Annotated in this window: 51 protein-coding genes, 3 tRNA genes, 3 pseudogenes and 1 riboswitch (2 of these 58 only partly in view); of the genes and pseudogenes, 37 read left to right on the top strand and 20 right to left on the bottom strand. The window is 62.0% G+C overall.

Translation table 11 applies throughout. The features are described 5' to 3' along the window. Positions 1-701, bottom strand: the 5' portion of a protein-coding gene (locus A9971_RS21905) for a LysR family transcriptional regulator (RefSeq protein WP_011062808.1). The gene continues 217 nt to the left of window position 1, outside the view; 701 of the gene's 918 nt are visible here — the first part of the coding sequence; its start codon is at positions 699-701; its stop codon lies beyond the left edge, outside the window. A gap of 199 nt (positions 702-900) precedes the next feature. On the opposite strand from A9971_RS21905, the gene A9971_RS21900 reads away from it, so the two are divergent. From A9971_RS21900 to A9971_RS21880, 5 genes are all read left to right on the top strand, one after another. After that, on the top strand, positions 901-1,659 hold the full coding sequence (locus A9971_RS21900) for a 5-oxoprolinase subunit PxpA (RefSeq protein WP_182999993.1): 759 nt from the start codon (positions 901-903) through the stop codon (positions 1,657-1,659). Between the two features lie 95 nt (positions 1,660-1,754). Beyond that, a complete protein-coding gene (locus A9971_RS21895; RefSeq protein WP_011062806.1) occupies positions 1,755-1,997 on the top strand; it encodes an acetyl-CoA carboxylase in 243 nt (80 codons plus the stop codon). Positions 1,998-2,007: 10 nt separating this feature from the next. Next, positions 2,008-3,381, top strand: a complete 1,374-nt coding sequence (locus tag A9971_RS21890; protein WP_072450733.1) for an acetyl-CoA carboxylase biotin carboxylase subunit — start codon at positions 2,008-2,010, stop codon at positions 3,379-3,381. After that, positions 3,378-4,250 carry an allophanate hydrolase subunit 1 gene (locus A9971_RS21885; protein WP_015636702.1) on the top strand — a complete coding sequence of 291 codons (873 nt, stop codon included), beginning with the start codon at positions 3,378-3,380 and terminating at the stop codon, positions 4,248-4,250. The genes A9971_RS21890 and A9971_RS21885 overlap by 4 nt, the downstream gene beginning before the upstream one ends. After that, positions 4,247-5,221, top strand: a complete 975-nt coding sequence (locus tag A9971_RS21880) for a biotin-dependent carboxyltransferase family protein (protein WP_015636701.1) — start codon at positions 4,247-4,249, stop codon at positions 5,219-5,221. The genes A9971_RS21885 and A9971_RS21880 overlap by 4 nt, the downstream gene beginning before the upstream one ends. 132 nt (positions 5,222-5,353) lie before the next feature. Here the strand turns inward: A9971_RS21880 and A9971_RS21875 are convergent, their stop codons facing one another. Both A9971_RS21875 and A9971_RS21870 read right to left on the bottom strand, forming a co-directional pair. Then, entirely contained in the window at positions 5,354-6,964 is a 1,611-nt protein-coding gene (locus tag A9971_RS21875; protein ID WP_015636700.1) for an inorganic phosphate transporter, read from the bottom strand. Between the two features lie 241 nt (positions 6,965-7,205). After that, on the bottom strand, positions 7,206-8,228 hold the full coding sequence (locus A9971_RS21870; RefSeq protein ID WP_011062801.1) for a transporter: 1,023 nt from the start codon (positions 8,226-8,228) through the stop codon (positions 7,206-7,208). 228 nt (positions 8,229-8,456) lie between these two features. On the opposite strand from A9971_RS21870, the pseudogene A9971_RS33270 reads away from it, so the two are divergent. The 3 genes and pseudogenes from A9971_RS33270 to A9971_RS21860 all read left to right on the top strand — a co-directional run. Next, positions 8,457-9,194, top strand: a pseudogene (locus A9971_RS33270) (methyl-accepting chemotaxis protein); the annotation flags it as partial. Between the two features lie 54 nt (positions 9,195-9,248). Continuing rightward, positions 9,249-10,127: a methyl-accepting chemotaxis protein gene (locus A9971_RS33265; protein ID WP_370059444.1), complete on the top strand. Its 879-nt coding sequence runs from the start codon at positions 9,249-9,251 to the stop codon at positions 10,125-10,127. A 110-nt stretch (positions 10,128-10,237) separates the two neighbouring features. Further along, positions 10,238-10,681 carry a hypothetical protein gene (locus A9971_RS21860; protein WP_019093598.1) on the top strand — a complete coding sequence of 148 codons (444 nt, stop codon included), beginning with the start codon at positions 10,238-10,240 and terminating at the stop codon, positions 10,679-10,681. Between the two features lie 69 nt (positions 10,682-10,750). Here the strand turns inward: A9971_RS21860 and A9971_RS21855 are convergent, their stop codons facing one another. After that, positions 10,751-11,068: a PepSY domain-containing protein gene (locus A9971_RS21855; protein WP_011062798.1), complete on the bottom strand. Its 318-nt coding sequence runs from the start codon at positions 11,066-11,068 to the stop codon at positions 10,751-10,753. Positions 11,069-11,223: 155 nt separating this feature from the next. On the opposite strand from A9971_RS21855, the gene A9971_RS21850 reads away from it, so the two are divergent. After that, the gene (locus A9971_RS21850) at positions 11,224-12,135 is read left to right on the top strand and encodes a sterol desaturase family protein (RefSeq protein WP_053153355.1); all 912 of its coding nucleotides are present in this window, start codon (positions 11,224-11,226) and stop codon (positions 12,133-12,135) included. On the opposite strand, the gene A9971_RS21845 is transcribed toward A9971_RS21850, so the two are convergent. Both A9971_RS21845 and A9971_RS21840 read right to left on the bottom strand, forming a co-directional pair. Then, positions 12,113-12,793 carry an AraC family transcriptional regulator gene (locus A9971_RS21845; protein WP_053159828.1) on the bottom strand — a complete coding sequence of 227 codons (681 nt, stop codon included), beginning with the start codon at positions 12,791-12,793 and terminating at the stop codon, positions 12,113-12,115. The two genes, A9971_RS21850 and A9971_RS21845, sit on opposite strands and share 23 nt — an antisense overlap. Beyond that, entirely contained in the window at positions 12,794-13,921 is a 1,128-nt protein-coding gene (locus tag A9971_RS21840; protein ID WP_182999992.1) for a glycerophosphodiester phosphodiesterase, read from the bottom strand. 247 nt (positions 13,922-14,168) lie between these two features. Between A9971_RS21840 and A9971_RS21835 the strand changes: the two genes are divergently transcribed. After that, entirely contained in the window at positions 14,169-14,504 is a 336-nt protein-coding gene (locus A9971_RS21835) for a DUF2025 family protein (protein WP_011062794.1), read from the top strand. A gap of 55 nt (positions 14,505-14,559) precedes the next feature. On the opposite strand, the gene A9971_RS21830 is transcribed toward A9971_RS21835, so the two are convergent. Both A9971_RS21830 and A9971_RS21825 read right to left on the bottom strand, forming a co-directional pair. After that, positions 14,560-14,883, bottom strand: a complete 324-nt coding sequence (locus tag A9971_RS21830; protein WP_011062793.1) for an antibiotic biosynthesis monooxygenase — start codon at positions 14,881-14,883, stop codon at positions 14,560-14,562. After that, positions 14,880-15,599: a CTP synthase gene (locus A9971_RS21825; RefSeq protein WP_072442747.1), complete on the bottom strand. Its 720-nt coding sequence runs from the start codon at positions 15,597-15,599 to the stop codon at positions 14,880-14,882. The genes A9971_RS21830 and A9971_RS21825 overlap by 4 nt, the downstream gene beginning before the upstream one ends. Positions 15,600-15,687: 88 nt before the next feature. On the opposite strand from A9971_RS21825, the gene A9971_RS21820 reads away from it, so the two are divergent. Then, positions 15,688-16,566 (top strand): LysR family transcriptional regulator, encoded by an 879-nt coding sequence (locus A9971_RS21820; RefSeq protein ID WP_011062791.1) that lies wholly within the window; start codon positions 15,688-15,690, stop codon positions 16,564-16,566. 5 nt (positions 16,567-16,571) lie between these two features. Here A9971_RS21820 and A9971_RS21815 read toward each other — a convergent pair whose 3' ends face one another. The 5 genes and pseudogenes from A9971_RS21815 to A9971_RS21800 form a co-directional block, all read right to left on the bottom strand. Then, positions 16,572-17,111, bottom strand: a complete 540-nt coding sequence (locus A9971_RS21815; RefSeq protein ID WP_182999991.1) for a DUF1003 domain-containing protein — start codon at positions 17,109-17,111, stop codon at positions 16,572-16,574. An 89-nt stretch (positions 17,112-17,200) separates the two neighbouring features. Next, positions 17,201-17,641 (bottom strand): annotated as a pseudogene (locus A9971_RS33260) (methyl-accepting chemotaxis protein); the annotation flags it as partial. Between the two features lie 105 nt (positions 17,642-17,746). Beyond that, positions 17,747-18,520, bottom strand: a pseudogene (locus A9971_RS33255) (PAS domain-containing protein); the annotation flags it as partial. 357 nt (positions 18,521-18,877) lie between these two features. Next, the gene (locus tag A9971_RS21805; RefSeq protein WP_011062788.1) at positions 18,878-19,948 is read right to left on the bottom strand and encodes a diguanylate cyclase; all 1,071 of its coding nucleotides are present in this window, start codon (positions 19,946-19,948) and stop codon (positions 18,878-18,880) included. A gap of 183 nt (positions 19,949-20,131) precedes the next feature. Further along, on the bottom strand, positions 20,132-20,740 hold the full coding sequence (locus A9971_RS21800) for a TetR/AcrR family transcriptional regulator (protein WP_011062787.1): 609 nt from the start codon (positions 20,738-20,740) through the stop codon (positions 20,132-20,134). A 203-nt stretch (positions 20,741-20,943) separates the two neighbouring features. Between A9971_RS21800 and A9971_RS21795 the strand changes: the two genes are divergently transcribed. Beyond that, positions 20,944-22,002 (top strand): MBL fold metallo-hydrolase, encoded by a 1,059-nt coding sequence (locus tag A9971_RS21795; protein ID WP_182999990.1) that lies wholly within the window; start codon positions 20,944-20,946, stop codon positions 22,000-22,002. Between the two features lie 208 nt (positions 22,003-22,210). Here A9971_RS21795 and A9971_RS21790 read toward each other — a convergent pair whose 3' ends face one another. Both A9971_RS21790 and A9971_RS21785 read right to left on the bottom strand, forming a co-directional pair. Then, entirely contained in the window at positions 22,211-22,528 is a 318-nt protein-coding gene (locus tag A9971_RS21790) for an XRE family transcriptional regulator (RefSeq protein ID WP_026020019.1), read from the bottom strand. A gap of 106 nt (positions 22,529-22,634) precedes the next feature. Further along, the gene (locus A9971_RS21785; protein ID WP_011062784.1) at positions 22,635-23,426 is read right to left on the bottom strand and encodes a helix-turn-helix transcriptional regulator; all 792 of its coding nucleotides are present in this window, start codon (positions 23,424-23,426) and stop codon (positions 22,635-22,637) included. 114 nt (positions 23,427-23,540) lie between these two features. Between A9971_RS21785 and A9971_RS21780 the strand changes: the two genes are divergently transcribed. Together A9971_RS21780 and A9971_RS21775 are read left to right on the top strand one after the other, a co-directional pair. Then, positions 23,541-24,356 (top strand): sulfite exporter TauE/SafE family protein, encoded by an 816-nt coding sequence (locus A9971_RS21780; protein WP_182999989.1) that lies wholly within the window; start codon positions 23,541-23,543, stop codon positions 24,354-24,356. 121 nt (positions 24,357-24,477) lie between these two features. Then, positions 24,478-25,677 carry a hypothetical protein gene (locus A9971_RS21775; RefSeq protein ID WP_182999988.1) on the top strand — a complete coding sequence of 400 codons (1,200 nt, stop codon included), beginning with the start codon at positions 24,478-24,480 and terminating at the stop codon, positions 25,675-25,677. Between the two features lie 12 nt (positions 25,678-25,689). On the opposite strand, the gene A9971_RS21770 is transcribed toward A9971_RS21775, so the two are convergent. The 3 genes from A9971_RS21770 to A9971_RS21760 all read right to left on the bottom strand — a co-directional run bounded on the left by A9971_RS21770 (position 25,690) and on the right by A9971_RS21760 (position 29,088). Next, positions 25,690-26,670: a hypothetical protein gene (locus tag A9971_RS21770; RefSeq protein ID WP_182999987.1), complete on the bottom strand. Its 981-nt coding sequence runs from the start codon at positions 26,668-26,670 to the stop codon at positions 25,690-25,692. 156 nt (positions 26,671-26,826) lie between these two features. Beyond that, positions 26,827-28,074, bottom strand: a complete 1,248-nt coding sequence (locus A9971_RS21765; RefSeq protein ID WP_011062780.1) for a ribonucleotide-diphosphate reductase subunit beta — start codon at positions 28,072-28,074, stop codon at positions 26,827-26,829. Positions 28,075-28,824: 750 nt separating this feature from the next. Then, positions 28,825-29,088, bottom strand: a complete 264-nt coding sequence (locus tag A9971_RS21760) for a DUF2790 domain-containing protein (RefSeq protein ID WP_011062779.1) — start codon at positions 29,086-29,088, stop codon at positions 28,825-28,827. Between the two features lie 411 nt (positions 29,089-29,499). Between A9971_RS21760 and acs the strand changes: the two genes are divergently transcribed. The 14 genes from acs (at position 29,500) to astE (ending at position 45,470) form a co-directional block, all read left to right on the top strand. Continuing rightward, positions 29,500-31,455 carry an acetate--CoA ligase gene (gene acs, locus A9971_RS21755; RefSeq protein WP_011062778.1) on the top strand — a complete coding sequence of 652 codons (1,956 nt, stop codon included), beginning with the start codon at positions 29,500-29,502 and terminating at the stop codon, positions 31,453-31,455. Between the two features lie 603 nt (positions 31,456-32,058). Beyond that, a complete protein-coding gene (locus tag A9971_RS21750; RefSeq protein ID WP_011062777.1) occupies positions 32,059-32,835 on the top strand; it encodes an ABC transporter substrate-binding protein in 777 nt (258 codons plus the stop codon). A gap of 92 nt (positions 32,836-32,927) precedes the next feature. Beyond that, the gene (locus tag A9971_RS21745) at positions 32,928-33,617 is read left to right on the top strand and encodes an ABC transporter permease (RefSeq protein WP_011062776.1); all 690 of its coding nucleotides are present in this window, start codon (positions 32,928-32,930) and stop codon (positions 33,615-33,617) included. Next, positions 33,614-34,312, top strand: a complete 699-nt coding sequence (locus A9971_RS21740) for an ABC transporter permease (protein ID WP_011062775.1) — start codon at positions 33,614-33,616, stop codon at positions 34,310-34,312. Before A9971_RS21745 ends, A9971_RS21740 begins: the two co-directional genes overlap by 4 nt. A gap of 1 nt (position 34,313) precedes the next feature. Then, positions 34,314-35,426, top strand: a complete 1,113-nt coding sequence (locus A9971_RS21735) for a succinylglutamate desuccinylase/aspartoacylase family protein (RefSeq protein ID WP_182999986.1) — start codon at positions 34,314-34,316, stop codon at positions 35,424-35,426. Between the two features lie 23 nt (positions 35,427-35,449). Continuing rightward, positions 35,450-36,214, top strand: a complete 765-nt coding sequence (locus tag A9971_RS21730) for an ABC transporter ATP-binding protein (RefSeq protein ID WP_011062773.1) — start codon at positions 35,450-35,452, stop codon at positions 36,212-36,214. 112 nt (positions 36,215-36,326) lie between these two features. Continuing rightward, on the top strand, positions 36,327-37,307 hold the full coding sequence (argR, locus tag A9971_RS21725) for a transcriptional regulator ArgR (protein WP_011062772.1): 981 nt from the start codon (positions 36,327-36,329) through the stop codon (positions 37,305-37,307). Positions 37,308-37,669: 362 nt separating this feature from the next. Then, positions 37,670-38,890: an aspartate aminotransferase family protein gene (locus A9971_RS21720; protein ID WP_019093134.1), complete on the top strand. Its 1,221-nt coding sequence runs from the start codon at positions 37,670-37,672 to the stop codon at positions 38,888-38,890. Between the two features lie 133 nt (positions 38,891-39,023). Continuing rightward, positions 39,024-40,043, top strand: coding sequence for an arginine/ornithine succinyltransferase subunit alpha (gene aruF, locus A9971_RS21715; RefSeq protein ID WP_011062770.1), 1,020 nt, complete (start codon positions 39,024-39,026; stop codon positions 40,041-40,043). Positions 40,044-40,127: 84 nt separating this feature from the next. Beyond that, entirely contained in the window at positions 40,128-41,156 is a 1,029-nt protein-coding gene (gene astA / locus A9971_RS21710; RefSeq protein ID WP_182999985.1) for an arginine N-succinyltransferase, read from the top strand. Next, the gene (gene astD, locus A9971_RS21705; RefSeq protein ID WP_182999984.1) at positions 41,153-42,619 is read left to right on the top strand and encodes a succinylglutamate-semialdehyde dehydrogenase; all 1,467 of its coding nucleotides are present in this window, start codon (positions 41,153-41,155) and stop codon (positions 42,617-42,619) included. Before astA ends, astD begins: the two co-directional genes overlap by 4 nt. 136 nt (positions 42,620-42,755) lie before the next feature. Continuing rightward, a complete protein-coding gene (astB, locus tag A9971_RS21700) occupies positions 42,756-44,102 on the top strand; it encodes an N-succinylarginine dihydrolase (RefSeq protein ID WP_011062767.1) in 1,347 nt (448 codons plus the stop codon). Between the two features lie 56 nt (positions 44,103-44,158). After that, positions 44,159-44,446, top strand: coding sequence for a hypothetical protein (locus A9971_RS21695; RefSeq protein WP_011062766.1), 288 nt, complete (start codon positions 44,159-44,161; stop codon positions 44,444-44,446). A gap of 13 nt (positions 44,447-44,459) precedes the next feature. Further along, a complete protein-coding gene (gene astE / locus A9971_RS21690; protein ID WP_011062765.1) occupies positions 44,460-45,470 on the top strand; it encodes a succinylglutamate desuccinylase in 1,011 nt (336 codons plus the stop codon). A gap of 58 nt (positions 45,471-45,528) precedes the next feature. On the opposite strand, the gene A9971_RS21685 is transcribed toward astE, so the two are convergent. Continuing rightward, positions 45,529-46,038: a 6,7-dimethyl-8-ribityllumazine synthase gene (locus tag A9971_RS21685; protein ID WP_011062764.1), complete on the bottom strand. Its 510-nt coding sequence runs from the start codon at positions 46,036-46,038 to the stop codon at positions 45,529-45,531. Positions 46,039-46,159: 121 nt separating this feature from the next. After that, a riboswitch (FMN riboswitch) is annotated at positions 46,160-46,330 on the bottom strand. A 219-nt stretch (positions 46,331-46,549) separates the two neighbouring features. On the opposite strand from A9971_RS21685, the gene ltaE reads away from it, so the two are divergent. The 8 genes from ltaE to mgtE all read left to right on the top strand — a co-directional run bounded on the left by ltaE (position 46,550) and on the right by mgtE (position 54,389). Next, on the top strand, positions 46,550-47,554 hold the full coding sequence (ltaE, locus tag A9971_RS21680; protein ID WP_182999983.1) for a low-specificity L-threonine aldolase: 1,005 nt from the start codon (positions 46,550-46,552) through the stop codon (positions 47,552-47,554). Between the two features lie 146 nt (positions 47,555-47,700). After that, positions 47,701-50,325, top strand: a complete 2,625-nt coding sequence (gene alaS / locus A9971_RS21675; protein ID WP_019093136.1) for an alanine--tRNA ligase — start codon at positions 47,701-47,703, stop codon at positions 50,323-50,325. A 97-nt stretch (positions 50,326-50,422) separates the two neighbouring features. Beyond that, complete coding sequence (locus tag A9971_RS21670; RefSeq protein WP_011062761.1) at positions 50,423-51,664, top strand: aspartate kinase; 1,242 nt, start codon at positions 50,423-50,425, stop codon at positions 51,662-51,664. Positions 51,665-51,851: 187 nt separating this feature from the next. Further along, positions 51,852-52,040 carry a carbon storage regulator CsrA gene (gene csrA, locus A9971_RS21665; RefSeq protein WP_002554426.1) on the top strand — a complete coding sequence of 63 codons (189 nt, stop codon included), beginning with the start codon at positions 51,852-51,854 and terminating at the stop codon, positions 52,038-52,040. 62 nt (positions 52,041-52,102) lie between these two features. Further along, positions 52,103-52,193: transfer RNA gene (locus A9971_RS21660), tRNA-Ser, on the top strand. A 107-nt stretch (positions 52,194-52,300) separates the two neighbouring features. Continuing rightward, positions 52,301-52,377 (top strand) — tRNA-Arg (locus A9971_RS21655). Between the two features lie 72 nt (positions 52,378-52,449). Continuing rightward, positions 52,450-52,526: transfer RNA gene (locus tag A9971_RS21650), tRNA-Arg, on the top strand. A 420-nt stretch (positions 52,527-52,946) separates the two neighbouring features. After that, positions 52,947-54,389: a magnesium transporter gene (mgtE, locus tag A9971_RS21645; RefSeq protein ID WP_011062760.1), complete on the top strand. Its 1,443-nt coding sequence runs from the start codon at positions 52,947-52,949 to the stop codon at positions 54,387-54,389. 109 nt (positions 54,390-54,498) lie between these two features. Here mgtE and A9971_RS21640 read toward each other — a convergent pair whose 3' ends face one another. Next, positions 54,499-54,825, bottom strand: coding sequence for an Arc family DNA-binding protein (locus A9971_RS21640; protein ID WP_003204761.1), 327 nt, complete (start codon positions 54,823-54,825; stop codon positions 54,499-54,501). 379 nt (positions 54,826-55,204) lie between these two features. Between A9971_RS21640 and phnN the strand changes: the two genes are divergently transcribed. Continuing rightward, positions 55,205-55,521: the 5' portion of a phosphonate metabolism protein/1,5-bisphosphokinase (PRPP-forming) PhnN gene (phnN, locus tag A9971_RS21635; RefSeq protein WP_015636675.1), read on the top strand. It continues 265 nt past the right edge of the window; only the first 317 of its 582 coding nucleotides appear in the window; the start codon lies at positions 55,205-55,207; the stop codon falls past the right edge of the window.

The following is a 55,521-nucleotide window of genomic DNA, read 5'->3' as shown; positions in this document are numbered from 1 at the left end:
TTGGCCACCATGCTGCGCACCGCTTCCACCGAGCTGGTGCGCACGCGCACCCGGGGCTGCTGGCCGGCCTGTTCCCAATAACGCATGGCGCTTTGCTCGGCTTCGTCGACGGTGAGCAGGATGAACGGCTCCTCGGCCACGTCCGCCAGGCTGATGCTGCTGCGCTCGCACAGCGGATGGTGGGCCGGCAGCCACAGCCGGCGCTCGGAGTTGAACAGGGTCTGCGAGACGATGTCCGGGTGCGTCAGGTTGGCGGTGAGTACCACTGCCATGTCGAAGCGGCCTTCCAGCAAGCCTTGCTCGATGGCCTGGCGTTCCTGTTCATGGAGCTCGATGGTGACGTCCGGGTGCCAGTGCTGCAGGCGCTGCAGGTGGTGCGGCAGGAAGTAGCCGATCACCGTGTAGCTGGCCGCCAGGTGCAATACGCCGCTGGCCCGATAGTCCGGCAACGGGCTGTTCAGGGCATCTTCGACGCTGCGCAGGATCACGTAGGCGCGGTTGAGAAAATGCCGCCCGGCATCGGTCAGGTTCATGCCCTGGGCCGAGCGCACGAACAGCTGCACGGCGAGCATCGCCTCCAGCTCCTTGATCGCCGTGGTCACCGCCGACTGGGAAATATTCAAGTGCAGTGCCGCCTGGGAAATCTGCCCGATCTCGGCGGTAGCAACGAAATAGCGCACCTGGCGCAAGGTCAACGACACGGCCCATTCCCCTCTAACGCTGCAGGAGCCGGCTTGCCGGCGAAGGCGATCTTGCAAGCGCCTGCGCCGTCACGCATCACGCTGCCTGTTAGCTTTATCTGTTTTTCAGAACAAGCTCTATCTGATAATAGATCTTCCCAAGGGGTCAAGGGCGCTCTAATTTTCGTCGCACGAAGTCACGAGAGTTGGAGCAACAGTGATGCAGGCAGTGGATTTCAATTCGGACATGGGCGAGAGCTTCGGCCCGTGGACCATCGGCGATGGCGTCGACAACGAGCTGATGGGCTTTATCAGCTCGGCCAATATCGCCACCGGCTTTCACGCCGGCGACCCCGGCACCATGCGCCGCACCATCGAACAGGCCAAGCGCCTGGGGGTGGCCATCGGCGCCCATCCGGGGTTTCGCGACCTGGTGGGTTTCGGCCGCCGGCACATCAATGCCCCGGCCCAGGAGCTGGTGGACGACATGCTCTATCAGCTTGGCGCCCTGCGGGAAATGGCCCGGGTACAAGGCGTGAAGCTGCAGCACATCAAGCCTCATGGTGCGCTCTACATGCACCTGGCCCGGGACGAGGAAGCGGCGCGGCTGCTGGTGCAAAACCTGCGCCGGCTGGAGCCCGAGTTGCTGCTGTATTGCATGCCCAATTCGGTGATCTGGCGTGTGGCCCAAGAGCTGGGGCAGCCGCTGATCCGCGAGTTCTACGCCGACCGCGACTACGACCTCAGCGGCTCCATCGTGTTTACCCGCAACGTCCGCGCCCTGGACCCGGCAGCCGTGGCGGCCAAGGTGCTGCGCGCCTGCCAGACCGGCCTGGTACGCACCGTCGAAGGCGAGGAGCTGTTTCTCGAATTCGATTCCATCTGCCTGCACAGCGACACCCCCGGCGCCCTGGATCTGGTGCAGGCCACCCGAACGGCGCTGGATCAGGCCGGCATCGAGGTCCGCGCACCGCGTTGAGGCGCATCGACACGAAGCACCGCGCACAGACGCGGGGTTCATCTGGTTTTGTTTTTTTTGCCTGCCTTTCTACAACTATTCCAAAAGGAACAGACATGGCCGAATACAGTGTTATCACCCCCTTGCCGGGCACCTTTTATCGCAAGGCCACCCCGGAGTCGGCGCCTTTCGTCGAGGTCGGCGACAGCGTCAGCGCCGATACCGTGATCGGCCTGATCGAAGTCATGAAGCAGTTTTCCGAACTGACCGCCGGGAGCGCGGGTCAAGTCAGCGCCTTTCTGGTGGAAGACGGTGATCCGGTGGAACCGGGTCAGGTCGTCGCGACGCTCGAACAGTGAGGGCCGGGGCATGACTGGATCAATCAACAAATTGCTGGTGGCCAACCGTGGCGAGATTGCCGTGCGCATCATTCGCGCGGCCAAGGCCCTGGGGATTCCCACCGTTGCCGCCTGCAGTGAGGCGGATGCCGATTCCATGGCCGCACGTATGGCCGATGAAGTGCAGATCATCGGCCCGGCGCGGGCCGACAAGAGCTACCTGAATGTCCAGGCCCTGCTCGGTGCCTTGCAGGCCAGCGGTGCCAACGCGGTACATCCGGGCTATGGCTTTCTTTCCGAGAATGCCGACTTCGCCGAGGCGGTGGTCGAGGCCGGGGCGATCTTCGTCGGTCCCAGTGCCGAAACCATCCGCCGCATGGGTGACAAGGCCGAAGCCCGGCGCACTGCGCAGGCGGCGGGAGTGCCGGTGGTACCGGGCTCCCCAGGAGAACTCTTCGACCTGGACAGTGCGCTGGCGGCCGCTGAAGTCGTGGGCTTTCCGCTATTGATCAAGGCCAGTGCCGGCGGTGGCGGGCGCGGGATCCGCCTGGCCCGGGACGCGGCGCAATTGGCCGAGGAATTCCCTCGGGCGCAACGCGAAGCCCAGACGGCTTTCGGCAACGGCGCAGTGTACCTGGAGCGTTTCATTGGCCGTGCGCGGCACATCGAAGTCCAGGTGTTGGGCGATGGCAAACACGCGGTGCACCTGTTCGAACGCGAGTGTTCGCTGCAACGGCGGCGGCAGAAGATCTTCGAGGAAGCGCCGTCGCCGGTACTCAGTGCCGAGCAGCGTGAGCAGTTGTGCAGCAGCGCCGTGCGCCTCACCCAAGCCTTGGGCTACCAGGGCGCGGGCACTCTGGAATACCTCTACGACGACAGCACCGGCGAGTTCTTCTTTATCGAGATGAACACGCGGATCCAGGTGGAGCACCCCATCAGCGAGCTGATCACCGGCATCGATCTGGTCCAGGCCATGCTGCGTATTGCCGGGGGCGAGCCCCTGGGTTTGCGCCAGAGTGATATCCGGCTTAACGGCGCGGCCTTGCAGATGCGCCTGAACGCCGAAGATCCGGCGCGGGATTTCTTCCCCAGCCCGGGCAAGGTCGAGCAGTTGATCTGGCCGCAAGGCGCCGGGGTGCGAGTCGATAGCCACCTGTACCCGGGCTATGCTGTGCCGCCTTACTACGACTCGCTGCTGGCCAAGCTGATCGTCCACGGCCGTGACCGCGGCGAGGCTCTGGCCCGGGCGCGGATTGCCGTGGAGCACACCACCCTGACCGGCATGGCCAGCACCTTGTCGCTGCACCGTGAACTGCTGGCCGAACCCTGGCTGGAGCAGGCCGACTTTCACACCGGAACCCTGGAAACCTGGCTGGCCGAGCGCCGCGCCGGAGGTGTCGCATGAACCTGCCTATCCGCTACAGCTTTGGTGCCGACGAGCACCTGTTCGCCGAAGTCAGCGACAGCATGTCCCTGGAAGCCTTCTTCAAGGGCATGGCGGTGACCCGCGCGGTGGAGCGCCTGGAATTGGATGGCGTGCTGGATGTGTGCCTGGCCAATGCTTCGTTCCAGATCCGCTTCGACCCGGACCGCATCGCCCCGCACACCCTGCTGGAGGCGGTGCAACAGGCCGAGGCCTGCGCGGTGGCCGAGCGCAGCCTGCATACCCGGATCATCGAGATCCCGGTGCTCTACAACGACCCCTGGACCCATGAAACCCTGATGCGTTTTCGCGACCGGCACCAGGACCCCAGCGCCACCGATCTTGAGTACGCGGCGCGGATCAACGGCCTGGCGGATGTCGAAGCCTTTATCGCCGCCCACAGCGGCGCGCCCTGGTTCGTCTCCATGGTGGGCTTTGTGGCGGGCCTGCCGTTCATGTTCCAGATGGTCGAACGTGAACGGCAACTGCAGGTGCCCAAGTACCTGCGGCCACGCACCGATACGCCAAAACTGACCCTGGGCCATGGCGGCTGTTTTGGCTGCATCTACTCGGTGCGCGGCGCCGGCGGCTACCAGATGTTCGGCGTCACCCCGGCGCCGATCTACGACCCGCAGCAACAGTTGGCCTACCTCAAGCAGCACATGGTGTTCTTCCGTCCGGGGGACATCGTGCAGTTCAAGCCCATTGACCGCCAGGCCTATGACCTTGCCGTGGCCGAGGTCGAGGCCGGGCGTTTCGACTTGCGCATCCGCGAGGTGGAGTTTTCCCTGGATGCCTTTCTCGCCGACCCGGTCGGCTATCCCACGTCGCTGCAGGAGGTGCTGGCATGATCAAGGTCATCAAACCGGGCCTGGCCACATCGGTACAGGACCTGGGTCGCGAAGGTTTCTATCACCTGGGGATTCCGCCGTCCGGGGCCCTGGACCAGTACGCCCTGAGCGCCGCCAACCAGCTGGTGGGCAACCCGGCGGGGGCAGCGGGGCTGGAGTGCACCTTGCTCGGCCCTGAGCTTGCATTCAGCACCGATGCCCTGGTGGCGGTCTGCGGTGCCCACATGACCCCCAAGCTCGATGGCGTGGACATGCACCTGGACACCGCCTTTGCGGTCAAGGCCGGGCAAGTGCTGCGCTTCGACTTTCCCAAGGCCGGGGCCCGGGCGTATCTGGCGGTGGCCGGTGGCATCGATGTGCCGCTGGTGCTGGGCAGCCGCTCGACTTACGCCCTGGGTACCCTGGGTGGTTTCCAGGGCCGGCGCCTGGTGGCGGGTGATGAGCTGCCGGTGGGCGTCGCCAGCGGCAAAAGCCGTCCCGGTGCCAGCTTGCCCATGGCGCTGCGCCAGTCCCTGGGGGGCGAAATCACCCTGCGGGTGGTGCCGGGCCTGTACTACGAGCGCTTGAGCGAGGCGGCCAAGGCCAGCTTCTTCGCCGAACCCTGGACCGTGGGCTCGGAGGCGGACCGCATCGGCTATCGCTTCAAGGGCGGCAGCGCCTTGAGTTTCCAGCCACGGGAGCAGCCGTTCGGTGCCGGTTCCGATCCGTCGAACATCGTCGACAGCTGCTATCCCATCGGTTCGATCCAGGTGCCGGCGGGGCTCGAACCCATCGTCCTGCACCGGGACGCGGTGTCCGGTGGTGGCTACGCGATGATCGGCACGGTGATCAGCGCCGACCTCGACCTGATCGGCCAGATGCAGCCCAACCAGAAGGCCCGTTTTGTCGCGGTGACCCTGGAAGAAGCGCTGGAGGCCCGGCGTTCCTACAAGAAAAAGCTCAGTTGCCTGAGCAAGTTGTTCCCTTCCTGACCTTCTTGCTCGTGTAGCCGCTGGGAGCCTGAGGCTGCTGCAGGTTTGGCGAGGGATCGCCAGGCAAGGCCCCGCGGGCCTTTTCGCAGCCTCGCAGGCTCGGCAGCGGTTACAGAGGGGGAGGCATGCCCCTCAGAACAGCTGAGTGAACAACCAGTACAGGCTGCCGGACAGCAGGATCGCCGCCGGCAGGGTCAGCACCCAGGCCATGGCCAGGTTGCGGATGGTGCGCATCTGTAAGCCGCCGCCATTGGCCACCATGGTCCCGGCCACCCCCGAGGACAGCACATGGGTGGTGGACACCGGCAGGCCGAACATGTCCGCCGCGCCGATGGTCAGCATCGCCACGGTTTCCGCCGAGGCACCCTGGGCGTAGGTCAGGTGGGTCTTGCCGATCTTTTCGCCAACGGTGACCACGATGCGCTTCCAGCCCACCATGGTGCCCAGGCCAAGGGCGATGGCCACGGCGATCTTCACCCACAGCGGAATGAAGCGCGTGGCGTTGTCGATCTGTTGCTTGAACAGTTGCAGTTTGTCCCGGGTGTCCTGGTCGAAGTGGCCTACCTGATTCTTGTCCATCAGGCGGATCGCCTCGCTGGTCAGGTACATGTCGTTGCGCACGTTGCCCATGGCTTCGGCGGGCACCTTGGCCAGCGAACCGTAGCCCTTCACTTCAGTGCCGATGGCGCCGGTCAGGGCGGCCAGCGCGGGGATCAGTTCCGGTGTCGCTTCCTTGCTGCGCATGTACTCGGAGAGCACCGCGCGGGAATCGGCCGGCGCCGGTTGCGGGGCACTCTTCACCAGGGCCTGCTGGGTGACTTCGGCCACCGCGGCGAATTGCAGCGACTGGTCGGCGGGCATGGTGCGGTTCAAGGCGTAGGCCATGGGCAGGGTGCCCACCAGGATCAGCATGATCAGGCCCATGCCTTTCTGGCCGTCGTTGGAACCGTGGGCGAAGGACACGCCGGTGCAGGTCAGGATCAGCAGCCCGCGAATCCACCAGGGCGGCGGTGCGTCGCCCTTGGGTGCCTTGTACAGGGCACGGTTCTTGACGAACAGGCGCAGGGCCAACAGCAGCAGGGCGGCGAACACGAAGCCGATCAGGGGCGAGAACAGCAGGGCGTAGCCGACCTTGGTGGCCTGGCCCCAGTCCACGCCGCTGGTGCCGTCGCGGCCATGCATCAGGGCATTGGCCACGCCGACACCGATGATCGAGCCGATCAGGGTGTGGGAAGACGAAGCCGGCAGGCCCAGCCACCAGGTGCCGAGGTTCCATAGGATGGCGGCGATCAGCAGGGCGAAGATCATCGCGAAACCGGCGGAGGAACCCACCTGCAGGATCAGTTCCACCGGCAGCAGGGCGATGATGCCGAAAGCCACCGCGCCGCTGGACAGCAGTACGCCGAGGAAGTTGAACAGGCCGGACCAGACCACCGCGAACTGCGGCGGTAGCGAGTGGGTGTAGATCACCGTGGCCACGGCGTTGGCGGTGTCATGGAAACCGTTGACGAACTCGAAGCCCAGGGCGATCAGCAACGCCACGCCCAGGAGCAGGAACGGGGTCCAGGTGGTGACCGTGGTGCCCAGCTCGTGCATGTCGTGCACCAGGCTGTAGGCGGTGAACAGCAAGCCCATGGCCAGCACCGCGAAGAAGGCGACGAGGGTGAAGGGGCCGGGCTTTTTATCCAGTTGCGGTTTGCTGTCGAGGTTGGACGAAGCGGCAGTCAGGGACGGGGTGGCCATTGCTGGACAATCCTGTGGCGAGAAGGAGTGCTGCCCATGATCGTTGCTGAATGTTACAGGGAGGCTGCCTCAGGTCATGGTTTACGCGATTGAGCCGTTCCGTTGATCAGATCGATCACGCACGACCATCCCTCCATCCCGCTCATCCCGTAGGAGCCGGCTTGCCGGCGAAGAGGCCCTCAAGCCAAGCACCTGCCTTGGCGGACGCCTTCGCCGGCAAGCCGGCTCCTACAAGGTGGAGTCAGTAGTCCTGGCGTTTGCGAAAGGCCCAGCGCCCGGCGATCACGGTGAAAGTGGCCACCAGCGCTACCAGGATCCAGAAGCCCTCCGGGTCGCCGGAGAACGGAATGCCACCGACGTTCATGCCAAAGAAACCGGCGATGATGTTGATCGGCAACGCCAGCACCGTGACCACCGTCAGGGTGAACAGGGTGCGGTTGGTCTGTTCGTTGAGATTGGCGGCGATCTCTTCCTGCAGCAGCTTGATCCGCTCCCCCAGGGCGGTGAGGTCGTTGATGATCAAGGCGAACTCTTCGGTGGACTTGCGCAGCTCCTTGACGTCTTCCTTTTGCAACCATTGCGGCGGGCGGTTGAGCAGGCGCAGCAGCGAGCCCGGCTCCAGGGCCAGCAGCCGTTGCAGGCGCACCAGCACCCGGCGCATGGCCCCCAGTTCGGCACGGTTGGTGGAGACCCGGGCTGCCAGCAACTGGTCCTCGATCTGATCCACGCTGAGGCTGGTCCGGCGCACGATCTGGGTCAGCACTTCGCCCTGGTCCCTTAGCAGGTGCACCAGCAGTTCCAGGGGCGAGCGAAAGCGTTCTCCGGCCTTGACCGAGGAGCGCAGCTTGTCCACCGAGTGCAGCGGCTGCAGGCGGGCGCTGACGATCAGGCGGCTGCGGGCGCAGACCCAGAGGGTGGAGATGTCCGAGGAAACCATGCTGCCGAAGTTGAACACCACGTCGTTGACCACCGCCAGCAGGGCCGAATCCACCTGTTCGATGCGGGTCGAGCGCGAGCCTTCGTGCAGGGCCTCGAAGAATTCGTCGGGCAATTGCAGGTGGGACTTCATCCAGCGCTCGCACGCGGCGTGAGCCAGGTTCAGGTGCAGCCAGAGGAACTCCTCGCTGTCCTCGGGGTGTTGCAGGGCTTGCAGGGCCTTGGCCGAGTCCAGTTCGCGGCCCCGTTCGCCGGGGCGAAAGCTGAAACCGTAGAGCAGGCCGAACAGATCGGAATCACGGTGACTCTGGTCGATGCTGTGGTTCATGGAGTCTCGCAGGAGGGACAGTGCCTGGCGCGGGTTTCTCAGGTTCACTTGAGCCCCATCATGGCAAGGCTTTTTGACATTTTTGTGACGTTTTGAAGTGCATGATGGAGCCCGTCATACCGATGGTCGGCGGCACTCAAGATTGTCTTGCGCAGGCCGATCACACTCCTACGCTGCACTCATTCGACCCCTCTCGAATGCGCCTTACAGGGATGTTCGGCACTACGCATGCCTTCATCGGGCCTGCTCTATCCCTGCCATGAGATCTCCTCGATGTTTTTGCAAAAATCCCTGAGAGCGCAAATCCTTGCCCTGCTGAGCGGTAGCCTGCTGGCGATGTTGTTGATCGCCCTGGCGAGTTTTCATTTGCTGTCCGGTGGCGTGCAGAGCTACCGCGAGCTGATTGAAGGTCCGCTGCGCAGTTCGCAGTTGATCGACGAGGCCAACCTGCAGTTCAAGAGCCAGGTGCAGGAGTGGAAGAACGTATTGTTGCGGGGCAAGCAGCCCCAGGAGTTGAACAAGTACTGGCAGCAGTTCGAAGACCGCCAGCGCGATGTGCAGAACATCCTCGGCCAGTTGGTGCAGACCCCCGGGCTGGACGCCTCCCTCAAGAGCCGGGTGCAGCGCCTGGCGGATGAGCACCGGCAGTTGGGTTCGGCCTACCAGAAGGGCCGCGATGCCTATGTGGCCGGCGGTGCCGATCCGAGTGCCGGCGATGCCGCGGTCAAGGGCGTGGACCGGGCCACCAGCGAGCAGATGAGCGAACTGGTGACCGAGCTGCGCCAGCACGGCGACCGGCAGTCCGCCGAGATCAGTGCAGCGGCCGACCGCACGGTGTGGCTGGGTATTCTGGTGATGCTGGCTTCCGGTTTGCTGATCGGCCTGCTCAGCCTGTGGCTGGTCAATCGCAGCCTGGTGCAGCCGATCCGTCAGTTGATCGACTATGTCGCCCAGCTCAGCCGCGGCCAACTGGCCCAGCGGGTGGCCAGCGAGCGTCAGGATGAACTGGGCAAGCTGGCGATGGCCGCCAACACCCTGCGGGATTTCCTGGCCCAGACCTTCGCCAGCTTGCAGCGCAGTGCCTCGGACCTGGACAGTTCCAGCGGCGAGCTCAACTCCATCGCCACCCTGATGTCCCAGGGCACCAACGAGCAGTTCAACCGCACGGACCAGGTGGCCACGGCGATGAACGAGATGTCCGCCACCGCCCAGGAAGTGGCGCGCCACGCCGCCGACGCCGCTCGTGCCGCAGACGATGCCGACCAGTCGGCGCAGCAGGGCGAACAGGTGATGCAGCAGACCATCCACAGCATCACCCAGATGCGTGGCGAGATTGCCAACACCGCCACCGTGATCCGCCGGCTGGAGGCCGACAGCGGGCGCATCGGCAAGGTCCTGGAAGTGATCCAGGGCATTGCCGAACAGACCAACCTGCTGGCCCTCAACGCGGCCATCGAAGCGGCCCGGGCCGGTGAGGCCGGGCGCGGTTTTGCCGTGGTCGCCGATGAAGTGCGCAGCCTGGCGCAGCGCACCGCGGCCTCGATCACCGAGATCAACCAGATCATCCAGAGCGTGCAGACCGGGGCCGTGGATGCGGCCCAGGCCATCGAGAGCGGCCAGTCCCGCAGCGAGCAGAGCGTGCAGCAGGTGACCGAGGCCGGGGCCATGCTCGAGCGCATCACCGAAGCGGTGGAAGCGATTCGCGACATGAACCGGCAGATCGCGACCGCCGCCGAGGAGCAGACGTCGGTGGCCGAGGACATTTCCCGCAACCTCACCGAGATCACGTCCATCGCCAGTACCAATCTGGACAACGTGCAGCGCACCGAGGCGGCGAGCCGCAATTTGCACGGCCTGTCGGGGCAGTTGAGCGAGGTCACGGCGCGCTTGAGCGCCTGAGGTCGGCCGGGGTGTATCGGCCTGCTTACCAGGCCGATACACGATCACTCTCAAGTGGCCGGGGCGGGTGTCGATGACCGGGTATCTTCACACCCGACAGGACTCACACCATGGTCAGCATCACTTCCATCGCGATCAACCAGACCCAGGTCAGCCCGAGCAAGACCCGCATCGCCGGCAGTTCGGACAGCGACACTTCAGCGACCTCCACCGCCAGTACCACTGCTGCCAGCGACGCGACCAAGGCGCCGGCCACGGGTGCTGGCGCGGCCGGCGGCAGTTCCAGCAGCGATGATTCCAGCAGCGACTCGGTCAAGCAGTTGCGCAAGCAGATCGCTGAACTGCAAAAGCAATTGCAGGAGCAACAGCAGCAGTTGCAGGCTGCGCAGAGCCAGCAGGAAAGTGCCGATGCCAAGGCCGCGCAAGTAGCGGCAGCCCAGGCTCAGGTGGCCAGCACCAGCGCTTCGTTGCAGACCGCCACCGCGGCCTTGTTCCAGGCCCTGCAGCAATCCCAGAGCAGTACTTCAGGCTCCCTGGTCAGCACCAGTGCCTGACTGATCCGCACGCCCCAACGCACAAGGCCGCGCTCCCGAAGCGGGGCGCGGCCTTGTAGGGGCGGGGGGTTACTTGTCTTGCTTGTTGCTCAGGACCTTGCCAGTCTTGGCATCCAGGTCCACGTCCCACTCGATGCCTTTGCTGTCGCGCAGTTCCACCTGGTAGACGTAGGCGCCAGTGGCGGTCTGCTCGAGCTCGGTGTCGGTGATGCTGGCGGCGGTGGTGCCCGGGTGCTGGGCGAGGGCGGCCTGGTTGAGTTTTTCCAGGTCCATGATGGCGCCGGACTTGAGCAGGCCGGGGATCAGGTCCGGGCGCACATCGGCCTGGGCCAGGCCAGCGGTCAGGGTCAGGGCGGCGGCTGCGAACAGGGCGGAGAACTTGGTCATGGGTTGATTCCTTGGGGTGATGGGTTTCGATGGGCACAGGTTAGCCAACGCAACTTAATTCACCCTTAATTCAGGTCACTCTTTGCGTCGTTTGTTCAAGCCGCGCCCCGGCATCGGGTCGCAAGCTGCGGTTTTCCCTACAGGAGCTGCAGCGAATGAAACGAATGCTTGCATGGTTGTACGCACCCTTGGTGTTTGCCGGGTTCATCGGCGCCGGGGTGTGGTGGATGAGTGCTGGGCCGGCGTCTGCCAGCGGGTTGTTGGGGGTGTTCGGGGCTGCGCTGGGGGTGTCGTTCCTGGCGGAATGGTGCTTGCCCTATGAGCCTGGCTGGAACCGTTCCCAAGGCGACCGGCTGCGCGACAGCCTGCATGCCCTGGTCAATGAAAGCCTCAATGCGCTGGGGCTGCTGGCGTTGCCCGGGCTGGTGGCGCTGCTGGCCCATGATGGGCTCTGGCCCCAGGGCTGGCCGCTCTGGGGGCAGTTGCTGCTGGCCATCGTGATCGCTGATTGCGGCATTACCCTGGCCCACTACGCCAGTCACCGCCTGGCCTGGCTCTGGCGTTTGCATGCGGTGCATCACAGTGTGCAGCGCATGTACGGTTTCAATGGCTTGCTCAAGCATCCCCTGCACCAGTTGATCGAAGCTTCGGCCGGGCTGCTGCCGCTGGTGTTGCTGGGCATCCCGCTGACGGTGGCGCAGTTGCTGGCCCTGGCCATTGCCGTCCAGCTGCTGTTGCAGCATTCCAATGTCGACATGCGCCTGGGGCCTTTGCGCTGGATCTTCGCCTGGGCGCCGGTGCATCGCTTTCACCACATGAAGTACGGACGCGCCGGGGATGTGAACTTCGGGCTGTTCTTCAATCTCTGGGACTGGCTGCTGGGCACCGCGTTTTATCGCGATGACTATTGCATGCGCCAGGGCGACCTGGGGATTGGCAGCCGTGCCGACTACCCGGTGGATTACTGGCCGCAGTTGCTGGAGCCGTTCAAGGCACAGCGCTATGGGGCAGAACCCGTGGTGCCCGAGCAGTTGCGCCGGCGCGTCAGACCAGCAAGCGAGGCTTGAGGTGCTTGAGGGCCTGGCTGGCGGTGACGCCGAACAGGCTCTTCAGGGTGCGGGAGAAGTGCGCGCTGTCGGCGAACCCGGCGCCGTGTGCCGCGCCAGTGTGAGTCTGGCCCTCCAGCACCAGGGCCATGGCCAGGCGCAGGCGGCGCCAGAGCACCAGGCGCCTTACCGGCAGGCCGACGTCACGGGCGAACAGACGCTCCAGCTGGCTCAGGGATACATGGGCCCGGGCCGCCAGTTGCGCGGCGGCGACCTTGCCCTCCAGGGTGGCATCCACGGCGTGCAGTGCCCGCGCTACACGTGGATCGGCAACGGGCTGGCGTGGGCAACGGCGCAGCGCCGCTTCCAGGCCGGGCAGTGAGGGTTCGGCGCCACTGACGCATGCTTGCAGGTCTTCGACGGCGATCAGCAGCGGCTCGGCGTACACCGTGAAGGCCTGCTCGGGAGCCTGAACGATGGCGTGGCGCTGCAAGGCCGGGATCAACAGGGAATGAGCACTCTGCAGCCCGCCCGCGAGCGCCACCGTGACCGGTTGCCCGGGGGCGATGATCAGCTGATGGGCATAGTGGGCATGGGGCTCGGTTGGCCCCATCGCCCCGTGGATCAGGCCGAAATCCCGGCCCAGCCAGAGCTCGCCGTGCCAGTGCGAAACCGCCATTCAGTAACCGCTGGCGTCCAGCAATTGCGCCACGCTGGCACTGGCCGGCCGCTTGAAGTACTTGAGCAGTTCGGCACTGCGGTTGGTGAAGATGCCATCGACCCCGGCATCCATGACCTTCTTGAAGTCCACCGGCTCGTCGATGGTGTAGACGTGCACCAGCAGGCCCCGGTCGTGGGTGTACTGGTTCATCCAGGGTTGCACCAGGTCCGAGTAGCTCTGCTCGCCACCGCCGGTCAGGGCCGCGGAAGGGCCGGTGCCGATGGCACCCTGGGCCTTGGCGAAATCCACCCAGCGTTTGAACTCGGCCTGGTCCTTGGGCTGCTGCCGGGCATAGAACGCGGCCTTGTCGGTTTCGCCGCTGCTGGCGAAGCTCTGGCCGGACGCGGGTTCGATACTGCCGGGCGCGACCCACAGCAACAGTACTTTCGGCACGTTGGGCATTGCCTGGTGCAGCAGTTCCAGGCTGTGCTTGTCGAAGGTCTGCAGCACCACCTTGCCCTTGCCCTGGCCCACCGCCAGTTCGCTTTTCGCCAGCTTGGAACCGGCCGGGCTCAGCCAGCCACGGTCCTGGAGTTTTTCCTTGAGGTCGTGCTCGATACCGGGGAACAGCTGGGGTTCCTTGGTCTCGATATACAGCCCGGGCTTGTGCTGCGCATTGCCCTGGGCGATGTCGATGATTTCATCCAGGGTGAGGATCTTCAGCCCGGCAAAGCCCGGCCGCGCCCGCTCCGGGTGGGCCTGGTTGAACCAGCTGCCGGCGTCGAGGGTTTTCAGTTCCGCCATGGTGAAGGCGTTGGCCGGGCTGTCCTTGCGTTCGGGGAATTTCTGCGCCACGTCGGTGGTGCGTTGCAGGTTGTTGTCGTGCAGGGCGAAGAGCACGCCATCCTTGCTGCGTTGCAGGTCCATTTCCAGGTAGTCGGCGCCCAGTTCCCGGGCCAGCGTGTAGGAAGCCGCGGTGGATTCGGGGGCATCGAAAGAGGCGCCGCGGTGGGCGATCACCGCTGGCTGTGGAATCCCCTGGCGAGCGGCCAGGGCGTCCGGGTCAGGCTGTTCAGAGGCCTGGGCCAGTCCGCAAGCGAGCATCAGGCCCAGCATCAGGGCACAAGGGGTGAAGGTCGCGGGCATGCTCGAAATCCTTTCGTGGGGGCGTGTGCAAGGGGATATCTTTTAACAACTCGATGACGCTTGTGCTATCTCCAGAGCGACATAAATCCCTCTCATTTGCATTTTTCAGCGCTTTTTTCCGGCGCTTTGCAGTACTCTTGGGCGCTGCAGTTTCCCCATCAGAGGGAGGCCCTGAAAACTCCGCTGTACCTTGCCTCGCGTGTAGACCATTGATCACCTGTCCTGCGGGACTCTAGTGAGGTTTACCATGAGCATCACCTCCGAACTCATCTGTCAGGCTGCCGACCAGCTCAAGGGCTTTGTCGGCTTCAATCGCAAGACCGGTCGCTATATCGTGCGCTTCAGCGAAGACTCCTTTGGCATGGACGTGGCCGACGACGCCATCGTGCCGGCCCACGAGTTTGTCTGGGCGCCGGTGTCGGACCAGGCCATGAGCCTCAAGCGCGAGCAGATCCAGCTGCTGCTGGATCAGAACATCGACGACCGGATCAATATCAGCGAGCCGCTGCGGGTATACATGCGCCGCAGCGACTTGCCGGAAATCCAGGCGGTGCGCAGCCTGCTGTCGACCACGCAGGGCTGATGCGTGCCCCCGAGCCGTCACCCGGGCGGCTCGGGAATCCGTGCCTGAAGCGGGCTCAGCCTGGAAAACCGTAAGCCCGTTGGACCTTGCTCACCCGGGTGCTGAACTGGCGATACCACTGTGCCCGACCACGCTCGCGGATCGCGCTGTGTTCGGGGTGCTGCTTCCAGGCCAGGATCGCCGCTTCGCTGCTCCAGTACGACACGGTGATGCCGAAGCCGTCCTCACCTCGTGCCGATTCGACCCCGAGAAACCCCGGCTGCTGGCGCGCCAGTTCGAGCATGCGTTCGGCTGCCTGTTCATAGGCGGGGTCGGCCTCACCGCGCTGGGAACTGAAAATCACGGCGTAGTAGGGCGGTGCGGGAGTTCGGTCAGTCATGCTTGGCACTCCCGGCAGGCCGTGAGCAAGGCCCTGACCAGAGGCGGTGTGCGGTCTTGGAGGGCCGCGCGCTCGGGTTGGAACAGGGTGGCGACGAAGAACGGATGCTCGTCCAGTTCCAGGCTGCGCAAGTCGCCGGCACTGTCATGTCCAGTGGGGAGCAAGGTGCCGCTGAGCAGGGCGCCAGCGAAGTCCGGATTGACGCCATAGCGGCAGCGATAACCTTCCTCGATGCAGGTTGTGCCGTAGGCCCTGGCGATGCGGCTGTTGGCGCGCAACTGAATCGAGTCCCGGGCTTCCACCAGGGCGCAACTCAAGGGAGTGAGCAGCACGCGCTCGGCGTCGGGCGCGGTTTCGCCGTGTTCAGCATCGGCCCAGCCCAGCACATTGCGGGCGTATTCCAGGACCGCGTGCTGAAAGCCGCCACAGGTACCGAGAAATGGCCGCTGCTGTTCACGCGCCACGCGGATCGCCAGCAGGGCACCCTCGATGTTGCGGTAGGGGCTGCCGGGGACACACCAGATACCGTGGAAGCCCTCCAGGTCTTTCTCCTGGTGCAGATCGGCGGTTGCCAGCCACTGGTATTCCATTGGGCCGGCACCCTCCTGCGCTGCCCGCTCCAGGGCCAGGGGGATGGCCTGGTGTGCGGTGATCTGTGGGTCGTAATCCCCCACCAGGGCGATACGAATGGTCGGTGCTGGTACCTGTGGATGCATGGAACTCTCCGGTTGTGACCCTGACTTGTTGATGGCCTGGGCCCACTATAAATTGGCGCCTACGCAATCAATATTGGCGTTTACCCAAATGATCATTGCACCAGCGCACTATCAGTTGGACTACCCCGATCTCTCATTGATCCTGGCCCTGGTTCGCGGCGGCTCCCTGGCGCGTGCTGCGGCCCTGCTCAAGGTCGACGTCTCGACGGTGTTTCGCGCCGTGCGCCGGCTGGAGGCCGGGCTGGGCCAGCAGTTGTTCGACAAGAGCCGCGCCGGCTACTTGCCCACCAGCCTGGCCCAGGCCCTGGCGCAGCAGGCAGAACATGCTGAACAGGCCCTGGAAGCGGCGCGTATCGGCGTGGCCCGGGGCGGCGAAGTGGTCAGCGGCACGGTACGCCTGACTTGTACCGATTCGGTGTTGCAAGGCCTGTTGCTGCCGGCCCTGGCGCAGTTCATGGCGAACTACCCGGCACTGGTCATCGAGCTGTGCACGTCCAATGATTTCGCCAATCTCAACCGGCGTGATGCGGATATTGCCGTGCGCCTGACCGCCAGGCCTCCAGAGCACCTGGTGGGGCGCTGCCTGGGGGCGGTGTCCTACAGGGTATGCGCCAGCCCGGCCTATCGGCAACGGGTCGACTGCACTGATCTGTCGCGGCTGGCCTGGATCGCCCCGGACGATTTCCTGCCCGATCACCCCACCGTGGTCTGGCGTCGCCAGCAATGGCCCGGCGTACAGCCCAGTTACCGCTGCAACAGCATGCTTTCGGTTACCGAGCTGGTGCGCGCAGGCCTGGGCGTGGCCGCGCTGCCGGATTTCCTGGTGGGCAGCGCCGGGCTGGAGGCGTTGAGTGAACCCCTGGGCCAGGAAACCGCCCTGTGGCTGCTGACCCGCCCGGACTGTCGGGCCTTGCGTTCGGTGGTGACACTGTTCGACGAGTTGGCGCGGCACCTGCGCTGGCCCTGAGGCCTTCAGGCCTTGGGTTGATCCTTGCGCACGAAATGCTCATGCATCTCACTGGTGAGATTCTCGATGCGCTCGGTCAGTTGCTTGGTCATTTCGGTCAGGCGGGTGTTCTGTTCCAGCAGCTCCATCAGTTGCGTGGTGGTCTGTGCGGCCTGGGCCTGGCGCTCGCTGTTGGCAACGGCCAGGGCTTCGCGGTGCTGCGCATCGGCATCCGCCTGGGCCTTGTCCCGCGCGGCCTGGCGGGTCTGTGCGAGGAGAATCAGCGGGGCGGCATAGGCCGATTGCAGGCTGAAGGCCAGGTTCAGCAGGATGAAGGGATAGACGTCGAAATGGGTGACGCCGGTCAGGTTTAGGGCCACCCAGACCAGCACCACCAGGGTTTGTGCGCCGAGGAAGGTCGGGGTGCCGAAGAACCGGGCGAAGGCTTCTGCCTTCAGGGCGAAGTTATCGGTGCCGAAGGTCGGCGCCAGGTGGGCATGGGCGCGATGAAAGCGCAGGTGGTCGATGACCAGAGTGGGTTTCTTCGGGGTGTCGCTGGAACTCATGATGGCCTCCGCCAGGCACTGGGACGTCAGGCCACTATAGCCTCCCGGGCCAGGCCCGACGTCGCTCTCGACGCCGGGAAAGCCTGCCCTCAGGGGGCGCCGCGTTCGTTGGCGAACATGCTCACGGCCTCTACCGCCTCGCTGGCACCGTCGCGAATCTGCAGGATCACCGTGCCCGCCTGATCCGCCAGTTGCACGCCCTTGGCCGCCCGCTCCCGGGTACCGTCCATGCTCTTGATGGCTTGCTGCGTTTCGTTCTGGATCATGTCGATCATGCTGGAGATTTCCGCCGTCGAGCCGCTGGTGCGCGCCGCCAATTGCCGGACTTCATCGGCCACCACGGCAAAACCACGGCCCTGGTCCCCGGCCCTGGCCGCTTCGATGGCGGCGTTCAGAGCCAGCAGGTTGGTCTGGTCGGCAATGGCGCGGATGGTGTTGACGATGGCGGTGATCTGCTCGGAGCGTTCGCCCAGGCGCGCGATCAGCGATGAAGATCCCTCGATGTTCTCGGCGATCTGGCGCATTTCGCTGGCGGCTTGCTGGATCACTCCGGTGCCTTGTTCGGCGACTTTTCGGGTCTGCACCGAGATGTGATAAGCCTGGCTCGCGCTCTGGGCATCCTGTTCGTGTTTTTCCACCTGCTGGGTGACGTCGGCGGCGTACTTGACCACTTTGCACAGGCGCCCGCTGGCGTCGTAGACCGGGTTGTAGTTGGCTTCCAGCCACAGCGTACGTCCGTGCCTGTCGATCCGCTCGAACTGACCGTTGAAGAACTCACCCCGGTTCAGGCGGTTCCAGAAGTCCTGGTAGGCGCTGCTGTTGATCAGCTCGGGTTTGCAGAACATGCGGTGATGCTTGCCCTTGATCTCGGCCAGGCTGTAGCCCATGCGGCTGAGGAAATTGCTGTTGGCACCGATGATGCTGCCGTCGAGGTTGAACTCGATCACCGCCATGGCCCGGTCGATGGCGTCCAGCTTGTTTCGCGCCTCCACCTCTTCCTGCACTCGGGCGGTGACATCCAGGGCGTACTTGACCACTTTGTACACTGCACCGGATGCGTCGCGGATGGGGTTGTAGCTGGCTTCCAGCCACAGGCTCTGGCCGTTGCTGGCCACCCGTTCGAAGGTTCCGGATTCGAACTGGCCGCTTCTGAGGCGGTTCCACAATTGCTGGTAGTCGCTGCTGCGAACGTACTCCGGGGTGCAGAAGAGGCGGTGCGGCTGGCCTGTCACCTGGTCTTCGCGATAGCCCAGGGTCTGGAGAAAGTTGGCGTTGGCTCGCAGGACGTTGCCCTGCAGGTCGAATTCGATCACCGCCATGGAGCGATCGATGGCTTCCAGCAGTCGGGATTGTTCGGCAATGGTTTGCTGCAGGGAATCGATGGTCTTGTTGTGGCGGTTGAATAGCATGGTAGCTGGTGCTCTGTGGGAGAAACGTCGCGTCGATCCCTATTGAGTTCGCCGGTATGCCGAATGCTCCCCAGCGTTCGGCATTATCTGCTCAATGCCAGCGTTCCATGACTGACAGATAAATTCGCAGCGATGACGCGGGCGACGTTGCTGGCGTGCATCGTTGGCCGCATCAAGAGGAGACGTAGTGGCTGCGAATCGATTTAGTTGGATTGATGGGCTACGGCATTTGTCCCCGAATCGAGGTCCTGTGCGGTAGCGAAGTGGCGGCATTATGATGGCAATTGCCGGGATAAATCCAAATAAAGTTGTACAAAAATGTTTTTTACTTCTTTTTTGTATAAGTTTTTTGGGTTTTTATGCCATTTGTGTTTGCCGGGAATGAGCCTCGTCGTCATTGCTGGCAATTCGATTGCGGCCACTGTTTTTCGCCAGGTACAGGGCCTTGTCGGCGGCGTTGAGCCAACTTGAAGGGTCCTGGAATTCGCGGTCGAAGGCGGCCAGGCCGATGCTCAGGCTGACTTTCAGTTCAGCCACTTGCGGATGCCGGTACTGGCTGAAGACCTGGCGCAGGCGTTCCATGACCTCCAGTGCCTGCTGGCGGTCCATGCGCGGCAGGATCACGCAGAACTCGTCACCGCCGTAGCGGCCGGCGAGGTCGTCGTGACGCAGGTTGCGCCGCAGTTCGTTGCTCAGATGGCGCAGCACCGTATCGCCGATGATGTGTCCGTAGGTGTCGTTGATCGCCTTGAAGTGGTCGATGTCGATCAGGGCGATGCTGGCATCGATCTGTTGCTGCTGGCATTTGTGGAACTTGATATGCAGCAGGTCTTTCCAGGAGCCGTGATTGAGCAGACCGGTGAGGCTGTCGGTGCGGCTCAGGGCGCTCAGGGCGCGTTTGTGCTCGGACAGCTTGATCGCCAGCCGGTAGCAGACCATGCCCACGGCCAGCGGATAGAGCGTGAGCATCGGCAGGCAGGCATAGATCTGCAGCGGGCTGATCCGGGTATTGAAGCTGGCGCCGAACAGCGACCAGGACAACAGGACCCCGATGCCCTGGGCCAGAGCGCCACGGATGAACAGACGCACCCCCCCGGCGGCCACATTGTTCATGGCCATCATCGACAGGATGGTGACGGCGGGCAGGGGATTGAACTGCATGGTGGCAGCCCAGAAACCGCCCAGCATCGAGTCGTACAGCAGGTTGCGACGTTCTGCCTGGTAGGGAAAGGCAGAACGGGTGGAGAGTTGATAGGCCAGGTGAGGCCAGAGCAGGCCGTGGAACAGGAGCAGGGCCCAGATCCAACCGGGCAGTGCAAGGGGGTAGAGGGTGGCGAATACACTGATACCGCCGATACCCAGGCCGATGATCCTTGGCCGATAGATGCGCCGGGCAAATGACAGCCCCTTGCCGCGTTGGTTTTCCATAAATTCCTGCACCAGGTTCTGTACTGAAACACCTTGTGGTGTTTTTTCGGCTTAGCCGTTTATCGGATCAGTCTGGTGAATATTGTCATTTATTCCAGTGAGAATAATCAGTGTCCTTCCAAGCCATTTCACAGTGGTGGCGACCGCCGGCTGCGGTTCGGTGAGCATAAGTGCCCCGGGAGCTCAGGCCTGGTAGTGGCCCAGGAACATGTCCAGCGCCGACTCGACGACCTGATTTTGCATGCCTGTTGCCAGTGGCGCCTGGCCCATGGTGATCTGCGGCCAGAAGGCGAAGCTCTTGAGCAGGCCGTGCATCTGGGTCGCGGCGAATTCCGGATCTACCGGCTTGAGGCGACCGTCGGCCAGGGCGCCGCGAATCCACAGGGTCAGGCCTTCTTCCCGTTCGCCAAGCCGCGCCACCATGTTCTGCGCCCGTTCCGGCGAGTGAATGGCTGCGGCGATGGCCACCCGGGCCAGATCGAGAAAGTTGTCGTCCGCCAGCAGTTGCAGCTTGGCCCGCACGACCTTTTCCAACTGCTCGCGCAGGGGCAGGTCGCTGCGGTAGATGATTTCCGATTGCGCGCTGATGCTGGCCCAGAGCTGGTGCAGGATCTCGGCGAACAGTTCCTCCTTGCTGGGGAAGTGGTTGTACACCGTGCGCTTGGACACCCCAGCCGTAGCGGCAATCTTGTCCATGCTGGTGATCTCGAAACCGCTGGTGCGAAATTCACTGATCGCCGCCTGGACGATGGCACTGCGTTTGAGGTCGGTGAGGCGCTTCGGGGCTGTCATAAGTTGGGTTCGGTCAGGGTGGTCGGTAAAAACACTCGGCAGTCTACTTCGTCTGTTTCCTGTTGCAATGTAGAAACTACACTGTGTAGTGTAGTTCGTCTTTAAAACGATGATTGGCGGCTGATGCTTGCGTGCCTTGGCCAGTAGATCGTCCCGCAATACCACGTCGCAACCTTGCTGCGTTCCATGGAGTCATTTCAATCATGGCCACTGTCTCGTCAAGCATCACCCGTGCTCCCCGCGAGGAAACCTCGCGCCAGGAGCAGGGGGCTTTTCGCAACCTTGCGCCGGTGCGTCGTGCCGGCTTTGGCAAGACCCTGCAGATCTTCTGGAACATGTTGTTCCACAAGCCGCGCAATACCCGCCCGGCCGGAGCCATTCCGGTGCAGCCGCTGACCCGCGAGCAGTTGCTGGCGGCGCCCGATCACAGCGTCTACCGCCTGGGGCATTCCACCGTGCTGCTGAAGATGCGCGGCAAGTTCTGGATCACCGATCCGGTGTTTGCCGAGCGCGCGTCACCCGTGCAATGGGCCGGGCCGAAGCGCTTTCACCAGCCGCCGATCAGCCTGGAGCAATTGCCCGATATCGAGGCGGTGATCCTGTCTCATGATCATTACGATCACCTTGATCACAAGACCGTGCTGGTCCTGGCGGACAAGACTCGGCATTTCCTCACCCCGCTGGGGGTGGGCGATACCTTGATCAAGTGGGGCGTGCCGGCGGCCAAGGTCCGGCAACTGGACTGGTGGCAGGGCTGTGAGGTCGCTGGCGTCCGTTTCGTTGCCACCCCATCGCAGCACTTTTCCGGGCGTGGTCTGTTCGATGGCAACCGGACCTTGTGGGCCTCCTGGGTGATGATCGATGGCCCCACGCGGATCTTCTTCAGCGGCGATACCGGTTATTTCGACGGTTTCAAGCGTATCGGCCAGCAGTACGGCCCATTCGACCTGACACTGATGGAAACCGGGGCCTACAACGTCGAATGGCCCCATGTGCACATGCAGCCCGAGCAGACTCTGCAGGCCCACATCGACCTGCAAGGTCGTTGGCTGCTACCGATCCACAACGGCACCTTCGACCTGGCGATGCACGCCTGGCACGAACCCTTCGACCGCATCCTGGCCCTGGCCTGGGAGCGCAGTACCAACATCACCACGCCGCAAATGGGCGAAGCCTTCAACCTGGCGCAGCCGCAGCGGGGAGCCGCCTGGTGGCTGGAGGTGGAAGGTGCACTGGAGCAGGCGGGCGTCGAATCCGCCTGACCCAGGCCTTCTTCGCCCGGGCGGCGGGTTATGAGGATGGTGACCATGGCATCCGCCGTTTGCGGCGCCATGAGGATGGTGACCATGGCATCCGCCGTTTGCGGCGCCATGAGGCTCGGATCAAAACCCTGGGCTGCCCGCCGGTTCGTCCGGGCTCGACCCCTCTGCCAGTACCGGCCTTGTGCGAGCACTTGCCCAGGCGGCTGGATCATTCGATCAGGGCGTAGTCGGGCCGCTCCATCGGGTTGGGAGTGGCTCCCTTGATGTTCATACCGCGGCCAGGGGTGAAGCCCGGGAAGAACACCAGGCCCTGGGCCTCAAGGCAGAACGCCAGGGCCAGGCGGGTTACGTCACGGACCTCGTAGCCCGCTTCGAAGCGCTGGATGGCTTGCACCGAGACCGCGGACTCGCGGGACAGCTGATCCATGTCCCAGCCCAGCATGTCCCGGGCCTGGGCACAGTGTTGCGGGGTGAATTGATAGAGAGCGATACGTTCCAGGGTGATTTTCATCGCGAGAGAGGCCATGGTTTTCTCCGGGAGGTTAGGCAGTGCGTTGGCTTTGTGCTGGATATTTGTACAGTTGTTTTGCGTCCGGATCAAACTCAATTTCTGCCACTGCGCCAGCCTTTGGTCACAAGGCTTTTCCAGGGGCTGGATGCTCTTGATTCAGGTAGGTGCTGGGGGATTGCCCCAGCACCCGACGGAACATGGTGGAGAACGCGCCAGGGCTGTCATAACCCAGGTCCAGGGCGATTCGGGTTACCGGCTCCGCGGCCGCCAGCCGGGCCAGGGCCTGGATCACGCAGGCCCGTTGCCGCCACTGCACGAAGCTCATATCGGTCTCCTGGCGAAACCAGCGATTGAAGGTACGCAGGCTGACATGCAGTCGGTCTGCCCAGTGCAGGGGGGATTGATGGACATCGGGCCGGGCGAGAAAAGCCCGGCACAGCTCCAGCAGTGGGCCGCCGGCCGGCAAGGGAATGTGCAGCGGCAGGCCAGGGCAACGCTGGATTTCGTGCAGCAGCAGGTTGATCAGCAGCCCGTCGCGCCCGTCCAGGTCGTATTCCAGGGGCATGTCCACTGCTTCCAGCAGTAGCTGGCGCAGCAGTGGCGAGATGCCGATGACCCGGCAGCCGCTGCTGTCCAGTGGCGCCGCGGCCGGCTCGATATACAGGCTGCGAGTGCTGACCCCAAGCATCAGCACCTCATGTTCCACCCCCGGTGGAATCCACACCGCCCGCTGCGGTGGCACCACCCAGTTGCCCTGATCGGTACTGACCTGCATCACTCCGGTGGCGCCATAGAGCAGTTGCGCCCGCCGATGCCGATGGCGCGGCAGGCGTTGCCCGTCTGGGTAGTCGGTGCCAATGGCGAGCACGGGGCGCGGGGTCTGATCCAGTTGGTCGATGGAGATATTGCGCATGCCGACACAGTCCCGTATTTGGCGTAAACGCAAACATTATTGGCCAATTTGCTGAAGCCGGCCAAGCGCTGGGGTTCTATCTTCCAGGGCGTCTACCTGAATGGAAACGCCTTGATGTTCTATCTACTGTTGGCACTTTTTGGTTGCATGACTGGCATCAGCGCCGTGCTGTTCGGCTTTGGTGGCGGGTTTGTGGTGGTGCCGCTGCTGTACTGGATGTTGCTCGGCAGCCAGGGCGCCGATTCGGCGGTGGGGCAGGCGGCGATGCATGTCGCGGTAGCCACTTCGACCTGCGTGATGATCGTCAACGCCCTGGTTGCCACCGGCAGGCACCAGCGCGCAGGCAATCTTGTCCGCCGCTATCTGTGGCCCCTGGGTGGCTATATCGGGCTGGGGGCGATAGTTGGCGCGGCGGGGGCCATGTGGGTGAGTGGCGAGGTGATCCGCTATGCCTTTATTGCCTACCTGGGCCTGACCATTGCCGACTGCCTGCTGCGCCGGGGGTTTCTTGAACAGTCGGTAGGGCAGAAAACCCGTGACCTGGGATCAGGCGAAACGCTCTTTGGCGGTGTAGGAATAGGCGTCATTGCTACCTTCCTCGGAGTGGGCGGCAGTGTCATGACAGTTCCCCTGCTACGTCGCTGCGGCCTGAGCATGACCCAGGCCACCTCCATGGCCAATCCGCTGAGTGTCCCCGTGGCGCTGGCGGGTACTGCGACCTATATAGCGCTGGCAGGCTATAGCCGCTTCGATCTGGGCCCCTGGTTTGTCGGTTACGTCGACCTGCTGGCGTTTTTTGTCCTCACCATCGGTTCGTTGCTGGGTATTCGTCTGGCCGCGCCCTGGATCGGCAGGATCCCTGACCGGGTACATGCGAGGGTTTACATCGGTCTGTTGTTTCTGGTGCTGCTGAGCATGTGCCTGAAGTGATAGAAGCGTCACGCTTGGCCGCTCGATTGTCCTGGGGCGCCGGTCCATAATTGCTTGTCGCTTACCCCAGGCCCAGGCGCTGCTGACGACGCTGGCGGCCTTTTCATGCAAGGGAGTTTCCATGTTCAACGGATTGATGCGCCAGATCCTCGGTGCCCTGTTGCTGTGTATCTACCTTCAGGGCCTGCAGGCCTCGCCCTCTCGACAGGTTCTCAGCGGCACTCTGGGCAAGATGCCGATTGTGCTGGAAATCAATACCGGCGATCCCAAGGACGTCACAGGACGATATTTCTATCAGAAGTATCACCATGATCTGGCACTCAACGGCACGCTTGTCGGGCAGGCGCTGGAGCTGCGGGAGGGAGGAGGCCGCCCTGACGATGAGCAGGCGGCCCTGCCCACCTTCAAGTTGCAGCAAACTGCCGATGGCTGGCAGGGGCAGTGGCAGGACTCCAAGGGCAAGACTCTCGATGTGCAGTTGTCCACGGCCAAGGCTGAGGCGCCCAAGCCGGATGCGTTGCCCTATCTGGCGCAGCTTTATCCGAATGATCTGTACGAATACCTGCGCCTGCAGGGCCTGGCCCTCAAGCAGGGCAAGCAGCAGAGCTTTATGGGTTACACCCTGCAATGGTGGAGCGAGCCAGGGTCGAAGCTGTCGATGTTCAAGGTGGTCGGCGGTTACCCGGAAGCTCAGCAACAGCGTCTCAATCAGTTGTTGATGGAGCGTCTGTGGCGCGAGGTGAGCGCCTACCACGAGTGCCTGCTGGGAGCCGGCTCCCAGGAGGGCGAATTCATGCAGACGGTAAAACCACAGTTCTTCTCACCGGCGGTACTGAGCGTGAATATCTCCACCAGCTATTCCTGCGGCGGTGCTCACCCGGACTTTGGCGACTCCCCCATGAATATCGACGTGAACAGTGGCCACCCGTTGTCACTGTCCGATGTGCTCTGGGTGGGGCAAGGCAAACCGCTATTGCACAGCGACCGCAATGGCAAAGGGGACACTCGTCTCACCGAAGCTGAGCGCACAGGCCTCTACGAATACACCCAGGAAAAACTGGCACCCTGGCTGGTCCAGCAGTTTCGCGCCTTGTACCCCGCCAAGATGCGCGAGCCGACCGACCCCGACGAGGGCTGCAACTACAGCGATGAGAGCGTCTGGGGCGATAACAGTTGGTACTTCACTCCCAAGGGGCTGTTCCTCAAGGCCTACTTTCCTCGGGTAGCGCGGGCCTGTGACGGGCCTGAGTGGGCGGTGTTGCCGTATGCGTTGGTCAGGAAGCACCCCGGGGCCGTCGCTCTGGAGCTGCCCAAGCATTGAAACCGAAGGAGGTTATTTTGCTTCCAGCCCCGGCGCCTCACGGATCACGAAGTGATCCAGGTTCTCGATATTGGCGCTGAAGACCCCGAAGGTCGACTCGGGGTCTTTCTTGCTCGGCACCTGCTTGAGTGCCGGCGTCACGCCATAGAAGAAACAGTACAGCTCCCGCTGGCTGTCGGCGGCGCCCTTGATCTCCTCGAGGAAGGCTTTGCGCTTGCGGTAGCTGTCGATCAGCTTCTTGCTCAGGTAGACATTGACCGAGTAGGGCTTCTTCTTGGTTTCGCCCTCGGCCTTGAACCAGACTTTCTGCTCGAAATCGATGCGAAAGCTTTGGGTGTAGTCCTTGATCTCCTTGATCTTGCCCCAGTAGATAAGCCCCTTGTTGTCCAGCAGGTACTCGATCTTCTTGAAGAATGAGGCGTAGCTGGCCGTGTGTTCGCCGACCTTCAGCGGCATGCGCTTGAGCAGTTCCTTGTCGTCGATGTTCGACACAAAGCACTCCACTGGGTGGGCGAAGACGCTGGTCTTGTCCGGGGTAGTGTCGCGCCCGGGATGGGGCTTGTGCGAACTGGCCTTAGCGGCTGGCGGAGTGTCCTGTGGGGCATCCACTGCCGCTTGGGGGCTGGCCGGCTTGCGCACGTATTCACGGCGGCTTAAGAGCAACTCCGAGGGGAAATGCTCCTCGCGTTCCTCTTCGGTCGCGGTGCCTTCCACGCTACCGGCGCTTTTGCTGACCCCATAAGGGCATCCTTCCATATGAAGCGTGGCGGGCAGGTTCTTGAAATGCGGCGTGCGGATGTAGTTGACGTTCTTGGCGTTGAAAGTGCCTAGTTGATTAGTGCTATCGAACGCTGCGCGGCATGCATCGTTGGGGCACTGGAAACTTTCCCTGGCCGAATCGAAGACCAGGGTTTCATCGAAATTCAGATCACGCACGTCATAGATCGACAACTTGTCGTCGAGGCTGATGCAGTACGCGGTATCGAATTTCATGGGCGCTTTGATCCTTAAGCGGAAGAGGGTTCTTTATAGCGGCAGGTCATGCAGCCTGCACGTACTTTGATGAACCAGTCCCTGTGTACATTGGTGCGGCCAATAAAAAAGCCCTGACCAGGTCAGGGCTTCTTGTTTGTGTCATTGATCCGGGAATCAATCCCAGCTCAAGGCGCCGCCAGTCTGATACTCGATCACGCGGGTCTCGAAGAAGTTCTTCTCTTTCTTCAAGTCCATGATCTCGCTCATCCATGGGAACGGGTTGGTGGTACCCGGGTACTCTTCCTTCAGGCCGATCTGCGACAGGCGACGGTTGGCGATGAACTTGAGGTAGTCCTCCATCATCGCGGCGTTCATGCCCAGTACACCGCGCGGCATGGTGTCGCGAGCGTATTCGATTTCCAGTTGGGTGCCCTGGAGGATCATCTGGGTCGCTTCTTCCTTCATCTCGGCATCCCACAGGTGCGGGTTTTCGATCTTGATCTGGTTGATCACGTCGATGCCGAAGTTCAGGTGCATGGATTCGTCGCGCAGGATGTACTGGAACTGCTCGGCGACACCGGTCATTTTGTTGCGACGGCCCATGGACAGGATCTGGGTGAAGCCGCAATAGAAGAAGATGCCTTCCAGAACGCAGTAGTAGGCGATCAGGTTGCGCAGCAGTTCCTTGTCGGTGTCGACGGTGCCGGTTTCGAACTTCGGATCGGAGATCGAACGGGTGTACTTCAGGCCCCAGGCGGCTTTCTTCGCGACCGATGGAATCTCGTGGTACATGTTGAAGATCTCGCCTTCATCCATGGCCAGCGATTCGATGCAGTACTGGTAGGCGTGGGTGTGGATCGCCTCTTCGAACGCCTGGCGCAGGATGTACTGGCGGCATTCCGGGTTGGTGATCAGGCGGTACACGGCCAGTACCAGGTTGTTGGCAACCAGGGAGTCGGCGGTGGAGAAGAAGCCCAGGTTGCGCATGACGATGCGACGCTCGTCGTCGGTCAGGCCTTCCGGGTTTTTCCACAGGGCGATGTCGGCGGTCATGTTGACCTCTTGCGGCATCCAGTGGTTGGCGCAGCCGTCGAGGTACTTCTGCCAGGCCCAGTCATACTTGAACGGCACCAGCTGGTTGAGGTCGGCGCGGCAGTTGATCATGCGCTTCTCGTCAACCGCGACACGGGCGGAAGAGCCTTCCAGCTCGGCCAGGCCTTCGGCGATGTCGAGCTGATCCAGAGACGCCTTGGCGCGGGCTACGGCAGCGGAGTCGCTGGCAGTCACGGCACGGGCTTCGAGAGCGGCGGCGCCACCGGCGCTGTCGAGGCGGTCCATGTTGGCTTCAGTAGCGTGGCCGGCGTTGGCGCCTTTGACCGCAACTTCACCTTCTTCTTTGTCGAATTCGTCCCAGCTCAGCATGACGTGTCGTCTCCTGCTCGAGGGCCAGATGCCCGTGTGAAAACAAAAGGGGTGGTTTTTCACACGGCACGCTGGCCGCGTTAAATCATTGGAAATCGTTTGTTGCAGCAGTGAACGCAGGCAATAAACAGAAATACGTGTCCGGGTGCCTGGTGACCGCTGTCGGGCGGAGCTTGGCGTGCCAGCTCCTGCGCAGGATTCAGCAGGTCGTTTTCATCCGGTAAGGGAATGTTGCAGGCCCGTTTTGAGGACGCATTATAAGGATATTTTCGGGGGCGTGGGGCGACCGATGGGCGCAGGCGAGCCCGAGAAGGGGGGGGACTTGGAGCAGAGCGCGGGTTTACAAGGCTTTGGCGGTTGAAGATTTTTTTTCACGCTTGAAAAAAACAGCCGGAAATGGCCAAAAAATAGCCAATTTTACTAGATGTTGTGTTTTTGCAAGCCTTTTTGAGGTTTTGAACACAACTCGAATCGCTCGGTCTTGCCTTGGGAAATCTCCTGGAGCAGGTCTTCAGGGGGTGGCCGGATTTCCTCCGTCGAAGCCGTCGCTGGAGTTGCTCGCAAGGTCGTGGGCGGTGCCATGAGGAGGCCATCAACCTCAGGAGGAAAGGTGCGTGCGATTGCCGGGCTCGCACGTCGTCAGGCTGAGGCCTTTTGCTGCCCATGGGTGGGTAGTCACCAGGCATCTGTGCCGCAAGAGGGATTTCTTGCGGCCGGCAGTCATCAAGGTATGTGCAATGAACTTTGCTATTAGCCGTTAGAGCAACCGTTGCCCATTACGCGATATTGAAGAATATGCCGCTGGCCGTGGGAGTCTTCATATTCCATGCGCGCTGGTACAACTTCGCATACTTCTGGAACTTCGCTCATGGAGATAACTTTGGCGATATCCAGATCAGTCGAGTAAGTGTATTCCTCTACCGGTACTTGCTGGTTGGCGACATCAGTCGGGATCTCATCAGCCATCGCGGTTACGCACAGACTGCTGAGGGCCAGAACTAATAAAGCTTTCATTTGCGTTTTACCTTTCTAAGGTCGTGTGAGGTCACGCAGCCTTTATGGGGCTGCGTGTGGAACTTGAGTAGAAGTTTGATTAACTGCCTTCGTGGGGGCTGCAACTTGGTTAATCAGATTGCCTGTTGGGCGAGGCAGATTTTAGGCGCGGGGGCCGCAGTCATATAGGCGTACTTTTGATAAACACCTTTGACAGTTTTTGTAACAATCGCCGAAAAAGGGCTGTTTGGCAGCTGGCTGGAACTTTTTTGGGTAGGGTGGATATCGCTGTAAGGCGCATTCTTGAAGGGGTTTGGCAAATGAAGCGGTATTTCGCAGGGGGTTGTTACTACCATCGTCGAATGGTTCTATAGACGCCCCCCGGCTACAACGGGGTCATACAAAAACAACTATGTCACCGAGGTAAGAAAGATGAGTGCGGCTTCTCTGTATCCCGTTCGTCCCGAGGTTTTGGCCAATACGCTGACTGACGAGGCGACCTACAAGGCCATGTACCAGCAGTCGGTCGTGAACCCGGACGGTTTCTGGCGCGAACAGGCCAAGCGTCTCGACTGGATCAAGCCTTTTACCACGGTGAAGCAGACCTCCTTCGACGATCACCATGTCGATATCAAGTGGTTCGCCGACGGCACCCTGAACGTCTCCTACAACTGCCTGGATCGCCATCTCGCCGAGCGCGGTGATCAGATCGCGATCATCTGGGAAGGCGACGATCCTTCCGAAAGCCGCAACATCACCTACCGCGAACTGCATGAGGAAGTCTGCAAGTTCGCCAACGCCCTGCGTGGCCAGGACGTGCACCGCGGCGACGTGGTGACTATCTATATGCCGATGATTCCCGAGGCGGTGGTGGCCATGCTGGCCTGTACCCGCATTGGCGCGATCCACTCGGTGGTGTTCGGCGGCTTCTCCCCTGAAGCCTTGGCCGGGCGCATCATCGACTGCCGCTCCAAGGTGGTGATCACTGCCGACGAAGGTATCCGTGCCGGCAAGAAAGTGCCGCTCAAGGCCAATGTCGACGATGCCCTGACCAACCCGGAAACCAGCAGCATTCAGAAGGTCATCGTGTGCAAGCGCACCGGTGGCAACATCAAGTGGAACCAGCACCGCGACATCTGGTACGAAGACTTGATGAAAGTCGCCGGCAGCGTCTGCGCGCCGAAAGAGATGGGCGCCGAAGAAGCGCTGTTCATCCTCTATACCTCCGGTTCCACCGGCAAGCCCAAGGGCGTGCAGCACACCACCGGCGGCTACCTGCTGTATGCGTCGCTGACCCATGAGCGGGTGTTCGACTACCGCCCGGGCGAAGTCTACTGGTGCACCGCCGACGTCGGCTGGGTCACCGGCCACACCTATATTGTCTACGGCCCGCTGGCCAACGGCGCCACCACCGTGCTGTTCGAGGGGGTGCCGAACTACCCGGATGTCACTCGGGTGGCGAAGATCGTCGACAAGCACAAGGTCAACATCCTCTACACCGCACCGACCGCAATCCGCGCCATGATGGCTTCGGGCACCGCTGCCTGCGAAGGGGCCGATGGCAGCAGCCTGCGCCTGCTGGGCTCGGTGGGCGAGCCGATCAACCCGGAAGCCTGGGACTGGTACTACAAGAACGTCGGTCAGTCCCGCTGCCCGATCGTCGACACCTGGTGGCAGACCGAAACCGGCGCCACCCTCATGAGCCCGCTGCCGGGGGCGCATGCCTTGAAGCCGGGTTCCGCAGCGCGTCCGTTCTTCGGCGTGGTGCCGGCCCTGGTGGATAACCTGGGCAACATCATCGAGGGCGCGGCCGAGGGCAACCTGGTGATTCTCGACTCGTGGCCAGGCCAGGCACGGACCCTGTACCGCGACCACGATCGTTTCGTCGATACCTACTTCAAGACGTTCCGTGGCATGTACTTCACCGGTGACGGCGCCCGTCGCGACGAAGATGGCTACTACTGGATCACCGGTCGGGTGGACGATGTGCTCAACGTCTCCGGGCACCGCATGGGTACCGCCGAAATCGAAAGCGCCATGGTTGCGCACCCGAAGGTCGCCGAAGCGGCGGTGGTGGGCGTGCCTCACGACATCAAGGGGCAGGGCATCTACGTCTATGTGACCCTCAATGGTGGCGAAGAGCCGAACGAAGCCCTGCGCCTGGAATTGAAGAACTGGGTGCGCAAGGAAATCGGGCCGATCGCCTCGCCGGACGTCATCCAATGGGCGCCGGGCCTGCCGAAAACTCGTTCCGGGAAGATCATGCGGCGGATTCTGCGCAAGATCGCCACGGCGGAGTACGACGGTCTGGGCGATATCTCGACCCTGGCTGACCCGAGTGTGGTGCAGCACCTGATCGATACCCACAAGACCATGAACGTCGCCTGAGGCGGTTTTCGAGTCACCCAGCCCCGCCCGGCCCTGTGCTGGGCGGGGCTTTTTTGTGCGGTGGCGATGGGCCGCAAAGCCCTCTGCGTGGCTGTTGCAGGTGCCGGCTTGCCCGCGAGGAAGGGGCGAATAAATATCGGATTTATCCCTTCGGTGTATCCGAATGTTACCGGTACGGCCGAAGATGTAACCTCGCGCCTACTTTCGGGGCAATGGGAAACGCCGGGCCCCATTTCAGGGCCTTTTATACCCTTATAAAAAATAAGTCATCACGCTGCGCTTGCCGGAATAGAAGGCTTTGCCAATAATAGGCCCGCAATTTGCAGCATAGATCGGTTCCCCGTCTTTCGCTCTTGCATAGAATTGAAGAGCTGTCAATGCGCTGGCCAGGCATTCTCGATGCTTCTGTAATTTGTTGTCGCATTGAGGAAATATCGGCTTCCAGCCTGTCGTTAGAATGCCGGTCACTCGCTCGTCGTTGCCTGTGTGTGAGCCCCTTGCGGGCTGCCCGGGCCGCAGCGCCGCTATTTGCTGTTTCACCCATTCGCATATTGGGCTGTCGCTCACTCTGCCGTTTTCGCCCTTTACCGATGGAGTTCTAAGATGAAGAAACTCGTGCTTCTTGGCGCCCTGGCACTGTCCGTGCTGTCCCTGCCGACTTTCGCCGATGAAAAGCCGCTGAAAATTGGTATCGAAGCGGCTTACCCTCCGTTTGCCTCCAAGGCGCCGGACGGCAGCATCGTCGGTTTCGACTACGACATCGGCAACGCCCTGTGCGAAGAGATGAAGGTCAAGTGTGTCTGGGTCGAGCAAGAGTTCGACGGCCTGATCCCGGCACTGAAGGTTCGCAAGATCGACGCCATCCTCTCGTCCATGTCGATCACTGACGATCGCAAGAAATCCGTGGACTTCACCAACAAGTACTACAACACCCCGGCGCGTCTGGTGATGAAGGCCGGTACCCAGATCAGCGACGGCCTGGCCGAGCTCAAGGGCAAGAACATCGGCGTGCAGCGCGGTTCGATCCACGAGCGTTTCGCCCGTGAAGTGCTGGCTCCCCTGGGTGCGCAGATCAAGCCTTACGGCTCGCAGAACGAAATCTACCTGGATGTGGCCGCCGGTCGCCTCGACGGTACCGTGGCGGACGCTACCCTGTTGAATGACGGCTTCCTGAAGACCGACGCTGGCAAGGGCTTCGCCTTCGTCGGTCCGGCCTTCACCGACGTCAAATACTTCGGCGACGGCGTAGGGATCGCCGTGCGCAAGGGCGACAAGGCCGATCTGGACAAGATCAACGCCGCCATCGCTGCCATTCGTGAGAACGGCAAGTACAAGCAAATCCAGGACAAGTACTTCGACTTCGACATCTACGGCAAGTAAGACCGTCGAATCAGTCAGTCCGAGATGGCGCAAGCAGCAGAGTCTCTGAAGTTTGCGCCATTTTTTCATCCCAATTTTCGAGGACCTGAATCATGTTGAAAGGCTACGGGGCTGTCATCCTCGATGGCGCTTGGCTGACGCTTCAGCTCGCCTTGTCGTCCATGGCCCTGGCCATTGTTCTGGGTCTGATCGGGGTTGCGCTGCGCCTCTCGCCGGTGCGCTGGCTGGCCTGGCTGGGCGACCTGTACTCCACGGTAATCCGCGGTATTCCCGACCTGGTGCTGATCCTGCTGATCTTCTACGGCGGCCAGGATCTGCTCAACCGGGTGGCGCCGCTGCTGGGTTATGACGATTACATCGACCTCAATCCGCTGGCGGCCGGTATCGGCACCCTGGGCTTCATCTTCGGTGCCTACCTCTCCGAAACCTTCCGTGGCGCCTTCATGGCGATCCCCAAGGGGCAGGCGGAAGCCGGCATGGCCTACGGCATGAGCAGCTTCCAGGTGTTCTTCCGGGTGATGGTGCCGCAGATGATTCGCCTGGCGATTCCCGGCTTCACCAACAACTGGCTGGTACTGACCAAGGCGACCGCGCTGATTTCCGTGGTGGGCCTGCAAGACATGATGTTCAAGGCCAAGCAGGCGGCGGATGCCACTCGCGAGCCATTCACCTTCTTCCTTGCAGTGGCGGCGATGTACCTGGTGATCACCAGTGTCTCGTTGCTGGCACTGCGTTACCTTGAGAAGCGCTACTCGGTAGGCGTAAGGGCGGCTGATCTATGATCTTCGACTACAACGTCATCTATGAGGCCCTGCCGCTGTACTTCGGCGGCCTGCTGACCACCCTGAAACTGCTGGCGCTGTCGCTGTTCTTCGGTTTGCTGGTGGCGCTGCCCCTGGGGCTGATGCGGGTGTCCAAGCAGCCGCTGGTGAACATGACAGCCTGGCTCTACACCTATGTGATCCGCGGCACGCCGATGCTGGTGCAGCTGTTCCTGATCTACTACGGCCTGGCTCAGTTCGAAGCGGTGCGCGAGAGTTTCCTCTGGCCCTGGCTGTCCAGCGCGACCTTCTGCGCCTGCCTGGCCTTTGCCATCAACACCAGCGCCTACACCGCGGAAATCATCGCCGGCAGCCTCAAGGCCACGCCCAATGGCGAGATCGAGGCGGCCAAGGCCATGGGCATGTCGCGCTACAAGATGTACCGCCGCATTCTCTTGCCGTCGGCTCTGCGCCGAGCGCTGCCGCAGTACAGCAACGAAGTGATCATGATGCTGCAGACCACCAGTCTGGCATCCATCGTGACCCTGATCGACATCACCGGCGCGGCGCGCACGGTCAACGCGCAGTACTACCTGCCGTTCGAGGCCTACATCACCGCCGGCGTGTTCTACCTGTGCCTGACCTTTATCCTGGTGCGCCTGTTCAAGCTGGCCGAAGGCCGCTGGCTGCGCTACCTGGCGCCGCGGAAGCACTGATATGGAACGCATCGATCATCCATTGCCCTGGAATCACCTGGGTAGCGAGCGGCATATCTCGGTGTTCCGTTTCGGCAGCGGCGAGCGCAAGGCCTATATCCAGGCCAGCCTGCATGCTGACGAGTTGCCGGGCATGCGTACTGCCTGGGAGCTGAAGAAGCGCCTCGGCGAACTGGAAGCCCAGGGGGCTCTCAACGGCGTCATCGAGCTGGTGCCGGTGGCCAACCCGCTGGGCCTGGGCCAGTTGCTGCAAGGCAATCACCAGGGGCGTTTCGAGGCCGGCAGCGGCAAGAACTTCAACCGTGATTTCGTCGAGTTGAGCGAGCCGGTCGGCCAGCGCCTGCAAGGGCGCCTGGGGGATGATCCGCACGCCAATGTGCGCCTGATTCGCCAGGCCATGGCCGAGGTGCTGGCTGAGCTACCGCCGGCGTCCAGCCAGTTGCAGGGCATGCAGCGGGTGCTCCTGAGCCATGCCTGCAGCGCTGATGTGGTGCTGGACCTGCATTGCGATGCCGAGGCGGCGCTGCACATGTATGCATTGCCGCAGCATTGGCCGCAGTGGCGCTCCCTGGCCGCGCACCTGGATGTGAAGGTCGGTCTGCTGGCGGAAGATTCCGGTGGCAGCTCGTTCGACGAAGCCTGCTCGTTGCCCTGGTTGCGCCTGTCGCGGCAGTTCCCTGAAGCGCAGATCCCCTTGGCTTGCCTGGCAACCACCCTCGAGCTGGGCGGCCAGGCCGACACCGGGCGGCCTCAGGCCCAAGCGCACGCCGAAGGCATCCTGGCGTTTCTTGCCGAGCAGGGGTTGATTGCCGGTGATTGGCCGGCCCCCGGGCGTGAAGCCTGCGAGGCCATGCCTTTCGAAGGCACCCAGCTGCTGTATGCGCCGCACCCCGGCGTGGTGAGCTTTCTGCGTCCGGCCGGTAGCTGGGTGGAGGCGGGCGAGCCGGTTTTTGAAGTGATTGATCCCCTATCCGATCGGGTCAGCACGGTGTGTGCTGGCACCAGCGGCGTGCTGTTCGCCGTTGAGCGGCTGCGTTATGCCCAACCCGGTTTCTGGCTGGCCAAGGTGGCGGGGCGCGAAGCGCTGCGTCGCGGGCGCTTGCTCAACGACTGACTGTTTTTGTGAGAACCGACCGCATGTACAAACTTGAAGTCCAAGACCTGCATAAGCGCTATGGCAGTCACGAAGTGCTCAAGGGCGTGTCCCTGAAGGCCGCAGCTGGCGATGTAATCAGCATCATCGGCTCCAGTGGCTCGGGCAAGAGTACATTCCTGCGCTGCATCAACCTGCTGGAGCAGCCCCATGCGGGCAAGATCCTGCTGAACAACGAAGAGCTGAAGCTGGTAGCCAACAAGGACGGCGCCTTGAAGGCCGCCGATCCCAAGCAGTTGCAGCGCATGCGCTCGCGCCTGTCGATGGTGTTCCAGCATTTCAACCTGTGGTCGCACATGACCGCGATTGAAAACATCATGGAAGCGCCGGTGCATGTGCTGGGTGTGTCCAAGGCCGAGGCTCGCGAGAAGGCCGAGCACTACCTGGCCAAGGTCGGTGTGGCGCACCGCAAGGATGCCTATCCGGGGCACATGTCCGGTGGCGAGCAGCAACGGGTGGCGATTGCCCGGGCTCTGGCGATGGAACCGGAAGTCATGCTGTTCGACGAGCCGACCTCGGCCCTGGACCCGGAACTGGTGGGCGACGTCCTGAAGGTCATGCAGGCCCTGGCCCAGGAAGGCCGGACCATGGTGGTGGTGACCCACGAAATGGGCTTTGCCCGTGAGGTGTCCAACCAGCTGGTGTTCCTGCACAAGGGTGTGGTGGAAGAGAGCGGCAACCCGCGTGAAGTGCTGGTGAACCCGCAATCAGAACGTTTGCAACAATTCCTCTCGGGCAGCCTCAAGTAATAGCTGCCGTTGTGCACCAAATTAGGTCATGCTGCGCACCGCGCGCCAGATGGTCTAACTTGGTGCTGCCGCCCTTGGCTTCTCACCTTGTTTTCGTTTCGGATTGCCCGCCATGACTGCCCATCGAATTGGTTTCCTGATTTGGCCCAGCACTAAAGCCTTGACGCTGGCGCTGGCTGAGGAGGCCTTGCGTGTTGCCCAGCGGGTGCACCCGGAAGTGGTCTATGAGCTGGCTTTCCTGCAGGCTGAGGCCCCGGCCGAAGGCGCCTGGCAACTGCCGGGCGAGCCTTGGGCGGGCAAGCTGGAAGGTTGTCAGAAACTGTTCCTGCTGGCGGACGAGCCGCCGGCGCCGATGAGTTCCGGCTTGAGCAGTGCCCTCAAGCAGCTGGTGCGTGCCGGCTGTGTGATTGGTGGGTTGTCAGCCGGGGTTTACCCCTTGGCACAACTGGGGTTGCTCGATGGTTATCGGGCAGCGGTGCACTGGCGCTGGCAGGATGATTTCGCCGAGCGTTTTCCCAAGGTCATCGCCACCAGCCATCTGTTCGACTGGGACCGTGATCGCCTGACCGCGTGCGGTGGCATGTCGGTACTGGACTTGCTGCTGGCGGTGCTGGCCCGGGATCATGGCGCCGAGCTGGCCGGTGCGGTGTCCGAGGAACTGGTGGTGGAGCGCATTCGTGAAGGCGGCGAGCGCCAGCGTATCCCGCTGCAAAATCGCCTGGGCTCCAGCCATCCGAAGCTGACCCAGGCAGTGCTGCTGATGGAGGCCAATATCGAGGAGCCGCTGACCACCGACGAGATTGCCCAGCACGTCTGTGTTTCCCGTCGTCAGTTGGAGCGGATCTTCAAGCAGTACCTGAACCGCGTGCCCAGCCAGTATTACCTGGAGCTGCGCCTGAACAAGGCCCGGCAGATGCTGATGCAGACCAGCAAGTCAATCATTCAGATCGGCCTGTCCTGTGGTTTTTCTTCCGGCCCGCACTTCTCCAGCGCTTATCGCAACTTCTTTGGCGCCACCCCGCGTGAAGATCGCAATCAGCGGCGCAGCAGCAGCCCGTTCGAACTCTCCTCCGTGCCTTCCGAGCGCGGCTGACCCCGTATTGTAGGAGCCGGCTTGCCGGCGAATCCCACAGGCCACCCGCTCGCCCGCAAAATCCCGTTCGACGCCCTCTTGTCGTAACGTCGATAACCTTTTCGAGATTTGGGGCCGCCCGCCACGTAACTACCTGGGTAATTACCTTGGGCAAATTGCCCGGCAAATCTGCCGCTGAGGCTGTGCGCAGTTTAAACTGCGCCTTTGCGACGCTATTTGTCGCATTGCCATAAACCCGCTTAAAACCTGGGTTGGCGCTATAAGAAGTTGTCGCTTGGCGACAAGGCCGGGCACAAAACTGTCCTTACAATCCCTCCATCGCTCGCCAGTTTCAGGCGGGTGTTCCTCTTCAGGAGACTCCGATGTCCGTTGAGCAAGCTCCGGTGCAACGCGCCGATTTCGACCAGGTGATGGTTCCCAACTACGCACCTGCGGCCTTCATTCCTGTGCGTGGCGCGGGGTCCCGAGTATGGGATCAGTCGGGTCGGGAACTGATCGACTTCGCCGGCGGCATCGCGGTCAACGTACTGGGCCACGCCCATCCGGCCCTGGTAGGCGCACTGACCGAGCAAGCGGGCAAACTGTGGCATGTGTCCAACGTCTTCACCAACGAGCCGGCCCTGCGCCTGGCCCACAAGCTGATCGACGCCACCTTCGCCGAGCGCGTGTTCTTCTGCAACTCCGGCGCAGAAGCCAACGAGGCCGCCTTCAAGCTGGCCCGTCGCGTGGCTCACGATCGTTTCGGCGCCGAGAAGTACGAAATCATCGCCGCCCTGAACAGCTTCCACGGTCGTACCCTGTTCACCGTGAACGTGGGTGGCCAGTCCAAGTACTCCGATGGCTTCGGTCCGAAGATCACCGGCATCACCCATGTGCCGTACAACGATCTGGCCGCCCTGAAAGCCGCGGTTTCCGACAAGACCTGCGCCGTGGTGCTGGAGCCGATCCAGGGCGAGGGCGGCGTGCTGCCGGCCGAGCTGGCCTACCTGCAAGGCGCCCGCGAGCTGTGCGACCAGCACAACGCGCTGCTGGTGTTCGACGAAGTGCAGACCGGCATGGGCCGCAGCGGCGAGCTGTTCGCCTATCAGCATTACGGCGTGACCCCGGACATCCTCACCAGCGCCAAGAGCCTGGGCGGCGGTTTCCCGATCGCGGCGATGCTGACCACCGAAGCGCTGGCCAAGCACCTGGTAGTCGGCACCCACGGCACCACCTACGGCGGCAATCCGCTGGCGTGTGCGGTGGCCGAGGCGGTGATCGACGTGATCAACACCCCACAGGTGCTCAATGGTGTGAAAGCCAAGCACGACCGCTTCAAGACCCGTCTGTTGCAGATCGGTGAGAAGTACGGCCTGTTCACGCAAGTCCGCGGCCTGGGCCTGTTGCTCGGCTGCGTGCTCAGCGAGGCTTGGAAGGGCAAGGCCAAGGACGTGTTCAACGCGGCCGAGAAAGAAGGCCTGATGATCCTGCAAGCCGGCCCTGACGTGGTGCGCTTCGCGCCGAGCCTGGTGGTCGAGGATGCCGATATCGACCAGGGCCTGGACCGCTTCGAGCGCGCCGTGGCGAAATTGACTCAAGCCTGATCCAGGGCGGCGGTGCTTCTCGGCGCCGGCCTTTGCGGCCGGCGTCGAGCCTAATTCCTGTGCCGGGCTATCCCGGCATTTTTTTCCCTGAGTCGGACGGTTTCCGACCTGTTTTAGAGTAAGGAGTGACACCATGCTGGTGATGCGCCCCGCGCAAATGGCTGATCTGGGCGAGGTACAGCGTCTGGCTGCAGACAGCCCGATTGGTGTCACCTCCTTGCCGGATGATGTGGATCGCCTGAGCGACAAGATCGCCGCAAGCGAGGCTTCGTTCGCCGCTGAAGTGAGCTTCAACGGTGAAGAGAGCTACTTTTTCGTCCTGGAAGACACCGACAGCGGCAAGCTGGTGGGCTGCTCGGCGATTGTCGCCTCGGCCGGCTACTCCGAACCGTTCTACAGCTTTCGCAACGAAACCTTCGTCCACGCCTCCCGCGAGCTGAAGATCCACAACAAGATCCACGTCCTGTCCCAGTGCCACGACCTCACCGGCAACAGCCTGCTGACCAGTTTCTACGTGGTCCCGGAGCTGGTGGGCTCGGCCTGGTCGGAGCTCAACTCCCGCGGCCGCCTGTTGTTCGTCGCCAGCCACCCGGAGCGCTTCGCCGATTCGGTGGTGACCGAGATCGTCGGCTACAGCGATGAGCATGGCGACTCGCCGTTCTGGGATGCCATCGGGCGCAACTTCTTCGACCTCAACTACGCCGAGGCCGAGCGCCTGTGCGGCCTGAAAAGCCGGACCTTCCTCGCCGAGCTGATGCCCCATTACCCGATCTACGTGCCGCTGCTGCCGGATGCGGCCCAGGAAGCCATGGGCCAGGTGCACCCGCGGGCACAGATCACCTTCGACATCCTGATGCGCGAAGGTTTTGAAACCGATCACTACATCGACATCTTCGACGGTGGCCCGACCTTGCATGCGCGGGTTTCGGGCATCCGCTCGATTGCCCAGAGCCGCGTGGTGCCGGTGAAGATCGGTGAGGCAGCCAAGGGCGGCGGCCGCCAGTACCTGGTCTCCAACGGCCAGTTGCAGGATTACCGCGCGGTGTTGCTGGAGCTGGATTACGCCCCGGGCAAACCGGTGACCCTGGACCTGCAAGCCGCCGAAGCCCTGGGCGTCGGCGAAGGCGCCAGCGTGCGCCTGGTGGCGGTTTAACGCCTGCTTTCACTACCTGGAAAGCAAGCCTAGAAGCAGCGAGTTTCGCGCAGGCCGCCAGCGGCCTGCGTCTGAGGAGATAGCATGATCGTTCGTCCCGTACGCAGCAGCGATTTACCCGCGCTGATCGACCTGGCCCGCAGCACCGGCACTGGCCTCACCACCTTGCCGGCCAACGAAGAGCGCCTGACCCACCGGGTCGGCTGGGCGGAAAAGACCTTTCGCGGTGAAGCCGAGCGCGGCGATGCGGACTACCTGTTCGTGCTGGAAGACGACAACGGCCGGGTGGTGGGCATTTCCGCCATCGCCGGCGCCGTCGGCCTGCGCGAGCCCTGGTACAACTTCCGGGTCGGCCTGACGGTCAGCGCCTCCCAGGAGCTGAACATCTACCGCGAGATCCCCACGCTGTTCCTGGCCAATGACCTGACCGGCAACTCCGAGCTGTGCTCGCTGTTCCTGCATGCCGACTACCGCACCGGCCTCAACGGCCGCATGCTGGCCAAGGCGCGGATGCTGTTCATCGCCGAGTTCCCGCAGCTGTTCGGCAACAAGATCATTGCCGAGATGAGGGGCATGTCCGACCAGAATGGCCGCTCGCCGTTCTGGGAAAGCCTGGGCCGGCACTTCTTCAAGATGGAGTTCAGCCAGGCCGACTACCTGACCGGTGTCGGCAACAAGGCCTTCATCGCCGAGCTGATGCCCAAGTTCCCGCTCTATACCTGTTTCCTGTCCGAAGATGCGCGCAACGTCATCGGCAAGGTTCACACCGACACCGAGCCGGCGCTGGCCATGCTCAAGAGCGAAGGCTTCAGCTACCAGGGCTATGTCGACATCTTCGACGCCGGCCCGGCGGTGGAGTGCGAGACCAGCAAGATCCGCGCAGTGCGTGACAGCCAGGCGCTGGTGCTGGCCATCGGCACCCCGGGCGACGACGCCACGCCGTTCCTGATCCACAACCGCAAGCGCGAGGACTGCCGCATCACCGCGGCTCCGGCGCGCTTTGCCGCCGGCACCCTGGTGGTCGATCCCCTGACCGCCAAGCGCCTGCAACTCAACGCCGGCGACCAGGTCCGCGCGGTTCCGCTGTCTGCTTCTCGGGAGTCGAAACAATGAGCACGCTGTACATTGCCGGCCAATGGCTGGCCGGCCAGGGCGAGGCCTTCACCTCGGTCAATCCGGTGACCCAGGCGGTCATCTGGTCGGGTAACGGTGCCACTGCCGCACAAGTGGAGAGCGCCGTGCAGGCTGCCCGCCAGGCGTTTCCGGCCTGGGCCAAGCGTTCCCTGGAAGAGCGCATCAGCGTGCTCGAAGCCTTTGCCGCCAGCCTGAAGAGCCGTGCCGACGAACTGGCCCGCTGCATTGGCGAGGAAACCGGCAAGCCGCTGTGGGAAGCTGCCACCGAAGTCACCAGCATGGTCAACAAGATCGCCATCTCGGTGCAGAGCTACCGCGAGCGTACCGGCGAGAAGAGCGGCCCGCTGGGCGACGCCACCGCCGTGCTGCGGCACAAGCCCCACGGTGTGGTAGCGGTGTTCGGCCCCTACAACTTCCCTGGCCACCTGCCTAACGGGCACATCGTTCCCGCTTTGCTGGCCGGTAACAGCGTGCTGTTCAAACCCAGCGAGCTGACGCCGAAAGTCGCCGAGCTGACGGTGCAGTGCTGGATCGAAGCCGGCCTGCCGGCCGGTGTGCTGAACCTGCTGCAAGGCGCTCGGGAAACCGGCATCGCCCTGGCGGCCAATCCGGGTATCGATGGGTTGTTCTTCACTGGTTCCAGCCGCACCGGCAATCATCTGCACCAGCAGTTCGCCGGGCGCCCGGACAAGATCCTGGCCCTGGAAATGGGCGGCAACAACCCCCTGGTGGTGGAGCAGGTCGCCGACCTGGACGCCGCGGTGTACACCATCATCCAGTCCGCCTTCATTTCTGCCGGTCAGCGTTGTACTTGCGCGCGGCGCTTGCTGGTGCCGCAAGGCGCCTGGGGTGACACGTTGCTGGCGCGCCTGGTGGCGGTCAGCGCGAGCATCGAAGTCGGCGCGTTTGACCAGCAGCCCGCGCCGTTCATGGGCTCGGTGATTTCCCTGGGCGCCGCTCGCGCGCTGATGGATGCGCAGCAGCAGTTGTTGGCCAACGGCGCCGTAGCCTTGCTGGAAATGACCCAGCCCCAGGCCCAGGCCGCCTTGCTGACCCCGGGCATCCTGGACGTTAGCGCCGTGGCCGAGCGCCCTGATGAGGAGCTGTTCGGGCCGTTGCTGCAAGTGATCCGCTACGCTGATTTCGATGACGCGATTGCCGAGGCCAACAACACTCAGTACGGCCTGGCGGCCGGCCTGTTGTCGGACTCTGCCGAGCGCTACCAGCAGTTCTGGCTGGAAAGTCGAGCAGGTATCGTCAACTGGAACAAGCAGTTGACCGGCGCCGCCAGCAGCGCGCCATTCGGTGGCGTGGGGGCCTCGGGCAACCATCGGGCCAGTGCCTATTACGCGGCGGACTACTGCGCGTACCCGGTGGCTTCCCTGGAAACCCCGAGCCTGGTGCTGCCGAGCGCGTTGACGCCGGGTGTGCGCCTGTCCTGATTGGCGTGGCCTTTTCGCCGGCAAGCCGGCTCCTGCAGATCTGTGCAGGAGCCGACTTGCCGGCGAACGAGCGCACCGCGTTCGCCATGTGTAGATATCGATTGCCTATAACAAACAGATTCGTGGAGCCTCGCTGATGAAATCCTATGAAGTCAATTTTGACGGGCTAGTGGGGCCGACCCATAACTACGGCGGCCTGTCCTACGGCAACGTTGCCTCCCAGAGCAACAGCCAGCAGGGCTCCAATCCCAGGGAAGCGGCGCTGCAAGGCCTGGCGAAAATGAAAGCGCTGATGGAAATGGGCTTTCAGCAAGGCGTGCTCGCCCCGCAAGAGCGCCCGGACGTGGCCGCCCTGCGCAACCTGGGTTTTGCCGGAACAGACGCCCAAGTCATCCAGCAGGCCGCCAAGCAGGCGATGCCATTGCTGGTCGCCAGTTGCTCGGCATCGAGCATGTGGGTGGCCAACGCCGCCACGGTCAGCCCCAGTGCCGACACCGCCGATGGCCGTGTGCACTTCACTGCCGCCAACCTCAACTGCAAATACCACCGCAGCATCGAGCACCCCACCACCAGTCGCGTGCTGGGGGCCATGTTCGCTGACCAGAAGCACTTCGCCCATCACGCGGCCCTGCCGGCGGTAGCGCAGTTCGGCGACGAAGGCGCCGCCAACCACACGCGCTTCTGCCGTGACTATGGGCAGGCCGGCGTGGAGTTCTTCGTCTTCGGTCGCAGTGCTTTCGATACTCGCTACCCGGCACCGCAGAAGTACCCGGCGCGCCAGACCCTGGAAGCTTCCCAGGCCGTCGCCAGGTTGCATGGTCTGAGCGAGGAAGGGGTGGTCTATGCCCAGCAGAACCCTTCGGTGATCGACCAGGGCGTGTTCCACAACGACGTGATCGCGGTGGGCAATGGCGAGGTGTTGTTCTATCACGAGGACGCCTTCCTCGAGACCGATAAGATGCTCGCCGAGTTGCAGGGCAAGCTGGGCAAGCGCGGCGGCAACTTCCAGTCGATCTGCGTGCCGCGTTCGCAGGTGACGGTGGAAGATGCCGTGCGCTCCTACCTGTTCAACAGCCAGTTGCTGTCACGCGCCGACGGCTCGATGCTGCTGATCGTGCCCGAGGAATGCCGCGGCAACGAGCGGGTCTGGCAGTACCTGCAAAGCCTCACCAGCTCTGGCGGGCTGATTCGTGAAGTGAAGGTCTTCGACCTCAAGCAGAGCATGCAGAACGGCGGTGGCCCGGCGTGCCTGCGCTTGCGCGTAGCGCTCAAGGAAACCGAGCTGGCGGCGGTCAATCCTGGGGTTATCATGACCGCGCCGTTGTACGACACCCTGACCCAATGGGTCGGCAAGCACTATCGCGACCGCCTGAGCGAAAGCGACCTGGCGGACCCGCAACTGCTGCTTGAGTGCCGGACGGCACTGGATGAACTGACGCAAATCCTTAAACTGGGCGCGGTTTATCCCTTCCAGATCAATTGAAAGCCAGCGCCCGGCGATCCCGGGCGCGCAGCTTTACCCCAGATGAGAACTGACCCATGAGCGATACCCTGCAGCTGATCCTTGAAGACACCGACGGCACTCAGCTGGAAACGTCCTGCACCCGTTTCGCCGTGCTGTGGCAGGGCAAGGAAGTGTGGATCCAGCAGGACGGCCGCGGCCAGCTGCTGATCGGCGTGGATGTGGAAGAAGGTGATGCGGAATACGCCAGCCTGCTGCTGCGCCCGCTGGCGACCAACCTGGTCAGCCTGCAACTGGAAATGGAGCCGGCCGACGCCGGTGACGATGATCACGTGCACGGCCCTGACTGCGGCCACGCTCACTAAGGAAGTCCGCTCTATGCTCGCCCTCGGCAAACTGCTTGAACTGACCCTCGCCGGCCGTGAACCGGCGGAGAAGACTCAACTGACTGTCGACGGCGTGCGCATGCGCTGGCTGAGCGAGGGGGCGCTGGAAGTGCGGCCGCCCGAGGCTCGCGATAACGGCCTGGACCTGCTGCTGTCAGCGGGAATCCATGGCAACGAGACGGCTCCCATCGAGCTGCTCGACCGCTTGTTGCATGACATCGCCCGGGGCGATCTGAAGCCCCGCGCACGTATCCTGTTCCTGTTCGGCAACCCCGAGGCCATGCGCCGCGGCGAGCGTTTTGTCGAACAGGACGTCAACCGGCTATTCAATGGCCGGCATGAATCGAGCAGTGGTTTCGAAGCCCTGCGCGCTTGTGAACTGGAGCGATTGGCGGCGAGCTTCTTCAGCCAGCCCGATCGCCAGCGCCTGCACTACGACCTGCACACGGCAATCCGCGGCTCGAAGATCGAGCAGTTTGCCCTGTACCCATGGAAGGACGGACGTCAGCATTCACGCCGTGAGCTGGCCCGCCTGCGGGCTGCCGGTATGGAAGCGGTGCTGTTGCAGAACAAGCCCTCCATCGTCTTCAGTGCCTACACCTACGATCAGCTGGGGGCCGAGTCCTTCACCCTGGAGTTGGGCAAGGCACGGCCATTCGGGCAGAACCAGGGGGTCAATGTCGAACGCCTGGAAACCCGGCTCAAGCAGATCATCGACGGTAGCGAACCACCTGCGGAGCAGGACAGCCTCGACGGGTTGCAGTTGTTCAGCGTGGCTCGGGAAGTCATCAAGCACAGCGACAGCTTCCACCTGCATCTGCCGGCAGACATCGAGAACTTTTCCGAGCTGGAAGTGGGTTACCTGCTGGCCGAGGATATCGCCCAGACCCGCTGGGTCATCGAGGAGACGGGGGCACGGATCATTTTCCCCAATCCCAAGGTGAAGAACGGTTTGCGCGCAGGGATTCTGATTGTGCCGGCCACGGCCGACGGCCTGGCCTGAGGTTCGCCGGCAAGCCGGGCCCCCGCAGGAGCCGGCTTGCCGGCGATACCGCTAACGCTTAAACCGCTACCGCACGCTGCTCGTTACGGCGCAGGGCGCGGACCTTCTGCAGGGTGTCGGCACAGGTTCTCGCCGCTTCCTGGCCTTTGTGCACGAAGTGCTCGAAGAAGAACTTCTGATGCTCTTCACCCGCATGGAAATGATGCGGGGTCAGCACCACCGAGAAGACCGGTACTTCGGTTTCCAGTTGCACTTGCATCAGGCCGCTGATGACCGACTGGGCGACGAACTCGTGACGGTAGATGCCACCGTCCACCACCAGGCCGGCAGCAACGATCCCGGTATAACGACCGGATTTGGCCAGCAGTTTGGCGTGCAGCGGGATTTCGAAGGCGCCGCCGACTTCGAAGAAGTCAATATCGGATTCCTGATAGCCCTGGGCGAGCATTTCAGTGACGAAGCCCTGACGGCTCTGATCGACGATTTCCTTGTGCCAGCAGGCCTGGATAAAGGCGACGCGCTCGTTGGGGTGGTGTTTGCTTTTGCTATCGATTGCAGTGGGTTGCATCTGTTCTGACTCCTGTTTGTGTGAAAAACAGGGCATATATGAATCGAATGGGATTTAAGGGTGCGCGCAGAACGGTCGTGGATTTCCCACGAACTGCCCGGCAACGGCCCTTTGGCGCCAATCCCGTTCTCTCTTCATCCGGACTATGACCGTCGGCCCCGGAATCACACCGGGTCTGCTGACCTTGTCGTCACCTGTGGCCAAGCCACCGGTCTCGCCAAGCGCTCGCGGGCTATGCGCATTGCACGCAATTACCGCCGGTGGGGAATTGCACCCCGCCCTGAGAACGTTTGCCCGCGAATTTTTCGCGGGCGGTGAGTTTTTAACACAGATCCTCTCGAGACGCATCGCACCTTTTGGATAATTCTCATCGGATTTTTCAACGCCAGACTCAGGCTTTTCTACAGTTGTTGCTTGATTATTGCCGGCCATGGCCGCAGTTTCGTTTCGAAAGGGAGTTCCCCCTGTTCAAGAGCGGACCTTGCAGGTCCCACAGCCGAGGCCAGATGTGATGAGCGTGATCGATCTTCGTAGTGACACCGTGACCCAGCCGACCCCTGGCATGCTCGATGCCATGGCCAGTGCGCCCACCGGGGATGATGTGTACGGCGAAGATCCGACAGTCAATCGGTTGGAAGGTGAATTGGCGCGGCGCCTGGGTTTTGCTGCGGCGCTGTTCGTGCCCTCGGGCACCATGAGCAACCTGCTGGCCTTGATGGCTCACTGTGAGCGGGGCGACGAGTACATCGTCGGGCAACAGGCCCATACCTATAAATATGAAGGCGGGGGCGCGGCGGTACTCGGCTCTATCCAGCCCCAGCCACTGGAATTGCAGGCTGACGGTTCGCTGGACCTTGTCCAGGTGGCTGCGGCTATCAAGCCCGATGACTTTCATTTTGCCCGCACCCGCCTGCTGGCCCTGGAAAACACCATGCAGGGCAAGGTGCTGCCCTTGACCTACCTGGCCCAGGCGCGGGCCTTTACCCGGGAACACGGGCTGGCCCTGCATCTGGATGGCGCGCGGCTGTACAACGCAGCGGTCAAGCTGGGGGTGGATGCACGGGTGATTGCCGAGCATTTCGATTCGGTGTCGGTGTGCCTGTCCAAAGGTCTAGGTGCGCCGGTGGGCTCGGTGCTGTGTGGCTCGGTGGAACTGATCACCAAGGCCCGGCGCCTGCGCAAGATGGTCGGTGGCGGCATGCGCCAGGCAGGCGGTTTGGCGGCAGCGGGGCTGTATGCCCTGGACCATCAGGTACAGCGTCTGGCCGACGACCACGCCCATGCACAATTGCTGGCCGATGGCTTGCGGCGGGTGGGCTACAGTGTCGAGCCGGTGCAGACCAACATGGTGTATGTAGAGATGGGGGATCGGGCTGAGGCGCTCAAGGCGTTCGCCGCCGAGCGCGGGATCAAGCTCAGCGCCGCATCACGGTTGCGTCTGGTCACTCATCTGGACGTCAGCGCCGGGCAAATCGAGCACGTGCTGAGCACTTTTGCCGAGTTTTCCCGTAACTGACAGTGTTCTCCGTCCAATTGACTGTTTGTATCGTACAAACACGCTGTACCTAGTGATTAACGCCGATATAATGCGGCCCTTTGCCGTCGTTTCGTCTGTTGACGTTGCGCACAGGCCTTTGGCCGCAGTCTCCGTGGAAGAACCTAATGAAAAGCGCAGAAATCCGTGAAGCCTTCCTCCGCTTCTTCGAAGAGCAAGGCCACACCCGTGTAGCCTCCAGCTCCTTGATCCCAGGCAACGACCCCACCCTGCTGTTCACCAACGCGGGGATGAACCAGTTCAAGGATTGCTTCCTGGGGCAGGAAAAGCGCGCCTATACCCGCGCTGTCAGCAGCCAGAAGTGCGTCCGCGCCGGCGGCAAGCACAACGACCTGGAAAACGTCGGTTACACCGCTCGTCACCACACCTTCTTCGAAATGCTGGGCAACTTCAGCTTCGGTGACTACTTCAAGCGTGATGCGATCACCTTCGCCTGGACCTTCCTGACCTCCGACAAGTGGCTCAACCTGCCCAAGGAAAAGCTCTGGGTCACGGTGTATGCCACCGACGACGAGGCCTACGACATCTGGACCAAGGAAGTCGGTGTACCCGCCGAGCGCATGGTGCGTATCGGCGACAACAAGGGCGCGCCTTACGCGTCCGACAACTTCTGGACCATGGGCGATACTGGCCCGTGCGGCCCTTGCACCGAGATTTTCTACGATCACGGCGCCGATATCTGGGGCGGCCCACCCGGCTCGCCTGAAGAGGACGGCGACCGTTACATCGAAATCTGGAACAACGTGTTCATGCAGTTCAACCGCACCGCCGATGGCGTGTTGCACCCGCTGCCCGCGCCGTCGGTGGACACCGGCATGGGCCTGGAGCGGATCAGCGCGGTGCTGCAGCACGTGCACTCGAACTATGAGATCGACCTGTTCCAGAGCTTGCTGGATGCGGCAGCCAAGGCCATCGGCTGCACCAACGATGCCCAGGCTTCGCTGAAAGTGGTGGCGGACCATATTCGTTCCTGCGGCTTCCTGATTGCCGACGGCGTACTGCCCTCCAACGAAGGCCGTGGCTATGTGCTACGCCGGATCATTCGCCGCGCTTGCCGTCACGGCAACAAACTGGGCGCCAAGGGCAGCTTCTTCTATCAGATCGTTGCCGCCCTGGTTGCCGAGATGGGCGAAGCCTTCCCGGAGCTGAAGTCCCAGCAGGCGCACATCGAGCGTGTGCTCAAAGCCGAAGAAGAGCAGTTCGCCAAGACCCTGGAGCAGGGCTTGAAGATCCTCGAGCAGGACCTGGCCGAGCTCAAGGGCTCGGTGGTGCCGGGCGACGTGGTGTTCAAGCTGTACGACACCTACGGTTTCCCGATGGACCTGACTGGCGATATCGCCCGCGAGCGCAACCTGACTCTCGACGAGGAAGGCTTCGAGCGCGAAATGGAAGCCCAGCGTGTGCGTGCCCGCTCCGCCAGTTCTTTCGGCATGGACTACAACAGCCTGGTCAAGGTCGACGTGGCCACCGAGTTCACCGGTTACCACGCCACCAGCGGTTCGGCGAAAGTGGTTGCTCTTTATAAGGAAGGGCAATCGGTCGACGTGCTGAGCGAAGGCGAAGAGGGTGTGGTGGTTCTTGACCAGACCCCGTTCTATGCCGAATCCGGCGGCCAGATCGGTGACTGCGGTTATCTTCAGGCTGGCAACGCGCGTTTCGACGTGCGCGACACCACCAAGACCGGCGGTGCCTTCCTGCACCATGGCGTGCTGGCCAAGGGTAGCCTGACTGTTGGTGCGCCGGTTGAAACCCAGGTCGACGCGCAAGTGCGCCACGCGACCTCGCTGAACCACTCGGCCACCCACTTGCTGCACGCTGCGCTGCGCCAGGTATTGGGCGAACACGTACAGCAGAAGGGCTCGCTGGTGGACAGCCAGCGCCTGCGTTTCGACTTCAGCCACTTCGAGGCGATCAAGCCCGAGCAGATCAAGGCGCTGGAAGACATCGTCAACGCCGAGATTCGCAAGAACACCCCGGTGGAAACCGAAGAAACTGATATCGATACCGCCAAGAAGAAGGGCGCCATGGCGCTGTTCGGCGAGAAGTACGGCGACAGCGTGCGCGTACTGAGCATGGGCGGCGACTTCTCGGTAGAGCTGTGTGGCGGTATCCACGCCAACCGTACCGGCGATATCGGCTTGCTGAAAATCACCAGCGAAGGCGGTGTGGCTTCCGGCGTGCGTCGTATCGAGGCAGTGACTGGTGCTGCGGCCCTGGCGTACCTGAATGCGGCGGAAGAACAACTCAAGGAAGCGGCGACCCTGGTCAAGGGTAGCCGCGACAACCTGATCGACAAGCTGTCGGCAGTGCTGGAACGCAACCGCTTGCTGGAGAAGCAACTCGAGCAGTTGCAGGCCAAGGCTGCAAGCGCCGCGGGCGATGATCTGTCCGCTCAGGCGGCAGACGTCAAGGGCGTGAAAGTGCTGGCTGCGCGTCTTGACGGCCAGGACGGCAAGGCGCTGCTGGCGCTGGTGGATCAGTTGAAAAACAAACTCGGCCGCGCAGTGATCCTGCTCGGCAGTGTCCATGAGGAAAAGGTCGTACTGGTTGCCGGTGTAACCAAGGACCTGACTGGCCAACTCAAAGCCGGTGATTTGATGAAGCAAGCCGCTGCGGCAGTGGGCGGGAAGGGCGGTGGTCGTCCAGACATGGCGCAGGGCGGCGGTGTTGATGCCGCTGCACTGGATGCCGCGCTGGCCCTGACCGTGCCATTTGTCGAGCAGGGTATTTAAGGCGCCGAGCCGGGCCCGTCGTCTAGTGGCGGGTCCTTGCGCTGTGCAGTTTGATTGTTTAACGGGCGCCCCTTTACGGGCTGAGGCGGCTTAGAAAATGGCTTTGATCGTACAGAAATTTGGAGGCACCTCGGTCGGCTCTGTCGAGCGGATCGAGCAGGTCGCCGACAAGGTGAAGAAGTTCCGCGAAGCCGGCGATGACCTGGTGATCGTGCTGTCGGCGATGAGTGGCGAAACCAACCGCCTGATCGATCTGGCCAAGCAGATCAGTGGCGAAGCCAAACCGGTTCCCCGTGAGCTGGATGTGATCGTCTCCACCGGCGAGCAAGTGACTATCGCGTTGCTGGCCATGGCGTTGATCAAGCGCGGTGTTCCGGCGGTGTCCTATACCGGTAACCAGGTGCGCATCCTCACCGACAGCGCTCACAATAAAGCGCGAATCCTGCAGATTGATGATCAGAAGATTCGTGGCGATCTGAAAGCCGGTCGTGTGGTAGTGGTTGCCGGTTTCCAGGGCGTTGACGAGCACGGCAACATCACCACCCTGGGTCGTGGTGGTTCCGACACCACCGGTGTGGCGCTGGCGGCGGCTCTGAAGGCCGATGAGTGCCAGATCTATACCGATGTGGACGGCGTCTACACCACCGATCCGCGGGTTGTGCCCAAGGCTCAGCGCCTGGACAAGATCACCTTCGAAGAGATGCTGGAAATGGCCAGTCTCGGTTCCAAGGTGCTGCAGATCCGTGCGGTCGAGTTTGCTGGCAAGTACAACGTTCCGCTGCGCGTTCTGCACAGCTTTCAGGAGGGTCCGGGCACCCTCATTACTATTGATGAAGAGGAATCCATGGAACAGCCGATCATTTCCGGCATCGCTTTCAACCGCGATGAAGCCAAGCTGACTATCCGTGGCGTGCCAGACAATCCTGGCGTGGCCTTCAAGATCCTTGGCCCGATCAGCGCGGCGAACATTGAAGTCGACATGATCGTGCAGAACGTTTCGCACGATAACACCACCGACTTCACCTTCACCGTGCACCGCAATGACTACCTGGCGGCCCAGACCGTGCTGGAAAACACCGCACGTGAAATCGGTGCCCGCGAAGTGGTAGGCGACACAGACATTGCCAAGGTATCGATCGTTGGTGTTGGCATGCGCTCCCACGCGGGCGTTGCCAGCCGCATGTTCGAGGCCCTGGCTAAAGAGAGCATCAACATCCAGATGATCTCCACTTCTGAAATCAAGGTTTCGGTGGTGATCGAGGAGAAGTACCTGGAGTTGGCGGTACGTGCGCTGCACACCGCTTTCGAGCTCGACGCTCCGGCCCGACAGGGCGAGTGATGCGTGTTTGAAAGGGCGCGGTCTGACCGCGCCCTTTGTGTTTTTGATCGGCACGGGAGAAAACTGTTCTTTTGCCCGTGCTAGTCAATACTTAGGCGTGTAGGACTGCAGCCGACCCGGTTGTAGGCCAACACCCTTTTTTTTGCAGACTGTAGTCCCTGAAAATGTAATGCGTGAGGAGAAAGGTATGCTGATTCTGACTCGTCGGTGCGCAGAAAGCCTGATCATTGGTGATGGCGAGATCACTGTGACCGTGCTCGGCGTCAAAGGTAATCAAGTGCGTATTGGTGTCAACGCCCCCAAAGAAGTGGCGGTTCACCGTGAGGAAATTTACCTGCGGATTAAGAAAGAGAAGGACGAAGAACCAAGCCATTAATTTTTATCGTTTTTTTTGTTTGCAAACGGGGAGAAAGCTGGTTAATATACGCCCCGTGTTGCGGAGAGCTGGCCGAGTGGCCGAAGGCGCTCCCCTGCTAAGGGAGTACACCTCAAAAGGGTGTCGGGGGTTCGAATCCCCCGTTCTCCGCCATTATTTGCTTAGTACGTTGTAATCTGGCTTCTTCTGTAAGTTGTTGAAATTACTAGAAAAAGTGCTTTACAAAAAGATTTAACGGCCTATAATGCGCGGCAACAAATGCACTCGTAGCTCAGCTGGATAGAGTACTCGGCTACGAACCGAGCGGTCACAGGTTCGAATCCTGTCGAGTGCACCATTTAAGAGTTAGTTACAGTTATGTAGTTAACTTGGCTTCAACCAGTTGTGGTCTGGTCTAAAAACACAAAATGCACTCGTAGCTCAGCTGGATAGAGTACTCGGCTACGAACCGAGCGGTCACAGGTTCGAATCCTGTCGAGTGCACCATACATCAGGAAGCCCGCATCGAAAGATGCGGGCTTTTTGCTTTCTGCCTTTTTATCCTCCTTTATCTCTTTTGCCCTCCTGGGCTGGAACGGCTTTGCCCGGCGGAAGTCGAATGCAATGCCTGTGAGTCTGTCTCTCCGACTTTTTTCCTGTGCTGTGTGTTTTCTTTTTCTGTCGAGGCGTCGCAGTCTCATAGATTCGGACGTTGCTCAGCTTTATGCCGCAAGCGCTTGTTCTTGCCGCGATTTTTTAACGTTTAAAACCGTCAAGCGGTGTATGATTGCGCCCGTCAGCCCCGCCGGGGCTTGTGGAATACCTCCATGGACTTACCCAGTAGTTACTCAGTATCCCGTTTTAACAATCATGAACTGACTGATTGATCCTTCCGGCGTGCTCCTCTGCTGGGAGTGGAGTTCGCCTATGACCGAAGTAGAAGTAAAGAAAACGCAGGAAAGCCTGCAAGACCGCCTGGCTCAAGTCGTCGAGCTGCTGCAGCGCCAGCGGGTAGTTGAAGACCTGACGCACCGTCAGGAAGGCCATCATCATGACCGGGTCGAGAACCTGGTCCATCGGCAGAACCTCGTCGAGTTGCAACGCAAGCTCGATGATCTGCACTCTGCTGACGTTGCCTACATCCTTGAAGCCTTGCCTCTGGAAGAGCGTCTGACCGTCTGGCAGTTGGTCAAGGCCGAGCGTGACGGCGACATCCTCCTCGAAGTATCCGATTCCGTACGTGAAACCCTGATCGCCGACATGGACGATCACGAGCTCCTGGCTGCCGCCAAGGAGATGGACGCTGACGAACTTGCTGACCTGGCCCCCGAGCTGCCGCGAGACGTCGTCCATGAGCTGATGGAGGCTCTCGACGGCCAGCAGCGTGAGCGCGTTCGCTCCGCGCTGTCCTATGATGAGGAGCAGGTCGGTGCGCTGATGGACTTCGAGATGGTGACCATCCGCGAGGATGTCAGCCTGGAAGTGGTCCTGCGTTATCTGCGTCGTCTGAAAGAATTGCCAAGCCACACCGACAAACTGTTCGTGGTGGACTACGACGGCGTGCTCAAAGGGGTGCTGCCGATCAAGCGTCTGCTGGTCAATGACCCGGACAAGCAGGTCGCCGAGGTCATGGCCAGTGATCCGGTGAGTTTTCATCCGGATGAAGATGCCTACGACGCGGCTCAGGCGTTTGAGCGTTATGACCTGATTTCGGCCCCTGTGGTCGACAAGAACGACAAGTTGATCGGTCGTTTGACCATCGACGAAATGGTCGACCTGATTCGTGAGGAAAGTGAGACCGAAGTCCTCAACATGGCCGGTCTGCGGGAAGAGGAAGACATCTTCGCCTCGGTCTGGAAATCCCTGCGCAACCGTTGGGCCTGGCTGGCGATCAATCTGATTACCGCGTTTGTCGCGTCCCGGGTGATTGGGCTGTTCGAGGGCTCGATTGAAAAGCTGGTGGCGTTGGCGGCCCTGATGCCCATCGTTGCGGGTATCGGTGGCAACTCGGGTAATCAGACTATCACCATGATTGTCCGGGCAATGGCCCTGGACCAGGTGAGCACTGGCAACACCTCGCGCTTGATGCGTAAAGAGCTGGCCGTAGCCCTGATCAATGGCCTGGTCTGGGGTGGGGTGATCGGTGTCGTGGCGTACATGCTCTACGGGAGCTGGTCGCTGGGGGTGGTCATGACTGCTGCCATGACCTTGAACCTGCTGCTGGCGGCGCTGATGGGAGTTCTGATCCCCATGACCCTGGCGCGCCTGGGGCGTGATCCGGCGATGGGCGCTAGCGTGATGATCACCGCCATGACTGACAGTGGCGGCTTTTTCATCTTTCTCGGCCTGGCGACCATTTTCCTGCTTTGAGCCGTTCTTCCCTGTTGGTTACCGACGAAGCGCCTAAATGGCGCTTCGCTGCTTTTGGCGGGGCAAAAAAAAGCCAGCGACTAGGCTGGCTTGAGCTTGCGAGATGCAATCAGGTGGCGTCTGCGGCCATTTCAGCGTCATGGGCGATCAGCGAAACCAAAGCGTTTTGCTGGCGATGTGAGAGTTGGCGGAAACGTTGAAGCAGTTCGCGCTCATGCAAGGACAGTTCGGGGCTGTCCAGGCGCATGCTCAGCTCTTCACCCAAGGCGCCTTCCTGAATAAGACTCTGTTCCAGGCGCGCGATGATTTCGGAGTTCATGCTGCGGTGATGATTGCGAGCCACCTCGGCAATGCGTTCACGCATCCCGTCGGGTAGACGTACGACGAACTTGTCAGCCGTACGGCTGGAATAAATTGCCTGTTTCAATGGGCGCATATATTTAACCGGTTAGTTCAGGGGGAGCGGTTCTCGGAATTGGCCGCGGGCTGTCTTTTAGGACAAGCCTGAATGCCAAATGTTCAACCTGAATTGTTAAGAGGCCCGCATCATGCCTCAAAATTGCCAGATCCTTGGCGTCAATTCTGTGACAAATATTGAACTGGATAAAGGCGTTATGCCAGCACCAATTATCAGAAATGCGGACTGGTTTGAAAAGTTCGTCGGGTCCGCGTTGCTGGCCGCATTCTCCCATCCTGCGGGAGTGTCAGTGCACCGACGAAGGTGCATGCTATGCGGGTGAAAGTGTAATCCCTACCTGTCAGAGGATAGTGGCAAATGGCCGATTTACTAGTTGTGCTCTGCGGAGCAGCCACCCATGCCGGGTAGGTTGATCTACTTGATGGGGCCTTCAGGGGCCGGCAAGGATAGCCTGATTGATGCGGCCCGGCAGCCTTTAAGTGCGTTGGGCTGTGAAGTGGCAAGAAGGGTGATCACGCGCTCTGCCGAGTCGGTGGGAGAGGAGGCGATTGAGGTCACCGCCGAGGAGTTCGCGGGACGAGTAGGCCGGGGGGATTTCGCTTTGTTCTGGCAGGCCAATGGCCTGGGTTATGGGATTCCTGTGGTGATCGATAGCTGGTTGGCGCAGGGGCGCAATGTCCTAGTCAACGGGTCCAGAGGCTATCTGTCCAGGGC

The sequence above is a fragment of the Pseudomonas sp. UME65 genome, assembly GCF_014170225.1.
Taxonomy (GTDB): Bacteria; Pseudomonadota; Gammaproteobacteria; order Pseudomonadales; family Pseudomonadaceae; genus Aquipseudomonas; species Aquipseudomonas protegens.
This window is presented reverse-complemented; position numbering and strand designations above follow the sequence as displayed.

Excerpts from the sequence above, each read along its gene's own strand:
- A9971_RS21900 (WP_182999993.1), top strand. The coding sequence starts at position 901 with ATGCAGGCAGTGGATTTCAATTCGGACATGGGCGAGAGCTTCGGCCCG.
- A9971_RS21895 (WP_011062806.1), top strand. The coding sequence starts at position 1,755 with ATGGCCGAATACAGTGTTATCACCCCCTTGCCGGGCACCTTTTATCGC.
- A9971_RS21890 (WP_072450733.1), top strand. The coding sequence starts at position 2,008 with ATGACTGGATCAATCAACAAATTGCTGGTGGCCAACCGTGGCGAGATT.
- A9971_RS21885 (WP_015636702.1), top strand. The coding sequence starts at position 3,378 with ATGAACCTGCCTATCCGCTACAGCTTTGGTGCCGACGAGCACCTGTTC.
- A9971_RS21880 (WP_015636701.1), top strand. The coding sequence starts at position 4,247 with ATGATCAAGGTCATCAAACCGGGCCTGGCCACATCGGTACAGGACCTG.
- A9971_RS21875 (WP_015636700.1), bottom strand. The coding sequence starts at position 6,964 with ATGGCCACCCCGTCCCTGACTGCCGCTTCGTCCAACCTCGACAGCAAA.
- A9971_RS21870 (WP_011062801.1), bottom strand. The coding sequence starts at position 8,228 with ATGAACCACAGCATCGACCAGAGTCACCGTGATTCCGATCTGTTCGGC.
- A9971_RS33265 (WP_370059444.1), top strand. The coding sequence starts at position 9,249 with ATGGCCGCCAACACCCTGCGGGATTTCCTGGCCCAGACCTTCGCCAGC.
- A9971_RS21860 (WP_019093598.1), top strand. The coding sequence starts at position 10,238 with ATGGTCAGCATCACTTCCATCGCGATCAACCAGACCCAGGTCAGCCCG.
- A9971_RS21855 (WP_011062798.1), bottom strand. The coding sequence starts at position 11,068 with ATGACCAAGTTCTCCGCCCTGTTCGCAGCCGCCGCCCTGACCCTGACC.
- A9971_RS21850 (WP_053153355.1), top strand. The coding sequence starts at position 11,224 with ATGAAACGAATGCTTGCATGGTTGTACGCACCCTTGGTGTTTGCCGGG.
- A9971_RS21845 (WP_053159828.1), bottom strand. The coding sequence starts at position 12,793 with ATGGCGGTTTCGCACTGGCACGGCGAGCTCTGGCTGGGCCGGGATTTC.
- A9971_RS21840 (WP_182999992.1), bottom strand. The coding sequence starts at position 13,921 with ATGCCCGCGACCTTCACCCCTTGTGCCCTGATGCTGGGCCTGATGCTC.
- A9971_RS21835 (WP_011062794.1), top strand. The coding sequence starts at position 14,169 with ATGAGCATCACCTCCGAACTCATCTGTCAGGCTGCCGACCAGCTCAAG.
- A9971_RS21830 (WP_011062793.1), bottom strand. The coding sequence starts at position 14,883 with ATGACTGACCGAACTCCCGCACCGCCCTACTACGCCGTGATTTTCAGT.
- A9971_RS21825 (WP_072442747.1), bottom strand. The coding sequence starts at position 15,599 with ATGCATCCACAGGTACCAGCACCGACCATTCGTATCGCCCTGGTGGGG.
- A9971_RS21820 (WP_011062791.1), top strand. The coding sequence starts at position 15,688 with ATGATCATTGCACCAGCGCACTATCAGTTGGACTACCCCGATCTCTCA.
- A9971_RS21815 (WP_182999991.1), bottom strand. The coding sequence starts at position 17,111 with ATGAGTTCCAGCGACACCCCGAAGAAACCCACTCTGGTCATCGACCAC.
- A9971_RS21805 (WP_011062788.1), bottom strand. The coding sequence starts at position 19,948 with ATGGAAAACCAACGCGGCAAGGGGCTGTCATTTGCCCGGCGCATCTAT.
- A9971_RS21800 (WP_011062787.1), bottom strand. The coding sequence starts at position 20,740 with ATGACAGCCCCGAAGCGCCTCACCGACCTCAAACGCAGTGCCATCGTC.
- A9971_RS21795 (WP_182999990.1), top strand. The coding sequence starts at position 20,944 with ATGGCCACTGTCTCGTCAAGCATCACCCGTGCTCCCCGCGAGGAAACC.
- A9971_RS21790 (WP_026020019.1), bottom strand. The coding sequence starts at position 22,528 with ATGGCCTCTCTCGCGATGAAAATCACCCTGGAACGTATCGCTCTCTAT.
- A9971_RS21785 (WP_011062784.1), bottom strand. The coding sequence starts at position 23,426 with ATGCGCAATATCTCCATCGACCAACTGGATCAGACCCCGCGCCCCGTG.
- A9971_RS21780 (WP_182999989.1), top strand. The coding sequence starts at position 23,541 with ATGTTCTATCTACTGTTGGCACTTTTTGGTTGCATGACTGGCATCAGC.
- A9971_RS21775 (WP_182999988.1), top strand. The coding sequence starts at position 24,478 with ATGTTCAACGGATTGATGCGCCAGATCCTCGGTGCCCTGTTGCTGTGT.
- A9971_RS21770 (WP_182999987.1), bottom strand. The coding sequence starts at position 26,670 with ATGAAATTCGATACCGCGTACTGCATCAGCCTCGACGACAAGTTGTCG.
- A9971_RS21765 (WP_011062780.1), bottom strand. The coding sequence starts at position 28,074 with ATGCTGAGCTGGGACGAATTCGACAAAGAAGAAGGTGAAGTTGCGGTC.
- A9971_RS21760 (WP_011062779.1), bottom strand. The coding sequence starts at position 29,088 with ATGAAAGCTTTATTAGTTCTGGCCCTCAGCAGTCTGTGCGTAACCGCG.
- acs (WP_011062778.1), top strand. The coding sequence starts at position 29,500 with ATGAGTGCGGCTTCTCTGTATCCCGTTCGTCCCGAGGTTTTGGCCAAT.
- A9971_RS21750 (WP_011062777.1), top strand. The coding sequence starts at position 32,059 with ATGAAGAAACTCGTGCTTCTTGGCGCCCTGGCACTGTCCGTGCTGTCC.
- A9971_RS21745 (WP_011062776.1), top strand. The coding sequence starts at position 32,928 with ATGTTGAAAGGCTACGGGGCTGTCATCCTCGATGGCGCTTGGCTGACG.
- A9971_RS21740 (WP_011062775.1), top strand. The coding sequence starts at position 33,614 with ATGATCTTCGACTACAACGTCATCTATGAGGCCCTGCCGCTGTACTTC.
- A9971_RS21735 (WP_182999986.1), top strand. The coding sequence starts at position 34,314 with ATGGAACGCATCGATCATCCATTGCCCTGGAATCACCTGGGTAGCGAG.
- A9971_RS21730 (WP_011062773.1), top strand. The coding sequence starts at position 35,450 with ATGTACAAACTTGAAGTCCAAGACCTGCATAAGCGCTATGGCAGTCAC.
- argR (WP_011062772.1), top strand. The coding sequence starts at position 36,327 with ATGACTGCCCATCGAATTGGTTTCCTGATTTGGCCCAGCACTAAAGCC.
- A9971_RS21720 (WP_019093134.1), top strand. The coding sequence starts at position 37,670 with ATGTCCGTTGAGCAAGCTCCGGTGCAACGCGCCGATTTCGACCAGGTG.
- aruF (WP_011062770.1), top strand. The coding sequence starts at position 39,024 with ATGCTGGTGATGCGCCCCGCGCAAATGGCTGATCTGGGCGAGGTACAG.
- astA (WP_182999985.1), top strand. The coding sequence starts at position 40,128 with ATGATCGTTCGTCCCGTACGCAGCAGCGATTTACCCGCGCTGATCGAC.
- astD (WP_182999984.1), top strand. The coding sequence starts at position 41,153 with ATGAGCACGCTGTACATTGCCGGCCAATGGCTGGCCGGCCAGGGCGAG.
- astB (WP_011062767.1), top strand. The coding sequence starts at position 42,756 with ATGAAATCCTATGAAGTCAATTTTGACGGGCTAGTGGGGCCGACCCAT.
- A9971_RS21695 (WP_011062766.1), top strand. The coding sequence starts at position 44,159 with ATGAGCGATACCCTGCAGCTGATCCTTGAAGACACCGACGGCACTCAG.
- astE (WP_011062765.1), top strand. The coding sequence starts at position 44,460 with ATGCTCGCCCTCGGCAAACTGCTTGAACTGACCCTCGCCGGCCGTGAA.
- A9971_RS21685 (WP_011062764.1), bottom strand. The coding sequence starts at position 46,038 with ATGCAACCCACTGCAATCGATAGCAAAAGCAAACACCACCCCAACGAG.
- ltaE (WP_182999983.1), top strand. The coding sequence starts at position 46,550 with ATGAGCGTGATCGATCTTCGTAGTGACACCGTGACCCAGCCGACCCCT.
- alaS (WP_019093136.1), top strand. The coding sequence starts at position 47,701 with ATGAAAAGCGCAGAAATCCGTGAAGCCTTCCTCCGCTTCTTCGAAGAG.
- A9971_RS21670 (WP_011062761.1), top strand. The coding sequence starts at position 50,423 with ATGGCTTTGATCGTACAGAAATTTGGAGGCACCTCGGTCGGCTCTGTC.
- csrA (WP_002554426.1), top strand. The coding sequence starts at position 51,852 with ATGCTGATTCTGACTCGTCGGTGCGCAGAAAGCCTGATCATTGGTGAT.
- mgtE (WP_011062760.1), top strand. The coding sequence starts at position 52,947 with ATGACCGAAGTAGAAGTAAAGAAAACGCAGGAAAGCCTGCAAGACCGC.
- A9971_RS21640 (WP_003204761.1), bottom strand. The coding sequence starts at position 54,825 with ATGCGCCCATTGAAACAGGCAATTTATTCCAGCCGTACGGCTGACAAG.